This window comes from Streptomyces sp. LBL, from assembly GCF_029893585.1.
Taxonomy (GTDB): Bacteria; Actinomycetota; Actinomycetes; order Streptomycetales; family Streptomycetaceae; genus Streptomyces.
Genome location: NZ_JARXYX010000053.1, coordinates 1 through 42,576 on the forward strand (window position 1 = coordinate 1; position 42,576 = coordinate 42,576).

General features: G+C 70.7%; 38 protein-coding genes, 6 tRNA genes and 3 pseudogenes. 33 read left to right on the forward strand and 14 right to left on the reverse strand.

Going from position 1 to position 42,576, the window contains the following annotated elements; all coding sequences use genetic code 11:
- Positions 1 to 91 precede the first annotated feature (91 nt).
- Together M2271_RS39985 and M2271_RS39990 are read right to left on the reverse strand one after the other, a co-directional pair.
- Entirely contained in the window at positions 92 to 676 is a 585-nt protein-coding gene (locus tag M2271_RS39985; protein ID WP_280892387.1) for a pyridoxamine 5'-phosphate oxidase family protein, read from the reverse strand.
- A 147-nt stretch (positions 677 to 823) separates the two neighbouring features.
- A complete protein-coding gene (locus tag M2271_RS39990) occupies positions 824 to 1,795 on the reverse strand; it encodes a hypothetical protein (RefSeq protein WP_280892388.1) in 972 nt (323 codons plus the stop codon).
- A gap of 437 nt (positions 1,796 to 2,232) precedes the next feature.
- On the opposite strand from M2271_RS39990, the pseudogene M2271_RS39995 reads away from it, so the two are divergent.
- The 5 genes and pseudogenes from M2271_RS39995 to M2271_RS40015 all read left to right on the forward strand — a co-directional run.
- Positions 2,233 to 2,388: pseudogene (locus tag M2271_RS39995) on the forward strand (argininosuccinate synthase); the annotation flags it as partial.
- A 131-nt stretch (positions 2,389 to 2,519) separates the two neighbouring features.
- The gene (gene argH, locus M2271_RS40000) at positions 2,520 to 3,953 is read left to right on the forward strand and encodes an argininosuccinate lyase (protein WP_280892389.1); all 1,434 of its coding nucleotides are present in this window, start codon (positions 2,520 to 2,522) and stop codon (positions 3,951 to 3,953) included.
- A 102-nt stretch (positions 3,954 to 4,055) separates the two neighbouring features.
- Positions 4,056 to 5,027: an aldo/keto reductase gene (locus M2271_RS40005; protein ID WP_280892390.1), complete on the forward strand. Its 972-nt coding sequence runs from the start codon at positions 4,056 to 4,058 to the stop codon at positions 5,025 to 5,027.
- Between the two features lie 155 nt (positions 5,028 to 5,182).
- The gene (locus M2271_RS40010; RefSeq protein WP_280892391.1) at positions 5,183 to 5,749 is read left to right on the forward strand and encodes a helix-turn-helix domain-containing protein; all 567 of its coding nucleotides are present in this window, start codon (positions 5,183 to 5,185) and stop codon (positions 5,747 to 5,749) included.
- A complete protein-coding gene (locus M2271_RS40015) occupies positions 5,746 to 7,269 on the forward strand; it encodes an MFS transporter (RefSeq protein WP_280892392.1) in 1,524 nt (507 codons plus the stop codon). Before M2271_RS40010 ends, M2271_RS40015 begins: the two co-directional genes overlap by 4 nt.
- A 200-nt stretch (positions 7,270 to 7,469) precedes the next feature.
- Here the strand turns inward: M2271_RS40015 and M2271_RS40020 are convergent, their stop codons facing one another.
- Entirely contained in the window at positions 7,470 to 8,204 is a 735-nt protein-coding gene (locus tag M2271_RS40020; RefSeq protein WP_348539231.1) for a lysophospholipid acyltransferase family protein, read from the reverse strand.
- Positions 8,205 to 8,510: 306 nt separating this feature from the next.
- Here M2271_RS40020 and M2271_RS40025 point away from each other — a divergent pair, with 306 nt between their 5' ends.
- The 3 genes from M2271_RS40025 (at position 8,511) to M2271_RS40035 (ending at position 10,858) form a co-directional block, all read left to right on the forward strand.
- Positions 8,511 to 9,686 (forward strand): glycerophosphodiester phosphodiesterase, encoded by a 1,176-nt coding sequence (locus M2271_RS40025; protein WP_280892394.1) that lies wholly within the window; start codon positions 8,511 to 8,513, stop codon positions 9,684 to 9,686.
- Between the two features lie 74 nt (positions 9,687 to 9,760).
- Entirely contained in the window at positions 9,761 to 10,315 is a 555-nt protein-coding gene (locus M2271_RS40030; RefSeq protein WP_280892395.1) for a sigma-70 family RNA polymerase sigma factor, read from the forward strand.
- A gap of 45 nt (positions 10,316 to 10,360) precedes the next feature.
- Positions 10,361 to 10,858 carry a GNAT family N-acetyltransferase gene (locus M2271_RS40035; protein WP_280892396.1) on the forward strand — a complete coding sequence of 166 codons (498 nt, stop codon included), beginning with the start codon at positions 10,361 to 10,363 and terminating at the stop codon, positions 10,856 to 10,858.
- Between the two features lie 72 nt (positions 10,859 to 10,930).
- Here the strand turns inward: M2271_RS40035 and M2271_RS40040 are convergent, their stop codons facing one another.
- Both M2271_RS40040 and M2271_RS40045 read right to left on the reverse strand, forming a co-directional pair.
- Positions 10,931 to 11,380, reverse strand: a complete 450-nt coding sequence (locus tag M2271_RS40040; protein WP_280892397.1) for a hypothetical protein — start codon at positions 11,378 to 11,380, stop codon at positions 10,931 to 10,933.
- Positions 11,361 to 11,720 carry a hypothetical protein gene (locus M2271_RS40045; RefSeq protein ID WP_280892398.1) on the reverse strand — a complete coding sequence of 120 codons (360 nt, stop codon included), beginning with the start codon at positions 11,718 to 11,720 and terminating at the stop codon, positions 11,361 to 11,363. Before M2271_RS40045 ends, M2271_RS40040 begins: the two co-directional genes overlap by 20 nt.
- A 69-nt stretch (positions 11,721 to 11,789) precedes the next feature.
- Here M2271_RS40045 and M2271_RS40050 point away from each other — a divergent pair, with 69 nt between their 5' ends.
- From M2271_RS40050 to M2271_RS40090, 9 genes are all read left to right on the forward strand, one after another.
- Positions 11,790 to 12,440 (forward strand): HAD family hydrolase, encoded by a 651-nt coding sequence (locus M2271_RS40050; RefSeq protein WP_280892399.1) that lies wholly within the window; start codon positions 11,790 to 11,792, stop codon positions 12,438 to 12,440.
- A 376-nt stretch (positions 12,441 to 12,816) separates the two neighbouring features.
- Positions 12,817 to 13,923 (forward strand): ATP-binding cassette domain-containing protein, encoded by a 1,107-nt coding sequence (locus M2271_RS40055; protein ID WP_280892400.1) that lies wholly within the window; start codon positions 12,817 to 12,819, stop codon positions 13,921 to 13,923.
- Positions 13,920 to 14,657, forward strand: a complete 738-nt coding sequence (locus tag M2271_RS40060; protein ID WP_280892401.1) for a methionine ABC transporter permease — start codon at positions 13,920 to 13,922, stop codon at positions 14,655 to 14,657. The genes M2271_RS40055 and M2271_RS40060 overlap by 4 nt, the downstream gene beginning before the upstream one ends.
- A 111-nt stretch (positions 14,658 to 14,768) precedes the next feature.
- Positions 14,769 to 15,596 (forward strand): MetQ/NlpA family ABC transporter substrate-binding protein, encoded by an 828-nt coding sequence (locus M2271_RS40065; protein WP_280892402.1) that lies wholly within the window; start codon positions 14,769 to 14,771, stop codon positions 15,594 to 15,596.
- A gap of 169 nt (positions 15,597 to 15,765) precedes the next feature.
- The gene (locus M2271_RS40070) at positions 15,766 to 16,404 is read left to right on the forward strand and encodes a GNAT family N-acetyltransferase (protein ID WP_280892403.1); all 639 of its coding nucleotides are present in this window, start codon (positions 15,766 to 15,768) and stop codon (positions 16,402 to 16,404) included.
- Between the two features lie 106 nt (positions 16,405 to 16,510).
- On the forward strand, positions 16,511 to 17,728 hold the full coding sequence (gene cbiE, locus M2271_RS40075; protein WP_280892404.1) for a precorrin-6y C5,15-methyltransferase (decarboxylating) subunit CbiE: 1,218 nt from the start codon (positions 16,511 to 16,513) through the stop codon (positions 17,726 to 17,728).
- 379 nt (positions 17,729 to 18,107) lie between these two features.
- Positions 18,108 to 22,571 (forward strand): nicotinate-nucleotide--dimethylbenzimidazole phosphoribosyltransferase, encoded by a 4,464-nt coding sequence (gene cobT, locus M2271_RS40080; protein WP_280892405.1) that lies wholly within the window; start codon positions 18,108 to 18,110, stop codon positions 22,569 to 22,571.
- 141 nt (positions 22,572 to 22,712) lie between these two features.
- A complete protein-coding gene (gene cobA, locus M2271_RS40085) occupies positions 22,713 to 23,945 on the forward strand; it encodes a uroporphyrinogen-III C-methyltransferase (protein WP_280892406.1) in 1,233 nt (410 codons plus the stop codon).
- Between the two features lie 113 nt (positions 23,946 to 24,058).
- Positions 24,059 to 24,877 (forward strand): RNA methyltransferase, encoded by an 819-nt coding sequence (locus tag M2271_RS40090; protein ID WP_280892407.1) that lies wholly within the window; start codon positions 24,059 to 24,061, stop codon positions 24,875 to 24,877.
- A 124-nt stretch (positions 24,878 to 25,001) separates the two neighbouring features.
- On the opposite strand, the gene M2271_RS40095 is transcribed toward M2271_RS40090, so the two are convergent.
- Positions 25,002 to 26,438 carry a serine/threonine-protein kinase gene (locus M2271_RS40095; RefSeq protein ID WP_280892422.1) on the reverse strand — a complete coding sequence of 479 codons (1,437 nt, stop codon included), beginning with the start codon at positions 26,436 to 26,438 and terminating at the stop codon, positions 25,002 to 25,004.
- A 195-nt stretch (positions 26,439 to 26,633) separates the two neighbouring features.
- Between M2271_RS40095 and M2271_RS40100 the strand changes: the two are divergent.
- From M2271_RS40100 to M2271_RS40115, 4 genes and pseudogenes are all read left to right on the forward strand, one after another.
- A pseudogene (locus tag M2271_RS40100) lies at positions 26,634 to 26,951 on the forward strand (hypothetical protein); the annotation flags it as partial.
- 203 nt (positions 26,952 to 27,154) lie between these two features.
- Positions 27,155 to 27,352, forward strand: a complete 198-nt coding sequence (locus M2271_RS40105) for a hypothetical protein (protein WP_280892408.1) — start codon at positions 27,155 to 27,157, stop codon at positions 27,350 to 27,352.
- A gap of 242 nt (positions 27,353 to 27,594) precedes the next feature.
- On the forward strand, positions 27,595 to 28,551 hold the full coding sequence (locus tag M2271_RS40110) for an aminoglycoside phosphotransferase family protein (protein WP_280892409.1): 957 nt from the start codon (positions 27,595 to 27,597) through the stop codon (positions 28,549 to 28,551).
- Between the two features lie 80 nt (positions 28,552 to 28,631).
- Positions 28,632 to 28,925 (forward strand): zf-TFIIB domain-containing protein, encoded by a 294-nt coding sequence (locus M2271_RS40115; protein ID WP_280892410.1) that lies wholly within the window; start codon positions 28,632 to 28,634, stop codon positions 28,923 to 28,925.
- A gap of 88 nt (positions 28,926 to 29,013) precedes the next feature.
- Here M2271_RS40115 and M2271_RS40120 read toward each other — a convergent pair.
- The 5 genes from M2271_RS40120 to M2271_RS40140 form a co-directional block, all read right to left on the reverse strand.
- Positions 29,014 to 29,085, reverse strand: a tRNA-Val gene (locus tag M2271_RS40120).
- Positions 29,086 to 29,140: 55 nt separating this feature from the next.
- Positions 29,141 to 29,212 (reverse strand) — tRNA-Val (locus tag M2271_RS40125).
- Positions 29,213 to 29,252: 40 nt separating this feature from the next.
- Positions 29,253 to 29,324: transfer RNA gene (locus tag M2271_RS40130), tRNA-Val, on the reverse strand.
- 1 nt (position 29,325) lies between these two features.
- Positions 29,326 to 29,399: transfer RNA gene (locus M2271_RS40135), tRNA-Cys, on the reverse strand.
- A 37-nt stretch (positions 29,400 to 29,436) separates the two neighbouring features.
- Positions 29,437 to 29,509: transfer RNA gene (locus M2271_RS40140), tRNA-Gly, on the reverse strand.
- A 178-nt stretch (positions 29,510 to 29,687) separates the two neighbouring features.
- Between M2271_RS40140 and M2271_RS40145 the strand changes: the two genes are divergently transcribed.
- From M2271_RS40145 to M2271_RS40155, 3 genes are all read left to right on the forward strand, one after another.
- Positions 29,688 to 30,731, forward strand: coding sequence for a chorismate-binding protein (locus tag M2271_RS40145; protein WP_280892411.1), 1,044 nt, complete (start codon positions 29,688 to 29,690; stop codon positions 30,729 to 30,731).
- Positions 30,728 to 31,549, forward strand: coding sequence for an aminodeoxychorismate lyase (locus M2271_RS40150; RefSeq protein WP_280892412.1), 822 nt, complete (start codon positions 30,728 to 30,730; stop codon positions 31,547 to 31,549). The genes M2271_RS40145 and M2271_RS40150 overlap by 4 nt, the downstream gene beginning before the upstream one ends.
- Before the next feature lie 259 nt (positions 31,550 to 31,808).
- The gene (locus tag M2271_RS40155; protein ID WP_280892413.1) at positions 31,809 to 32,642 is read left to right on the forward strand and encodes a GNAT family N-acetyltransferase; all 834 of its coding nucleotides are present in this window, start codon (positions 31,809 to 31,811) and stop codon (positions 32,640 to 32,642) included.
- Between the two features lie 3 nt (positions 32,643 to 32,645).
- Here M2271_RS40155 and M2271_RS40160 read toward each other — a convergent pair whose 3' ends face one another.
- The gene (locus M2271_RS40160; RefSeq protein WP_280892414.1) at positions 32,646 to 33,167 is read right to left on the reverse strand and encodes a DsbA family protein; all 522 of its coding nucleotides are present in this window, start codon (positions 33,165 to 33,167) and stop codon (positions 32,646 to 32,648) included.
- 294 nt (positions 33,168 to 33,461) lie between these two features.
- Between M2271_RS40160 and M2271_RS40165 the strand changes: the two genes are divergently transcribed.
- Together M2271_RS40165 and M2271_RS40170 are read left to right on the forward strand one after the other, a co-directional pair.
- The gene (locus M2271_RS40165) at positions 33,462 to 33,908 is read left to right on the forward strand and encodes a hypothetical protein (RefSeq protein WP_280892415.1); all 447 of its coding nucleotides are present in this window, start codon (positions 33,462 to 33,464) and stop codon (positions 33,906 to 33,908) included.
- Between the two features lie 177 nt (positions 33,909 to 34,085).
- Positions 34,086 to 34,238 (forward strand): hypothetical protein, encoded by a 153-nt coding sequence (locus M2271_RS40170; protein ID WP_280892416.1) that lies wholly within the window; start codon positions 34,086 to 34,088, stop codon positions 34,236 to 34,238.
- A gap of 121 nt (positions 34,239 to 34,359) precedes the next feature.
- On the opposite strand, the gene M2271_RS40175 is transcribed toward M2271_RS40170, so the two are convergent.
- Both M2271_RS40175 and M2271_RS40180 read right to left on the reverse strand, forming a co-directional pair.
- Complete coding sequence (locus M2271_RS40175) at positions 34,360 to 34,920, reverse strand: CGNR zinc finger domain-containing protein (RefSeq protein WP_280892423.1); 561 nt, start codon at positions 34,918 to 34,920, stop codon at positions 34,360 to 34,362.
- A gap of 259 nt (positions 34,921 to 35,179) precedes the next feature.
- Positions 35,180 to 35,593: an SsgA family sporulation/cell division regulator gene (locus tag M2271_RS40180; RefSeq protein ID WP_004002642.1), complete on the reverse strand. Its 414-nt coding sequence runs from the start codon at positions 35,591 to 35,593 to the stop codon at positions 35,180 to 35,182.
- Between the two features lie 191 nt (positions 35,594 to 35,784).
- On the opposite strand from M2271_RS40180, the gene M2271_RS40185 reads away from it, so the two are divergent.
- The 7 genes and pseudogenes from M2271_RS40185 to M2271_RS40215 all read left to right on the forward strand — a co-directional run.
- A complete protein-coding gene (locus M2271_RS40185; RefSeq protein ID WP_280892417.1) occupies positions 35,785 to 36,237 on the forward strand; it encodes a TIGR02611 family protein in 453 nt (150 codons plus the stop codon).
- A 79-nt stretch (positions 36,238 to 36,316) separates the two neighbouring features.
- Positions 36,317 to 36,388 (forward strand) — tRNA-Val (locus M2271_RS40190).
- Between the two features lie 535 nt (positions 36,389 to 36,923).
- The gene (locus tag M2271_RS40195; RefSeq protein WP_280892418.1) at positions 36,924 to 38,213 is read left to right on the forward strand and encodes an extracellular solute-binding protein; all 1,290 of its coding nucleotides are present in this window, start codon (positions 36,924 to 36,926) and stop codon (positions 38,211 to 38,213) included.
- Positions 38,213 to 39,214: a sugar ABC transporter permease gene (locus tag M2271_RS40200; RefSeq protein WP_280892419.1), complete on the forward strand. Its 1,002-nt coding sequence runs from the start codon at positions 38,213 to 38,215 to the stop codon at positions 39,212 to 39,214. Before M2271_RS40195 ends, M2271_RS40200 begins: the two co-directional genes overlap by 1 nt.
- Positions 39,211 to 40,104, forward strand: coding sequence for a carbohydrate ABC transporter permease (locus M2271_RS40205; RefSeq protein ID WP_280892420.1), 894 nt, complete (start codon positions 39,211 to 39,213; stop codon positions 40,102 to 40,104). Before M2271_RS40200 ends, M2271_RS40205 begins: the two co-directional genes overlap by 4 nt.
- 11 nt (positions 40,105 to 40,115) lie before the next feature.
- Complete coding sequence (locus tag M2271_RS40210) at positions 40,116 to 40,715, forward strand: hypothetical protein (RefSeq protein WP_280892421.1); 600 nt, start codon at positions 40,116 to 40,118, stop codon at positions 40,713 to 40,715.
- 111 nt (positions 40,716 to 40,826) lie between these two features.
- Positions 40,827 to 42,486 (forward strand): annotated as a pseudogene (locus M2271_RS40215) (hypothetical protein); the annotation flags it as partial.
- Between the last annotated feature and the right edge of the window lie 90 nt (positions 42,487 to 42,576).

Below are 42,576 nucleotides of genomic sequence, written 5' to 3' on the forward strand. Positions count from 1 at the left end.
CCACGGATTCCCGACCGAACCCCGTGCCGCGTAGCGGCACAGCAACAAGTCGAGAAGGCCAGAATCCTCGGGCTTCAGCCCGAGGTGCAAGTCAAGAAAGGGGATGCAGCGGGAGGGGAAGTCCGGGCAGTCCGTCCATACTTGTGGCGATGTGCTCCTTCTTGGCGAAGTACTCGCTCAGCGACGCGTCGTCCTCGCGCGCGAATCGTTGGCCGTGCAGCTCGCGGTCCCCGTCGTGCGACATGTAGGGCACCGCGAACCCGCAGGAGTCACGGATGAGTTCGGCCCGTACGACGATGACGGCACGCAGCCCGTGTGCGGTCGGGTCGATGTCCGGGAACCGGGCCAGCAGCCCGGGAAAGCGCGGGTCGTCGCGGAAGACCGGCTCGCCGCGGCCGTGCACCCGCACGATGTTCGGTGGGCCCTGGAAGGCGCACCACATCAGGGTGATCCGGCCGTTCTCGCGCAGGTGGGCGATGGTCTCCGCGGTGGAGCCGGCGAAGTCGAGGTAGGCCACGGTGAGTTCGTCGAGAATCGCGAACGAGCCCTTGAGGCCCTTGGGGGAGAGGTTGACCGTGCCGTCGCCGGACAGGGGGGCGGATGCGGTGAAGAAGAGGGGCTGCGCCTCGATGAACGTGCGCAGCCGGCCGTCTATGCGCTCATAAGTCTTTCCCATGTCTAAAGATTATGGGTGCAGACCTTTCGCCTGTCTAAGGAATTCCGTCGTCCGTTTAGTGAGGGTGATCTGGATGGACGATGGGCGATGGACGGGCGTGGCCGCCCCGGTTCGCGTTCACGCGGGGCGGCCACGGTGCCCGTCATGTCACTTGTTGACCGTGCAGGCGGCCAGGGAGTCCAGGCCCTGCGGCTTCTCGGCCGTGCGGCCGATGGAGGTGGCGATGCGGTCGATGGTCGACTTCCGCTTGTCCGCCAGCGGGCCGAGGATCGCGTTCTGGACGAAGTTCGCTCCGCCCTGGCCGACCGTGTCCACGAGCCGCTGATCGGCTTCCTGGATCTGGGTGTTGAGAAGGGCCAGGTTGCGGTCGACCTCGGCCTGGGCGGAGGCCGGGATCGCGGGCAACTGCGAGGCGACGTCGGGGCAGTTGACGGCGCCCGCCGCACCGGCCTCCGCACCGCCACCGGCTTCCGCTCCAGCTCCGGCTTCCGCTCCGGCGCCAGCCTCTGCTCCGGCGCCAGCCTCTGCTCCGGCTTCTGCTCCAGCTCCGGCTTCCGCTCCCGCGCCAGCCTCTGCTCCGGCTCCGGCTCCGGCTCCGGCTCCAGCTTCCGCTCCGGCACCGGCCTCAGCAGCGCCACCGGCCGCATCGCCTGCCCCGGCGGCGCCGCCGGCGTTGAGGGTGCACGGTGCGAGCGCGTCCAGGCCCTGCGGCTTCTCGGCCGTGCGGCCGATCGCGGTGGCGATGCGGTTGACGGTCGAGATCCGCTTGTCCTCCAGCGGGCCGAGGATGGCGTTCTGGACGAAGTTGGCCCCGCCCTGGCCGACCGTGTCCACGAGCCGCTTGTTGGCCTCGTCGAGCTGGGTCTGCAGCAGGGTCAGGTTGCGGTCCACCTCGGCCTGGGCGGACGCCGGGACGGCAGGCAACTGGGAGGCGACGTCCGGGCACGTGATGGTGCCGGTGTCGGCCAGCGTCTTGGCGTTCGTGCTGCCGCTCTGCGCGGAACCGGGCGTTCCGGCGAGGGCGGAGCCGGCGATCACCGCGCCGGACAGCACCACCGCGGCAGCGCCGCCGATCAACGCGACGCGACGCTTGTTGTACTTCGGAAGAGCCCTGGACATGCGGATGCCTCACTCGGGGTTGGGGGGTCTCTCGTTGACTGACGCGGCGCCTGCGTTCGGCGAGAGGTACGGGTAAGCGGTTTCCGGTGTTCAAAGGCCCAGCAAATTCCTTGCCGACGTCCTTGCCGATGTCCTTGCCGATGTCCTGCCGACGTCCTGTCGGCGCCCCGCCGGCCGACGGGCCTCCCCTGCCGCCCCTCGCCCCGGCACCCGCCCCCGGCGGGGCGCAGTCCCGAGCGGGTCGGATTGACGAATCATGCAGAGGTCTGCATACTCATGCATGTCATCGCATGCACTGTGAGGAGAAACCCGTGGCCGAGCGCGTCGTACTCGCCTGCTCAGCCGGTCTGGACACCTCCGTCGCCATCGGCTGGATCGCCGAGGAGGCGGGCGCCGAGGACCTGGACGTCATCCGTAAGCGCGCCCTCGCGTGCGGCGCGGTCGTCGCCGGCCGGCGCTCCGAGTCGTCGCTGTACGACTTCGACCTGGCCACCTACGACACCGGCGACACGTTCGACCAGGCCGCGGCCAAGGGCTTCATCGACATCTACGGACTGTCGTCGAAGATCGCGGCCAGGCGGGACCTCGCGTAAGCGATAGCGTGAGTGCCGCCTCCTCCTTGACCGCCGGTGTGCAGGGAGGCGGTGGCACATCCAGACGGCAGACGGCACATCCCTGCGGCACATCCAGGTGGCCCGTCGACAACCTCCGAGGAGCAACGCAAGTGAGCAGCAACAGCGGTGACGTACGGCTCTGGGGCGGCCGTTTCGCCGACGGTCCCGCCGAGGCCCTGGCGAAGCTGTCCGCGTCCGTCCATTTCGACTGGCGGCTGGCGCCCTACGACATCGCCGGATCGCGTGCCCACGCGCGCGTGCTGCACAAGGCGGGGCTGCTCACGCAGGACGAGCTTCAGCGCATGCTGGCCGGGCTGGACCAGCTCGCACAGGACGTGGCATCGGGCGACGTCGTCGGCACCGTCGCCGACGAGGACGTCCACACCGCCCTGGAGCGCGGCCTGCTGGAGCGTCTCGGTCCCGACCTCGGCGGCAAGCTCCGCGCCGGCCGCTCCCGCAACGACCAGGTCGCCACCCTCTTCCGTATGTACCTGCGCGACCACGCCCGGATCATCGGCGGTCTGATCGCCGACCTCCAGGACGCGCTGATCGGCCTGGCGGAGGCCCACCCGGCCGTGGCGATGCCCGGCCGCACCCACCTCCAGCACGCCCAGCCGGTGCTCTTCGCCCACCATGTCCTCGCGCACGTGCAGGCCCTGTCACGGGACGCCGAGCGGCTGCGCCAGTGGGACGAGCGGACGGCCGTCTCGCCGTACGGCTCCGGCGCCCTCGCGGGCTCCTCCCTCGGTCTGGACCCGGAGGCGGTCGCCAGGGACCTCGGCTTCGAGCACGGGAGCGTCGGCAACTCCATCGACGGCACGGCCTCCCGCGACTTCGTCGCCGAGTTCGCCTTCATCACCGCGATGATCGGGGTCAACCTCTCCCGGATCTCCGAGGAGATCATCATCTGGAACACGAAGGAGTTCTCCTTCGTGACCCTCCACGACGCCTTCTCCACGGGCTCGTCGATCATGCCGCAGAAGAAGAACCCGGACATCGCGGAGCTGGCGCGCGGCAAGAGCGGCCGTCTCATCGGCAACCTCACCGGGCTCATGGCGACCCTCAAGGCCCTCCCGCTGGCGTACAACCGCGACCTCCAGGAGGACAAGGAGCCGGTCTTTGACTCCTGCGACCAGCTGGAGGTCCTGCTCCCGGCCTTCACCGGCATGATCGCCACCCTCACCGTCAACCGCGAGCGCATGGAGGAGCTGGCCCCGGCCGGTTTCTCGCTCGCCACCGACATCGCCGAGTGGCTGGTCAGGCAGGGCGTGCCCTTCCGGGTCGCGCACGAGGTCGCTGGCGAGTGCGTCAAGGTCGCCGAGGCCGAGGGCAAGGAACTCGACGAGCTGACCGACGAGCAGTTCGCGAAGATCTCCGTCCACCTGACCCCCGAGGTCCGCTCCGTCCTCAACGTCCCGGGCGCCCTCGCCTCCCGCGACGGCCGCGGCGGTACGGCACCCAGCGCGGTCGCCGTCCAGCTCGCCGAGGTGAAGGCGGACGTGGCGGGGCAGCACGAGTGGGCCACCGCGAAGGACAAGAAGTAGAGAAATAGCAGGTCCCGGGTAAGCCCCGGGTCTCGTACGCGAGGGGTCATCGCAGGTTACGTTGGTCATGAGCCGCAAGGAGCAGACCGAACGGAGCCCACGATGCCCTTCGCCCGACTGGCCTCGGCGACCACCCCCACCTGCCACATCGGCCTGGGCCTGGCCGCCGTGGGCCGCCCCGGTTACATCAACCTCGGCCGGGACGAGGACCTCCCCGCCGACCGCAGTGTCGACGCCCTGCGCGCCCGCACCCACGAACTCCTCGACGCCGCCTACGCCCAGGGCGTCCGCTACTTCGACGCGGCCCGCTCCTACGGCCGTTCGGAGGAGTTCCTCGCCGCCTGGCTGACCGCCCGCCCCGACCTCGACGACATCGTCGTCGGCAGCAAGTGGGGCTACACGTACACGGCCGCCTGGAGCACCGACGCCGAGCAGCACGAGGTCAAGAACCACAGCGTGCCGACGTACAAGCGGCAGCGCGCCGAGACCGCCGCCGTGCTCGGCGACCGGCTCGACCTGTACCAGATCCACTCGGTGACCCCGGACAGCCCGGCCCTCACCGACAAGGAACTCCATGCCGAGCTGGCTCAGGCCGCGGCCCAGGGGGTGAGCATCGGCTTCTCCACCAGCGGCCCCGCGCAGGCCGACGCCATCCGCGCCGCGCTCGCGGTCACGGTCGACGGCGAGCCCCTCTTCCGTACCGTCCAGTCCACCTACAACGCGCTGGAGACCTCCGCCGCCCCGGCCCTCGCCGAGGCCCATGACGCCGGTCTCACGGTGATCGTCAAGGAGGGCATGGCCAACGGACGTCTGGCCGGGCCGAACGCGCCGGACGTCGTGAAGGCCGTGGCGGAGGAAACGTCTCTCGGCTGCGATGCCGTGGCCCTCGCCCTGGTCCTGCGCCGGCCCTGGGCCGGTGTCGTGCTCTCCGGCGCCGCCACGACCCGCCAGCTCGCGTCCAACCTGCACGCGGCCGCCGCCGACCTCGACGAGGAGCAGCTGGCACGCCTGGCGACACTCGTGGAGGAGCCGCACGCCTACTGGGAGAAGCGCGGACAGCTGCCCTGGCACTGACGAACCCAGTGGCAGCAGTTCCCCATCGCATCCCATCCCATCCCATCCCGGTTCCATCCCATCTGATCCCCTCCCATCCCTTCGGCGACCTGCAGCGATGAGTCACGCATGCCCGCGGTGAGACAAAAATGTCTCATGTGGGATACCTTTGTCTCATGGCCGTCGATCGTGACCACGTACTCCGCAGCGCCGCCGCCCTGCTGACCCGCAATTCCACCGCGACCATGGACGAGGTCGCCAAGGCCGCCGGGATCAGCCGGGCCACTCTGCACCGCCAGTTCGCCGGGCGCGACGCGCTCGTGCGGGCGCTGGAGGCGCTCGGCATCGCGGAGTGCGAGGCCGCCCTGGGCGCGGCCCGTTTGGAGGACGGGCCCGCGGGTGAGGCCGTACGACGTCTCGTGCGCGAGCTGGAACCCGCCGCCGCGCTCCTCGCCTTCCTCTACACCGAGAACCAGTTGTTCGAGGGCGAGGAACAGAACGCGGGCTGGTCCCGGATCGACGAGCGCGTCGCCGCCCTGTTCCGGCGCGGCCAGGCGGCCGGCGAGTTCCGTATCGATCTGACCCCGGGCTGGCTCACCGAGGCACTGTACGGCCTGCTCGCCTCCGGCGCCTGGGCCGTGGCGGAGGGCCGGGTCGCCCGCAACGACTTCACCCACATGATCGTCGAGCTGCTGCTCGGCGGCGCACTACGACGAGACGAACCCGGAAGAGAGGAATCATGACCAGCACCCTGCGGCCGGCGGACCTGACCGAGGCGGTGAAGCGCCCCGGCCGTTGGCTCGCGCTGTCCGTCCTCGTGCTCGCCGTGCTGCTGGTGGCCGTCGACGCGACCGTCCTCGGTCTCGCGACCCCTTACATCAGCGAGGACCTCAATCCCACCGGCACCCAACTCCTGTGGATCGGCGACGTCTACTCCTTCGTCATCGCCGGTCTGCTCGTCTCCATGGGCAGTCTCGGCGACCGCATCGGCCGCAAGCGGATCCTGCTCGTCGGCGCCACGGCGTTCGGAGCGGTGTCCGTCCTCAACGCCTATGCCACGACACCCGAGTTGATGATCGTCGCCCGGGCCCTGCTCGGTGTCGCCGGTGCGACCCTGATGCCGGCCACGCTCGCCCTCATCCGCAACCTCTTCCATGACCGCCGCGAACGCAGCCTGGCGCTGGGCATCTGGGGCGCGACCGCCTCCGCGGGAATGGCCGTCGGCCCGATCGTCGGCGGCTTCCTGCTGGAACACTTCTGGTGGGGCTCGGTCTTCCTGATCAACCTGCCGGTGATGGCGGTCCTGGTCCTCGTCGGCGTCAAGCTGCTGCCCGAATCGCGGAACCCGCGTCCCGGCCCCTGGGACATGCGCAGTGTCGTCCTGTCACTGGTCGGCGTGATCGCCATCGTGTACGCCGTCAAGGAGGCGGCCACGCACGGCACCACCTGGGATGCCCTCGCCGCGGCCCTGCTCGGCGCGGGTACGCTGTACGGCTTCGTACGCCGCCAACTCACCCTATCCGAGCCCCTGTTGGACATGCGGTTGTTCCGCAATCGCGGCTTCAGCGGTGCGGTCCTGGCCGACCTGCTCACCATCTTCGGACTCTCCGGCCTGGTGTTCTTCCTCTCTCAGTACCTGCAACTCGTCCAGGGCAGGGGGCCGTTGGAGGCAGGCCTGGCCGAACTGCCCGCGGCTGTCGGCGCGGTGGCGGCCGGTCTGGGCGCCGGCACGGTGGCGCGGCGCTTCTCGGTACGGTCCGTGGTCTCCGGCGGTCTCGCCGCCGTCGGCCTCGCCCTGGCCTCGCTCACCGTCATCGGCCAGTCCACGGGCTACCCCTTGCTGGGGGCCGCGCTGCTGGTCGTGGGCGTGGGTGCGGGCTTCTCGTTCACCGTGACGGCCGACGTGATCCTCGGGTCGGTACCCAAGGAGGAGGCGGGCGCGGCGTCCGCGGTGTCGGAGACCGCGTACGAACTGGGCGCGGCCCTCGGAATCGCCGTACTCGGCTCCATCGTGACCGCCGTCTACCGCGACTTCACGGGCCCGGCGGGCACTCCGGCGCAGGCCCATGAGTCGCTGGGCGGGGCGGTGGAGGCGGCGGCGACCCTGCCCGCGCCGACGTCCGAGGCGTTGTTGGACGCGGCGCGCCAGTCCTTCGTCGACGGCCTCACGCTCGCGACCGGCACAGGCGCGGCAGTCCTGCTCGCGGCTGCGATGGCGGCGTGGTTCATGCTGCGAAACCAACACCTCGACGGTCACCCCTAGTGCCGCGGCCTTCCCTCCCGCCACCCGAGGCCGGCCCGGCACGACACACGACCGAAGCCCCGCACCCGGTGAGCGACGCGGCCCCGCTGCGAGGGCCGACGGCAGGCCACCCACCTCAGGGGCGCGGGGAACGGTGCGACCGGCCGAAGTGGACCCGCGGACACACCGCGACCGAAGCAACCCGCCGAACCCGCGGAGCGCTACGCCGCCTTGGCCTTGGTGGCGTACATGTCCACGTACTCCTGCCCCGACAGCCGCATGACCTCGGTCATCACCGAGTCGGTCACCGCCCGCAGGACGTACCGGTCGCGGTCCATCCCCTCGTACCGGGAGAACTCCATGGCCTCACCGAAGCGGACCGTGACCCGGCCGGGGCGCGGCATACCGGAGCCCCCGGGCTGGAGCTTGTCGGTGCCGATGATGGCGAACGGCACGACGGGAGCGCCGGTCATCATGGCCAGCCGGGCGATGCCCGTACGGCCCCGGTAGAGCCGGCCGTCGGGGGAGCGCGTGCCCTCCGGGTAGATACTGAAGACCTTGCCCTCCTCCAGCACCCGGCGACCGGTCATCAGCGCCGCGACACCGCCGCGGCCACCGTCCCGGTCGACCGGGATCATGCCGCAGCCCGTGAAGAACCAGGCCATCAGCCGGCCCTTGATGCCCTTCCCGGTGACGTACTCGTCCTTGCCGATGAAGAAGACCTGTCGGTCGCAGAAGAGCGGCATGATCATCGAGTCGATGAACGTGAGGTGGTTGCCGGCCAGGATCACCGGACCGTCGCCAGGGATGTGCTCAGCGCCCTCCACGTGTGGGCGGAACATCAGGCGCATGATCGGTCCGAGCACTGCCTTGATGAGCGCGAAGCGGGACAACGGGCCCTCCGGTGTAAAGAGAACGGCCAGGGAATCTGTATGAGTCCGTGCAGGTGAGGACATTACTCGCGGTTCAGGGGGGCGCGCACATCGGGCACACCGGATTCACCGAGGTCTTACGCACTGTTGACCCACGTTTACCTGCGGCGGCCCGCCGTTGCCCGGCGGTAACCCGCCCGGAACGATGTGACGCAGGTCGCGTACCCCGGCCGCCCGGTATGAACCGGCATGCAACCGACGGAGCATCAGACATCTGTTCCCATGCGACATCCCGCGTCACCCGCGTGTTCCGCCGCGGGCCTCCCGCCCGCCACGTACACGTACCTACGATCGGCGCGCATTCACAAGCCGACGTCAGAAAGGGCGCTCATGGCAACGCAGGAGTCGCAGCACGAGTCCACCCAGCAGCGGCGCACGGGGCGCCGGGCGCTCCTCGGTGCCGCGGTGTTCGGCGCGGGCGGAGCGGTCCTCGGACTGTCCGGCACCGCGCGGGCGGCGGGCGCGGGACACGGGGGCGACGGTCTGAAGAGCCTGCCCGTGCCCACGATCATCGGCCACCGGGGCGCCAGCGGTTACCGCCCCGAGCACACCTTCGGCTCCTACCAGCTGGCCCTCGACATGGGCGCCGACATCGTCGAGGCCGGCGACCTGGTGCCCACCAGGGACGGCCACCTCGTCTGCCGTCACGAGCCCGAGATCGGCGGCACCACGGACGTCGCGCGCCACCCCGAGTTCGCCGGCCGCAAGACCACCAAGGTCCTCGACGGCGTCTCCACCACCGGCTGGTTCACCGAGGACTTCACGCTCGCCGAGCTGAAGACGCTGCGCGCGATCGAGCGCATCCCGGCCAACCGCCCGCACAACACGCTCTACGACGGCCGTTGGGAGATCCCCACCTTCGAAGAGGTCCTGAAGTGGCAGGACGAGCAGACCCGCAAGCGCGGCAAGCAGGTCTGGATCTACCCGGAGACCAAGCACCCCACCTACTTCCGCAAGCAGGGCCTCGGCCTGGAGGAGCGGGTCGCCAAGCTGCTGCACAAGTACGGCAAGGACAAGCGGAACTCGCCGGTCATCCTCCAGTCGTTCGAACCGACCAGCATCCAGCGCCTGAACAAGCTCGTCGACAACCCGCTGGCGGTGCTCCTGTCCAGCGCGAACAGCCGCCCCTGGGACTTCGTCGAGACCGGCGATCCGCGCACCACCGCCGACCTCGTCACCCGCAAGGGCCTGAGGGAGATCGCCGGCTACGCGCAGGGCATCGGCCCGACCCTGGACCTGGTCGTCCCGAAGGACGCGAACGGCAAGCTCACCGCCCCGACCACCCTGGTGAAGGACGCCCATGCCGTCGGCCTGGTCCTGCACCCGTACACCCTGCGCAACGAGAATCCCTTCCTGCCCGCCGAGTTCCGCAAGGGGACGGACGGGGACGCCTACGGCGACGCCTTCGGCGCCTTCCGGGCCTACTTCGCCACGGGCATCGACGGCGTCTTCACCGACAACCCGGACACCGGTCTGCTGGCTCGCCAGGACTTCGTCAACGGCTGAGTCACCGGCCCCGGTTGGGGTGACATCCAGCGGCCCGGGCAACCCCCGTCCCGGGCCGCCGCGTCGCTCTCGACATGACGCACGACCTGCTCACCGACCTGCGCCCACTGCTCACCGCCGAGGCCTCCGCGGAGGCGCATGCCACCGGAACGGAGCCCGGCGACCTGGAGCAGGCGGTCTGGCTCCGCCTTCTGGAACGCCTCGACGCCCAGGACCCGCCCCTCGACCCGCACGGCTGGCTCCGCCGCGCCGTCCGTACGGAATCCCGCCGCAACCGCCGTACGAACCGACGGGAACGGCCGTACGGAGGTGAACGGGAACGGCCCTACGGCAGCGAACCGGAACAGCCGTACGGCTGCGAACCGGCCGAGGCAGGGGACCGCAGCCCCGAGCAACTCGCCCTGGCCGCCGCCCGCCGCCGTGCCCTGCATGACGCCGTACGCCGACTGCCCGGCCGCTGCCCCCGCCTCATGGAGGCGCTCCTGTCGCCGCGGGACCTCACCTACCGCGAGATCGCGGGAGAGTTGGGTATCTCACAGGGCAGTCTGGGTCCGGAACGTTCCAGATGTCTGGAATGTCTTCGCCGATTGCTCACGCAGGAGGTTGCGGCCCATGAAGCGCGGGGATAGGAGTGAGGAACAACTGGTGATCAGGTGAGCGGGAGGCGTGCGCACATGGGCATGAGCGTGATCATCTCGGGGGCGGCCGAGCAGGACGCGGAACAGATCTTCAGGCTGCAGTACCTCTGCTTCCAGAGTGAGGCGGCGCTGTACGGCAACTACCGCATCGACCCGCTCGTCCAGACCCTGGACTCGGTCCGCCAGGAAGTCGAGGCGGACTGCGTCTTCGTGGCGCGGCTCGGCGACGAGGTGGTCGGCTCGGTCCGTGGCCGCATCACCGAGGACGGCTCGGCAGCCATCGGCAAGCTCTGCGTCCACCCCCGCCTCCAGGGCCACGGCATCGGCGCGCGGTTGCTGCGCGCGGCGGAGTCGGCCCTGGAGGAGGAGCGCGGCGCCAAGAAGTTCCGCCTCTTCACCGGCCGCCGCAGCGAGGGCAACCTGCGCCTGTACCGCCGGGTCGGCTACGAGACGGTCGGCACGTCGAAGGGCGCGGACGGGATGGAGATGACCGTCCTGGAAAAGCCGGCGGGCGCGTACGCGGCGACCGCCTGACCGTGCGCCTTCAGGGACGCGGGGAACCGCGTGCCCAGCCACAGCCGGACCGGATGCTGCCGCCTGGAGAACTCAGGCGGCATCTCCCTGCCGCGCGGCCTTACGCAGCCAGTACATCGCAGACAACGGCAACAGCACCGGGATGAAGACGTACCCCATCCCGAAGTCCGACCACACGGTGGCGTCGGGAAACGCGGACGGCTCGGCCAGCGTCCACGTACCGACGATCAGCACGCCCGCCAGCTCGGCCCCACAGCACACCAGCGCCGCCTTGCGCGCCGTCTCCCCACCCCGCACCAGCGAGTACGTGATGAACCCATAGACGAGCCCCGCCGCCGCGGACAACGCATACGCGAGTGGCGCCCGGTCGAACTCCGTGGAGATCTGCACCACCGAGCGCGACACCGCCCCGACGACCATCACGCCGTAGAGCCACACCAGCAGCATCCCCGGCCCGCTGATCAGCCGTTGCCGCGTCGGTTTCTCCTCCGTCACGGCCACCTCAGCCTCCCCAGATGTCATAAAGACGTACCTCAAGGACCGCCAGCACCACACCGCCGGCGGCCACCGTCGCCGAGCCCCACCGGGTCCGCTCCGCCAGCGACATGAAACCTACCGCCGGTACGCAGGCGACGGCGCCCAGCAGATACGCCACGAAGATCGTCGTGCCCTGGTCCGGCTTCTCGCCCCGCGCCAGCTGCACGATCCCGATCACCAACTGCACCAGGGCCAGCACCGACACCACGGCCATCCCGATGAAGTGCCAGTCCTTCGTCGGCTGATCACGGTATGCGGCCCAGCCGCACCACGCGGCGAGCAGAAGTGCGGCGACGCCGGTCACGAGCGTCAGGACGGCAAGCATGCCGCGACCCTATTACGGGCCAAAAGGCCCGGCGCGGCCGACCCCGGGGTGCGTCGTAGGGTCGAGGGCATGAAGATCCACGCACAAGCCCTCCTGTTCGACAACGACGGCACCCTCGTCTCGTCCCTCGCCTCCGTGGACCGCTGCTGGACGCAGTGGGCCGTGGAGTACGGGATCACCGTCGAGGACTTCGCCCGCGTCGCACTGCACGGGCGGCCGGCCGCCGAGATAGCCGCCGACCTGCTGCCCGCCGGCCTCGTCCCGGAGGCCGTCGCGCGGATCGAGAAGCTGGAGGTGGAGGACGTACCGAACGACGGTGTACACCTGCTGCCCGGCACCAAGGCATTCCTGGACACGCTGCCCGCCGAGCGCTGGGCCGTCGTCACCTCCGCCACCCGGCGCCTCGCCGAGGCCCGCCTCGACGCCGTCGGCATCCTGCCCAAGACGCTGATCACCGCCGATGACATCACCCGCGGCAAGCCCGACCCCGAGCCGTACCTGCTCGCCGCCCGCGAACTGGGTGTCGACCCCGCCCGCTGCGTGGTCTTCGAGGACGCCCCGGCCGGGCTGCAGGCGGGACGCGCGGCCGGTATGACCACCGTGGCGTTGACCACAACCCACCAGGCCCACGAGCTCACCGCCGACCTGGTGGTGAAGGACCTGTCGGCGTTGTCCGCGCTCGTCACCGACAGGGGAGTGGAGATCTCCCTCCGCGCCTGACGGGTGTCCGCCGCCGTCCAGCATGCGGACAGCGGTGTGCTGTCAGGACCGTAGGTCTGTTTTACTGATCGCATGACCATGACGAGCAGCCGCACCCTTGCGACCGAGGCGACCCTGACGCCCGGTGCTCGTTGTATGTGTCGAATGTGCGCCTTCTAGAGGGCCCCGCACCCTCGTGAGCCATGGGGGTGCCCCCGCTCGAGCGAAAGCCGAGAGTGGGGGAGCCCCGAAGCGAGCCGCCGTGGCCTGTCCGTGCGCCGCATCCCGTACGTGAGGGACGCCTCCCCACTGCCTGACCGGCGCGAGACGCCCATCGCGCACATGTTCTACTCCGGCTCCCCTGCCCCGCACGAGAACCGTGCCGCGTTCCGACCGAATGCACCCGCCAGGGCACACCCACGCCCTGCACACGACAGTGACGGAAACCCACGTGATCACCACATCGGGCCTCACCAAGGTCTACCGATCCCGCGACCGAGAGGTCACCGCCCTCGACGGCGTCGATCTCCACGTCCGCGAAGGCGAGGTGTACGGCGTCATCGGCCAGTCCGGCGCCGGCAAGTCCTCGCTCATCCGCTGCGTCAACCTGCTGGAACGCCCCACCGCCGGCACGGTGACCGTCGCCGGGCAGGACCTCACCGCCCTGGCCGGGCGCGGAGCCCGGGCCGGCCGCGAGCTGCGCCGGGCGCGCAACCGTATCGGCATGGTCTTCCAGCACTTCAACCTGCTGTCCTCCCGGACCGTGCAGGACAACGTCGAGCTGCCGCTGGAGATCCTCGGCATGTCGGGGAAGGAGCGTGCGCGCAAGGCGCTCGAACTCCTCGACCTCGTCGGTCTCGCCGACCAGGCCAAGGCCTACCCGGCCCAGCTCTCCGGCGGCCAGAAGCAGCGCGTCGGCATCGCCCGCGCCCTGGCCGGCGACCCGAAGGTGCTGCTCTCCGACGAGGCGACCAGCGCCCTCGACCCCGAGACCACCCGCTCGATCCTCCAACTGCTGCGCGACCTGAACCAGCAGCTCGGCCTGACGGTCCTGCTCATCACCCACGAGATGGACGTCGTGAAGTCGATCTGCGACTCGGCCGCCCTCATGGAGAACGGCCGCATCGTCGAGTCCGGCACGGTCAGCGAGCTGCTCGCGACCCCGGGCTCCGAACTGGCCTCCGCGCTCTTCCCGGTGGGTGGCGAGGCATCCGGCGCCGACCGCACCGTCGTCGATGTCACCTTCCAGGGCGAGGCCGCGACCCGGCCGGTCGTCTCCCAACTCTCTCGCACCTACAACATCGACATATCGATCCTAGGCGCCGCCATCGACACCGTCGGGGGCCTCCAGGTCGGCCGGATGCGCATCGAACTGCCCGGCCGCTACGAGGACAACGTGGTGCCGATCGGCTTCCTGCGCGAACAGGGACTGCAGATCGACGTCGTGGGCCAAGAGGGCGAAGAGGGCGACGCGCCCCTGCTGCTGAAGGACGGTGCCAAGTGACCTGGTCCGAGATGCAGCCCCTGCTGGAGCAGGCGTGTTGGGACACCCTCTACATGGTCGGCTGGTCCACGTTGATCGCCGTCGTCGGCGGCCTCCCGCTCGGCGTCCTCCTCGTCCTCACCGACCGGGGCGGACTGGTCCAGAACGTCGTCGCGAACAAGGTCATCGGGCAGGTCGTGAACATCGCCCGCTCGATGCCCTTCATCATCCTGATGGTCGCCCTGATGAACGTCACCCGCTCGATCACCGGGACGACCATCGGCCGCGAGGCCGCGATCGTGCCGCTCGCGATCGGCGCGATCCCCTTCTTCGCCCGCCTGGTCGAGACGGCTGTCCGCGAAGTGGACGGCGGGCTCGTCGAGGCCGTGCAGGCCATGGGCGGCAACACCTGGACGATCGTCCGCAAGGTCCTCGTCCCCGAGTCCCTGCCCTCGCTCATCTCCAGCACCACGACCACGATCGTCGCCCTCATCGGCTACTCCGCGATGGCCGGCACGGTCGGCGCGGGCGGCCTCGGCGACATCGCCATCCGCTACGGCTACCAGCGCTTCGAGACCGACCTGATGTGGATCACCGTGGCGATCCTCGCGGTCGTCATCTCGGCCTTCCAGTTCGCCGGTGACTACGCGGCCCGCTCCCTGCACCGCCGCGGCGGCCGGTCCGGCCCCGCGCCGAGGCTGCGCCTGCTGAAGGCGAAGGATCCGGCGTCCGCGGACATCAGCAAGATCGCGTAAAGCCCCCGGACTGCCTGTCCAAGTCCTCCCCGGACTCCCCGTCCGAGCCCCCCCCAGACTCCCCGTCCACCCACGACGGGGCCGCCGCACCCATCAGGAAAGGCGCTTTTCGTGCGTAACGCCGCAAAGATCACCGCTACCGTCCTCGCCGCCGGAGCCCTCACCCTCGGGCTCACCGCGTGCGGCTCGGACCAGGGCTCCGCCTCCGACACCAGCGGACCGCTGATCGTCGCCGCGAGCCCGACCCCGCACGCCGAGATCCTCGGCTACGTCAGGGACCACCTGGCGAAGAAGGCGGGACTCGACCTGGAGGTCAAGGAGTTCACCGACTACGTCACGCCGAACACGGCGACGGAGGACGGCTCCGTGGGCGCCAACTACTTCCAGAACCAGCCGTACCTCGACGACTTCAACAAGAAGAAGGGCACCCACATCGTGCCCGTCGTCACCGTCCACCTGGAGCCGCTCGGCCTCTACTCCCACAAGGTCAAGAGCGCCGACGACCTGAAGCGCGGTGCCACCGTGGCCGTCCCGAACGACAGCGTGAACGAGGCGCGGGCGCTGAAGCTCCTCGACGCCAACGGGATCATCACGCTCAAGGACGGCGTGGGCAACGACGCGACCCCCTCCGACATCGCGAAGAACCCGAAGAACCTCACGTTCAAGGAACTGGAGGCGGCCCAGACCCCGCGCTCCCTGGACGACGTGGACGCCGCGGTCGTCAACGGCAACTACGCCATCGAGGCCGACCTCAAGCCCGCCAAGGACGCCCTCGTGCTGGAGTCCGCGAAGAACAACCCGTACGGCAACTTCCTCGCCGTCAAGGAGGGCAACGAGGACGACCCGCGGGTGAAGAAGCTCGCCCGGCTCCTCACCTCCGCCGAGGTCAAGAAGTTCATCCAGGACAAGTACGACGGCTCGGTCACCGCGTCCTTCTGATCCCGGCCGCGTCCGGCCGGCTCCGGCCGACGGCGCGTATACGGCGTATCACCACGCACGGGGTCCGTCCCATGACTGGGGGTGGACCCCGTCGTACGGTTCGGTGCTCACATACTGCATGCTGGCAGTTCAGCAGGCTGAAGGCTTCCCGACGGTTACGGAGCGGCGCATGACGAGCACCTTCCCCAACATCTCCATCAGCACGGAGCGGTTGGTGCTGCGTCCCCTTGACGAGGACGACGTGCCCGCGCTGGCCGAGATGATGAACGACGAGCAGGTGGGGGCCTGGACGGACGTCCCCCAGCCGTTCACCGAGGACGCCGCCCGCACCTGGGTCACCCATCACGCGCCCGCGCAACGCGAGGCGGGCCGCGGCCTCGACCTCGCGGTCACCGAGTTCCTCACCCAGCGGCTGGTCGGCATCGTCCAACTCGGCAGGACCAACTGGCACATCCGCTCCACCGAGCTGTCGTACGTCATCGCCCCCTGGGCCCGCGGCGAGGGCTACGCCTCCGAAGCGGCCCTGGCCACCGCCCAATGGCTGCTGGGCGACCAGAAGTTCGAGCGTATCGAGCTGCGCACGGCGGCCGACAACACCGCCTCCCAGCAGGTCGCCCAGAAGATCGGCTGCATCAGCGAGGGCGTCCTGCGCAGCGCCTGTATAGCCCACGTCCGCAGCGAGGACGGCACCTGGACCGACGTCCGTACCGACTTCATCGTGTGGAGCCTCCTCCCGGAGGACCTGGACGGAGCGGGCGAGCGACTGGCCGACTCCCGCGGCTTCACCTCCTTCTCCGACTGGAACTGAACCAGGGGACCACGACCGGCCGACTCCACCAGGTACCCTCACGAAGCCCGCACTCCCGGGCTGCCCCTGACAACCTGCGCAAAACCCCCCTGGAGACTGAGAGACGATGGCCGACCGGGTCACGGTGATCGGCTGGGACGGCTCGCCGCTGACCGCCGCGGCACGCTCCGCCCTGGGCGCCGCCACCCTCGTGGCCGGAGCCGCCCACCACCTGGCGCTCCCCGAGGTGCCGGCCCGCGCCGAACGCATCCGGCTCGGCAGCGTCGCCCTCGTCGCCCGCCGCATCGCCGGCCACCGCGGCACCGCGGTCGTCCTCGCCGACGGCGACCCCGGCTTCTTCGGCGTCGTACGCACCCTGCACGCACCCGAGTTCGGCATCGAGGTCGAAGTCGTCCCCGCCGTCTCCTCCGTCGCCGCCGCCTTCGCCCGGGCCGGGATGCCCTGGGACGACGCACAGGTGGTCGTCGCCCACCGACGCACCCTGCGACGCGCGGTGAACGTGTGCCGCGCCCACACCAAGGTCGCCGTTCTCACCTCACCCGGCGCCGGCCCCGCCGAACTCGGCCTCCTGATGGAGGGCGTCCACCGCACCTTCGTCATCTGCGAGGAACTCGGCACCGACCACGAGCAGGTCACCGTCGTCACCTCCGACAAGGCCGCCGACCACACCTGGCGCGACCCCAACGTCGTCATCGTCATCGGCGGTCCGGCCGGCCCCGCCGGCACCGGAGAGGGCGGCTGGATCGCCGGACGCGACCCGGGCACCGGACCGCGCGGCTGGGCTCTGCCCGCCGAGGCATACGGCGGCGACCTCGGCGAGGGCGAGTCGGAACTGCTTCGCGCGGCCCAACTCGCCCGACTCGGACCACGTGTCGGAGACCTCGTCTGGGACATCGGCTGCGGCAGCGGCGCCTTCGCCGTGGAGGCCGCCCGCGCCGGCGCCGCCGTCATCGCCGTCGACCGGGATCTCCCGGCGTGCGTCCGCACCGAGGCAGCCGCACGCGGCTTCGGGATCCAGCTGCAGATCATCCGCGGCACCGCGCCGCACGTCCTGGAGAACCTGCCCGAACCGGACGTCGTCCGCGTCGGAGGCGGGGGAGCGGCCGTCGTCTCGGCGGTCGCCGACCGCCGTCCACAGCGCATCGTCACGCACGCGGGCACCCGCGACGCCGCCGAACTCGTCGGCCGTGCCCTGACCGAGCACGGCTACCAGGTCGAGTGCGCCCTCGTCCAGTCCGTCGAACTCGACACCCAGGCCTGGACGGAGACCGAGCGAAGCGTCGCGTTCCTGCTCAGCGGCCTGCTCCCGGACCGTCCGGCGTGAACTCCCGTTCCGTCCCGGATCCTGTCCCCGTGATCCTGTTGTCGTACCGCGCGCGGTAGGCTGGCCGATCGTTGTACCGCACTCGGGCACCCGGCGCTTCGTAGGCCAATGTCCGGAAAACGCACCCGTTTTGGGGTGGGTGTGGTATGGCAGAACCGGAGGACGCGCAACGTGGCGCAGTCCACAGCGGGCCGTCGCGGATCAAGCTGTCGCGACGGGGCAACGGCCGCGACAATGCCAGTTAATGGCTTTGTCGTCTTTTGGCGACTGGTCGTTCGTGCCGCTGGGTACGCACGCTCGTTCTTCACTGCGGGGCGGTCGGTGCGCCGTTCCGGGTGAGCCGGCCGTAGAAGCACTAACCGATGGGCGAGGGGTACGCATGACCGACACCGGCCAGGTTCCGGGCGAGGCGCTGCCGGAGAACGCAGGCATGGTGGATCAGCCGGGCGCCCCCGCGCACGGTGCGTACACCTACCTCTCCGAGACCACCGCCGAGGACGAAGACCTGTTGCTGCTGCCGGGCGCCCAGGGCGCATGGGGCAACGAGGTCCCGCCGCCCGTACCGGAACCCGTCGTCGAGGCCGTGCACGAGCCGGGCCCGCACGAGATCTCGGGCCGCGACAGTGGCTCCGTCGACCTCAGCGCCGTCCGCTTCCCCGCCTCCGCATCGGTACCGCCCACCATGCCCACCCCGCCCCGCCGCCCCCTCCACCTCGGCCCGCCCATCCCCGACACCTCCGCGAGCCCGGTCCGCTCGCTGGCCGACCGCGGCGCCGTCGGCGCTCCCGTACGGCAGCCCGGCCCGCCCGCGAGGGACCCCGAATACCTCGACGTTCCGCAACCTCGGGAGATGCCCGCGCAGGCCGCGACGCCGTGGGGCGTGCCGACGGCGGTTCAGGGTGCGGTGCAGGCCGGGGTTCCGGGTGCGGTACAGGCGCCGGTGCACGCGGAGGCCGCGGCTGCCGAAACGGTTGTTCCGGTGGAGCATCAGTCGGTGGAGCATCAGTCGGCCGAGCCGACGGATGCCGCATCGCAGGCCGCGGAAGCGGGAGATGCCGCCCAGGCCGCCGTGGCCCGCCTCACGAGAGAGACGGTCGCCCCCACGGCTCCGCAGGCCGCGGAGGCGGGAGAGACACTGCCGCCCGCGGAGCCCGGTGTGGGGCCGCAGGCACCGCCGCAGTTCACGCAGGCGCGGCTCGCGGTACCGGGCCAGGAGACGGGGCTCGACGCGCAGGCTCCGCTGGGGGGCGAGGCGTCGTTCGGCGACGCGCCCGAGTCGAGTGCCCAGGCGACGCAAGTCTGGGATGCCGGTGAGGCGGTGGAGGCCGCCTACGCTCCGGATGACCTCGGGGAGCCGGCAGCGGGCGCCCATGCCCCGGGTGCTGGGGAGCTCCCCAATGCTGCGCACGCTTCCGATGCCGGGCATCTCGCGGAGGGCGCTCATGCGCCGGAGGCTGCCGGCCAGTTGCCGGAGGGTGCTCACGTGCCGGATGCGGGTCAGTTGCCCGAGGGTGCTCATGTGCCGGATGCCGGCCAGTGGTCGGAAGGTGGCCGGACTTCGGAAGGGGAGCAGGTCCGGGAGGGCGGCCAGGCCACGGAAGCCGAGCAGGCTACGGAAGCCGAGCAGGTTTCGGGAACGGTGCCGGTTTCTGACGGTGACCAGAACCTGGCGGCGGCCGAGCCCGAGGCGGATGCTGCCCCCGCTTCGGACGTCGAGCACAGTGTGGTGTCGGACGTGAGCGACGGTCAGACGTCGCCCGGCGCTGAGGCCGACGCGGACACCGGTGATGTCTCGGCAACGGCCACCGAGCCGGACGCCGCCCAGGACGAGGCAGGTGCGGTGGACCCGGGTGCCGGTGACGGAGCGGCTGATGCCGTGGGCCCGGACACCGGTGCAGGCGCGCATGGCGTCGTCGGTCCGGACGCCGGTGAGATCGCGGAAGGCGGCGTAGACGTCGTCGTGGCACCGGACGCCGGTCAGCCGGCAGAAGGCGCCCCGGCCCAGGGTGCCGGACAAGCCGCCGAGAGCGCGCTCGTCACCGAGCCGGCATCCGCGGTCACCGAGCCGGCATCCGCGGTCACCGAGCCCGCGGTCACCGAGCCCGCACCCGCAGCGGCCAGTGACCCCGTTTCCGCAGCCGACCCCTCCGGTATCGCTCCGGCGTCCGAGTCGGGTGCCCCCGAGTCCGGAACCCCCGGCGACGGCTCAGACGTGAACGCCGTACAGCTCCTCGAAGCGGACGCTACGCAGTCGCCGGTCACCGACTCCGCCGCCCCGGCCACCCACCCCACCCCGGACGCCGGTTCCTCCCCGGCCGCCGAACCGATCCCGGCAGCCACCCCCGCCCCGGACCCCGCAGGCCCCCCGGACCCCGGCCCGGCCCCCGAGGCCCCCGTCGCCACTGACACACCGCCGTTCCCCGCAGCCGTGCTGCCCTCGGCCGCGCCGGACGCCGAGCCCGGCGCCCAGTGCGCGGACGCCACCGCCGCCCTCCTCCCGGAGACCGAAGACGCCGCCGCGGTGATCCCCGGCCCGTTCCCGCAGCAGGCGATGCCCGAATACGCCGTACCGGACCACGGCCAGGCACCCACCACTCCGGACGCCCAGCCGGCCCAGGGCCCGCAGCTCGCCCCGGCCCCGGCCCCGGCCCTGTCCCTCGTCCAGGACACGGAACCCACGCCGAACGCCGACCCGGCCACCACGCCCGCCGTGGACGCGCCCCGGCCCGCGGACACCCCGGAGTACGCCTCCGCAGCACAGCCCGAGGACGCGCTCACGCCCGCCGCTCCCGGCCCGGCCGTCGAGCCTCAACCCGACCAGTCCCTGGGCCAGTTCGTTCCGGTGGCGGGCCCGGTGCCGACCACTGCGCACCTCCTGCCGACACCCCCGCACGCCGTGCCCCTCCCCCCGGAGGGCCAGTCGGCCCCGGAACCCGGCGTCGCGCTCCCGGCCCCCCGGGACGCCGACCCCGAACTCGTGCAGCACGCGGAGGACCTGGACACCCGTGCCGCCGACCAGGAAGACCCGGGAGGCCCGCGAGACGGGCGAGACCCGCAGGACCCGGAAGAAGAGAGCACGGCCGCAGTGGAAGACGTACGGCGGTCCACCGGCCCGGCCGCGCCCGCCTACAACGACGCCGAGCGTGAGGCGGTCCTCAAGGTCATGCGCGAACGCAGAGACATCCGCAACGGATTCCGCAGCGACCCCCTCCCGCACGAGGTGCTGCTCCGTGTCCTGGAGGCGGCCCACACCGCGCCCTCCGTGGGCCACTCGCAGCCGTGGGACTTCGTCGTCATCCGGTCCGCCGACACCCGGGGCGCCATGCACGAACTGGCCACCCGCCAGCGCGACGCGTACGCCAAGTCCCTCCCCAAGGGCCGGGCGAAGCAGTTCAAGGAACTGAAGATCGAGGCGATCCTCGACACCCCGGTGAACATCGTCGTCACCGCCGACCCGACCCGCGGCGGCCGGCACACCCTCGGCCGGCACACCCAGCCGCAGATGGCCCCGTACTCCGCCGCCCTCGCGGTCGAGAACCTCTGGCTCGCCGCCCGGGCCGAGGGCCTCGGCGTCGGCTGGGTCAGCTTCTTCGACGAGCGCGAGATGGTCCGCGCCCTCGGCCTGCCCGAGCACCTCGAAGTGATCGCCTACCTGTGCGTCGGATACGTCGACGAGTTCCCGGACGAGCCCGAGCTGATGCAGGCGGGCTGGTCCAAGCGGCGCCCGCTGTCCTGGGTCGTCCACGAGGAGACGTACGGCCGTCGCGCACTGCCCGGAGAGGAACCCCACGACCTGCTTGCCGAGACCGTCGTCCAGATCCGCCCGCTCGACGCCAAGGCGCTGGGCGAGGCGTGGGAACGCCAGAAGCGCATGACCAAGCCGGCCGGGGCGCTCGGCATGCTGGAGATCATCTCCGCTCAGCTGTCCGGCCTGTCCCGGCAGTGCCCGCCGCCGATCCCGGAGCCCGCGGCCGTCGCGATCTTCGCGGGCGACCACGGTGTGCACGCGCAGGGGGTCACCCCCTGGCCGCAGGAGGTGACGGCGCAGATGGTCGCCAACTTCCTCGGCGGCGGAGCCGTCTGCAACGCCTTCGCCGCCCAGGTGGGCGCCGAGGTGTGCGTCGTCGACGTCGGTGTCGCGAGCGACCTCCCGGCGACCCCCGGCCTGCTGCCCCGCAAGATCCGCGCGGGCACGTCCGACATGACCACCGGCCCCGCCATGACCCGCGAGGAGGCCAAGCAGGCCATCGAGGTCGGCATCGAGACCGCCCGCGACCTGGTGGCGGCCGGCAACAAGGCCCTGCTCACCGGTGAGATGGGCATCGCGAACACCACGGCGTCCGCAGCGCTCATCTCGGTCTTCACCGGCGCTGACCCGGCCGAGGTGACCGGCCGTGGCACCGGCATCAACGACGAGACCCTGGCCCGCAAGACCGAGGTCGTCCGCCGCGCCCTCGACGTCCACCAGCCGGACCCGGCCGACCCCATCGGCGTCCTCGCGGCCGTCGGCGGCTTCGAACACGCCGCGATGGTCGGCCTCCTCCTCGGTGGCGCCTCCCTGCGTACGCCGGTGATCCTGGACGGCGTCAGCGCCGGCGCCGCCGCTCTGGTCGCCCGGGCCATCGCCCCCGAGGTCCTCGCGGCCTGCATCGCAGGCCACCGCAGCGCCGAACCCGGCCACGTCGCCGCCCTCAACAAACTGGGCCTACGCCCCTTGGTCGACCTCGATCTCCGCCTGGGCGAGGGCACCGGCGCCCTCCTGGCCCTGCCCCTGGTCCAGAGCACGGCGAGAGCGATGCACGAGGTGGCGACGTTCGACTCGGCGGGTGTCACTGAGAAGTAGGCCGGTGCCGGGGGTGGCCCGGGCACGCGTTCCCGCGTGCCCCCACCCCGCCGTACGCTGAACCCGCAGTTTGAAATCCGCACGTCAGGGCCGCTCCGGAGCCGCAGCGCCCAGTCACGCCTGTACGAGGAGCCGTACCTCATGGCCGAACATCCCGCCTACCCCGTAGGCCTCCGCCTCACCGGCCGCCGAGTCGTCGTCCTCGGCGGTGGCCAGGTGGCCCAGCGGCGTCTCCCGGCCCTGATCGCGGCAGGTGCGGACGTCCTCCTCGTGTCCCCCGAGGCGACCCCCTCCGTCGAGGCGATGGCGGACGCGGGCGAGATCACCTGGCGCCGGCGCCCCTACGCCGCAGGCGACCTCGCCGACGCCTGGTACGCCCTGATCGCCACCAGCGACCCGGAGGCGAACACCCGGGCCTCCGCCGAGGCGGCGGCACACCGCGTCTGGTGCGTCCGCTCCGACGACGCCGACGCCGCGACGGCCTGGACCCCGGCCACCGGCACCAGCGAGGGCGTCACGGTGGCCGTCCTCACCACCAGCGCGCGCGGCCGCGACCCCCGCCACACCGCCGCCATCCGCGACGCGGTCGTCGAGGGACTGCGCGACGGCACCCTGGTCGCCCCCCACCACCGCACCCGCACCACCGGCGTCGCCCTGGTCGGCGGCGGACCCGGCGACCCGGACCTGATCACGGTCCGCGGCCGCCGCCTCCTCGCCGAGGCGGACGTCGTCATCGCCGACCGCCTCGGCCCGCGCGACCTCCTCGCCGAACTCCCCCCGCACGTCGAGGTGATCGACGCGGCGAAGATCCCGTACGGCCGTTTCATGGCCCAGGAGGCCATCAACAACGCGCTGATCGAACACGCCAAGCAGGGCAAGTCGGTCGTACGGCTGAAGGGCGGCGACCCTTACGTCTTCGGCCGGGGCATGGAGGAACTCCAGGCGCTCGCCGAGGCCGGGATCTCCTGCACCGTCGTCCCCGGCATCTCCAGCTCGATCTCGGTCCCGGGCGCGGCCGGTATCCCGGTCACCCACCGCGGGGTGGCCCACGAGTTCACGGTGGTCAGCGGCCACGTCGCCCCGGACGACGAGCGCTCCCTCGTCGACTGGCCGTCCCTCGCGAAGCTGACCGGCACCCTCGTGATCCTCATGGGCGTCGACAAGATCGGCCGGATCGCCGAGACCCTGATCGCGCACGGCAAGTCCCCGGACACCCCCGTCGCCCTCGTCCAGGAGGGCACGACGGCCGCGCAACGCCGGGTCGACGCCACGCTCGCGACGGTCGCCGAGGTCGTACGGGCCGAGGACGTGAAGCCGCCGGCCGTCATCGTCGTCGGCGAGGTCGTGACGGTGGGCCCGCCGACATTGGCGTGATGACGCGGACATTGGCGTGATCACGCGAATATCCGCGTGATCACGCGTAACCCGGGGTAACACACCCGTTCCCAGCCGTTGGCACCGCTCCCAGGACAAGGCAGTATCACCCTGTGGCCGATCTCATCACCGTCGAGGATCCCGACGACCCGCGTCTGCGCGACTACACGGGCCTGACCGACGTCGAACTGCGTCGCAAGCGCGAGCCGGCCGAGGGCCTGTTCATCGCCGAGGGCGAGAAGGTCATCCGGCGGGCCAAGGACGCCGGGTACGAGATGCGTTCGATGCTGCTGTCCGCGAAGTGGGTCGACGTCATGCGGGACGTCATCGACGAACTCCCTGCCCCGGTGTACGCGGTCAGCCCGGAGCTCGCCGAACAGGTCACCGGCTACCACGTGCACCGGGGCGCGCTCGCCTCCATGCAGCGCAAGCCACTGCCCACGGCGGCCGACCTCCTCCACAGCGCCCGCCGGGTCGTCGTCATGGAGTCGGTCAACGACCACACCAACATCGGCGCGATTTTCCGCTCGGCCGCCGCCCTCGGCATGGACGCGGTCCTGCTCTCCCCGGACTGCGCCGACCCCCTCTACCGCCGCAGCGTCAAGGTCTCGATGGGCGCGGTCTTCTCCGTCCCGTACGCCCGTCTCGACACCTGGCCCAAGGGCCTGGAGTCGGTACGCGAGGCGGGCTTCACGCTGCTCGCCCTCACCCCGGACGCCAAGGCCAGGACCCTCGACGAGGCCGCCCCGCACAAGATGGACCGGGTGGCGCTGATGCTCGGCGCCGAGGGCGACGGCCTGTCCACCCAGGCCCTCGTCGCCGCCGACGAATGGGTCCGCATCCCCATGGCCCACGGCGTCGACTCCCTCAACGTGGGCGCGGCGGCGGCGGTCGCCTTCTACGCGGTGGCCACGGGCCGCCCCGAACTCTGAGGCACGCTCGCAAGGGCGCCCCGGCCGCCGCGGCGCGGCATCGACTCGTACCGCTCGGACCGCAGCCGCACCTTGTTCGGACAGCAGCCGCACCTTGCTCAGCGGCTGACCCGCCGACGGTGATTCAGTGGTTCGCAGCCCGACGGTGAATCAGCGGCTCATTGGCCGATGGCGTGTCCGTCCGCGCCTGCCCCTGCTCCCGTACGACGCCACGGTCGTCGCCGAGTCCCCGTGCCGGCCCCTGACACCCCTGCGCCGCCGCGATGCCGAGAGCCACGAGCAGCGTGACCACGACGAACACGAACAGCCGCTGGCGCAGCAGCCGCGGATTCGCCGGCCGCCGCCCGGTCCCGGTGTTCCTGGACGCCGGACGTCCCGTACCGCTGCGCGGCGCCGGACGGCTCCCGCTGCGGTTCGTGTTCCGCGAGGACGGCGTGGGCCGCGCCCCGGACCGGGAGGACGGCGCCCCGCTGCCGCGCGTGCCGTTGCCGTCGCCCCGGGAGGGGGCCGCACCGCGCGACGGCGTGCCACCCCGTAGCGGCCCGGACCCGCGTGACCCGGCCCCGCCGCGCGGCGGCGGCGTGCTCTGAGTGCCCTGCGCACCTGGTCCGCCGCTCGACGGTCCCTGCGGCCGCCGCTGCGCCGTCCGCTCCGGATAGGTCTCGGCGATCTGCCCGGTGGGCCGGTCCGCCTCTGCGGCGCGCGGCGCGGGCGGACGCAGATCCGCGAGGCCCTGCGCCTCCCGGGCCGCGATCTCCTTCAGCCGCAGCGACAGCTGAAGCGTGCTGGGACGCTCCCCGGGATCCTTCGCGAGGCACGCCCGCACCAGCGGCGCGAGCGCGTCGGGCACCCCGTGCAGCTGCGCCTCCTCGTGCACCACGCGGTACAGCATCACCTCGGAACTGCCGTGCCCGAAGGGCGAGTCACCCATCGAGGCGTACGCCAGGGTGGCCCCGAGCGAGAACACGTCCGTGGCCGGGGTGACCGCGGCGCCGCGCACCTGCTCCGGCGCGAGGAAGCCGGGGGAGCCGACTGCCGTGCCGACGTGGGTGAGCGTCGAGGCCCCGGTCGCCCAGGCGATACCGAAGTCGATGATCCGCGGCCCCTTGGGGGACAGCAGAATGTTGGACGGCTTGAGATCCCGGTGTACGACTCCGGCCTCGTGCACGGCGACGAGTCCCTCGGACAGGGCGGCTCCCACCGCGGCCACGTCGGCTGCGCCCAGCGGCCCCCCGTCGACGACCTTGTCGTGCAGGGAGGGCCCGGGCACGTACTGCGTGGCGAACCACGGCCGGTCGGCATCCAGATCCGCCGCGACGAGCCGGGCCGTGCACCCGCCACGAATCCGCCGCGCCGCCGAGACCTCGCGCGCGAACCGCGAGCGGAACTCCTGGTCCTCCGCCAGGTCCGGCCGGATCACCTTCAGCGCGACCCGCTGCCCCTTGCGGTCGGAGCCGAGATAGACGACGCCCATCCCGCCCGCCCCGAGCCGTCTGTGAAGCTTGAACGAGCCGACGACGCGCGGGTCCTCGCGCCTCAGGCGCATCATCGCCATGTTCATCCCCGCTGCCCGGTCCGTGTGACGTGCCACAGCTTACGTTTCCACGGCCCGCCGCGCGCAGAGGCCGCGCCCTCTCGGCCCGATGGATTGTCAGTACGGGGCAAGAGACTTGAAGAGTGACCAGGGGTCGCGCGGACAGGTCGACTTCGCCTCGCACGCGATCCCAACGACCGGTCGCTGAAGCGGGATTGAACCGTGAAGGGTGATCGCGTGGAAATGGTCGTGGACGCCGGGTACACGACACGCAGGGTACGAGGTGCTGGCGGGCAGGTCGGGCCGCCGGGTGGAGACAGCGGTAGGCCGAGGTGTGGTGGAAGTGAGTGAAGTCACCCGGCGCAGATCCTCCCACGCCGCTGAGGCAGTGAGGAAGGCTCAGGGGAAGGCTCAGTGGTACGTACGGCCCGCTTCATGGCGAAGCGGGTGCCGGCCCTGGTCGTCGAGCAACCGGCCCCGCGGGAAGACAGTTCGGAGAGTTCGGGGCACTCCGGACGCCCCCTCCGGGAAGACCCCGAGACCTGGCGCTTCGTCTCCACCCAGGGGAGTACTCCGCAGGTCATGGCTCATCCTCCGGGAGGCCCGGCAATGGGTACGAGGGCATGACGCCCGGTCGGCGCCGGACGCCTAGATTTGAGGTCAAGCGGCGGGTGCAGCACTCGTCCCCCGAGGTCAGACACCCGCCGCTGCCAAGAAAAACTGAGACGGTCAGGAGAGGGACCATGGCTCTGACGGCACCGCGGACACTGGTCCGCACCCAGGAGCGCAGAGCGCTCCGACCCCGCCGAACGGGCCGTCGCCACCCCTTGGTGGCGACACTCATGGCCCTTCCCCTGGCGGCCCTGCTCCTCCTCGTCTTCGACGGTTGGGAGACAGTGGCCACACAGGCGTCGTCCGTGGGTGTGATGCTGGGGCGCTGAGCGGCGACCCCAGGCCCGGAAGAGCGGTCCGGGCGGGGACATCCACCCATGAAACCCCGTGGGGACGGGGGTGCGGCGGACGGCACAAATGCCGGCGCAGCTGGGGAGCTGCGCCGGCATTGCTGTGTTTGCCGGTTTGCCGGGGCGTGGCCCCGCACCAGCACCGGGCACCTCACAACGGAGGCCGTCGAGACCTGCGTACTCTCACCGACGAGCCACCATCCGCCCGCCCGAGGAGCCCCGTGACCGCACCACCCCTCCTCGCCGAGCTCAAGACCCGAGCCGAGGCGCAGGCCCACAGGACGACATCGGACTGCCTCTGCGGAGCAACACCCGGGGAAGCGACCAGGACCCTCGCCGACCGCCCCGACGCCACCGTCGTCCGCCACGCCCACACCGTCGCCAAGGCCCACGCCCCGGACACGCTCACTCCGGAACTGACCCCCCGCCTCAGCGTCGCCGTCCACCTCTCCGGCATCCTCCTCCCCCCGCTCAGCCCGACTCCCGTCGCCCTGCACGGCCGACTCGTCACGTTCTGGCCGTACGGCACCCCCGTGGACCCGGACACCCCGGACGCGGCCCCCTGGGAGGCCGCCGCGACCCTCCTCGCGCGCCTGCACCGCACCCCGGTCCCGACAACCCCCCTGCCTCCCATGCGCGGCCCCGCGAAGGCCGCCCTCGCCGTAGCCCGTCTCCGTACCGCCGACGCACACCCCGCCACGCACCCCGTTCTGCGCGCCTGGTCCACCCTCCCCACCTGGGCCCGCGCCGAGACCCCGATGCCAGACACCACCGCCCTCTGCCATGGCGACCTCCACCTCGGTCAACTCGTCCGCCACCCGGCCCCCGACGGCCCCTGGCTGCTCATCGACATCGACGACCTCGGTCTCGGCGTCCCGGCCTGGGACCTCGCCCGCCCGGCCGCCTGGTTCGCCTGCGGACTGCTCCGGCCCGACGAGTGGACCCGCTTCCTCACCGCTTACCGCACGGCGGGCGGCCCGGCCGTCCCCGCGGACGGTGACCCCTGGCCCGCCCTGGACGTCCCGGCCCGCGCCCTCACCGTGCAGACCGCCGCCCGCTCGATCGCCAAGGCCGTCGCCGCGGACCGCCCGCTGGACGACGTGGAGCAGGCCCTGGTCGACGCCTGCGACCGCATGGGTTCCGCCCTGCCGGAGGTACGGCAGGGTTTCGCGAAGTAGGGTGCAACTGACCGCAGCCGGACAGAGTCTGTCCTGGCGAAAGGCGAAGCAGGTCCGACCGGCGAGGAGTTGAGCCGACCATGCAGTGTCCGAAGTGCCATGCGCCGATGCACACGTACAACCGCAACGGCGTTCAGATCGAGCAGTGCAGCGGCTGCCGCGGCATTTTTCTCGACTACGGCGAGCTGGAGGCGCTGACCCGCCTGGAGTCCCAGTGGGGCGGCGGCCCCGCCGTTCCGCCGCCTCCGGCCGCTCCGCAGTACCAGGCCGCACCCACCGCTCCCGCCTGGGGCGCCCCGCAGGGCGGGCATCACGGCGGGCATCACGGCGGTCACCACAACCGGGGCTTCGGCCGGATGCTGTTCTCCAGCTGACGGCAGCCGGTCGGCCCCGGCCGACCGGCACACCACCGGGCAGCACACGAAGAAGCCCCCGGCCGCGGAGCCGGGGGCTTTCGATGTGTGGACGATACTGGGATTGAACCAGTGACCTCTTCCGTGTCAGGGAAGCGCTCTCCCGCTGAGCTAATCGTCCTCGGGGGCCATGATCGCTCCGGGATCACCGAAGGAAGCGGATCATGGGCACTGCGTGCGCGATACTGGGATTGAACCAGTGACCTCTTCCGTGTCAGGGAAGCGCTCTCCCGCTGAGCTAATCGCGCGGATCGGAGCCTCGCGGCTCCAGAAGCCCGAGGGCTTCGGTGGACGATACTGGGATTGAACCAGTGACCTCTTCCGTGTCAGGGAAGCGCTCTCCCGCTGAGCTAATCGTCCTTGGAGGTGGAGACGGGATTTGAACCCGTGTAGACGGCTTTGCAGGCCGTTGCCTCGCCTCTCGGCCACTCCACCAGGAGTGCGGGGACCGGCGAGGTCCCCTCTTCCTGCGAGCGGACGACGAGGTTCGAACTCGCGACCTCAACCTTGGCAAGGTTGCGCTCTACCAACTGAGCTACGTCCGCCTGTCGGTTCGGTTCGCTTGCACGACCCGGCGACGTGTTGAACTCTAGCGGATTCCGGGGCCAGCACAAAAACGCGTTTGCGCAGCGTGCTGCGCTGCGCCTGCTCACAGCGGTGCGCGGGGCACCCGGAGGGACACGACCAGGTCACCCTCAGGACACCCGCCATAGACTCGGCTGCGTGCTCCACCTGCCTCCTCTCGCCCGTTTCGGTGACCGGGTCGCCTCCGGACTCCTCGATGTCACGCGTGACCCCGCCGCGCTGGACTCCACGGGCTTCTGGGCCGTGGCCGCCGACTTCGAAGGCCGCCTGACCTGCGCCCGCTTCCGTGACGTACATCACCGTCCGGTCCCCGCCCCGGTCCCGGGGGCGTGGCGCGCGCCGGCCGCCGACCAGTGGGCCTCCTCTCTCGACCGGGCCGCCTACCAGGCCGGGGTGGCGCGTATCCGCGAGTACATCGCGGCCGGCGAGGTCTACCAGGCCAATCTGTGCCGTGTCCTGTCCGCGCCGATCGACCCGGGCGCCGACGTGGACGCCCTCACCGCCCTGCTGGCGTGCGGCAACCCGGCACCCTATGCAGGAACGATCCGCCTGCCCGCTCACGGGGTGGAGATCGCCACCGCCTCCCCGGAACTGTTCCTGCGCCGCGACGGCCGCGCGGTCCTCTCGGGGCCGATCAAGGGGACCGGGCGGACCGAGGCCGACCTGCGGGACAAGGACTACGCCGAGAACGTGATGATCGTCGACCTGGTCCGCAACGACCTGGGCCGGGTGTGCTCCACCGGCAGCGTGACCGTTCCCGAGCTGTGCGTCGTGGAGAAGCACCCCGGCCTGGTCCATCTCGTGTCGACGGTGCGGGGCGAGCTGGGCGCAGACGCGGGCTGGCCGGAGCTGCTGGCCGCCGCCTTTCCGCCCGGTTCGGTCACCGGGGCTCCCAAGTGGAGCGCCCTGCGGATCATCGAGACACTGGAGACCGTGCCACGGGGGCCGTACTGCGGTGGGATCGGCTGGGTGGACGCCGACCGCGGCACCGGTGAGCTGGCAGTGGGCATCCGCACCTTCTGGATCGACCGCGCGGACGGTGTGCTGCGGTTCGGTACCGGCGCCGGCATCACCTGGGGCTCCGACCCCGAGGCCGAATGGCAGGAGACCGAGCTCAAGGCGTCCCGGCTGCTCGCTGTAGCGTCGGGAGAGTACGAGGCGAACGGAGAGGGACCGACGTGAAGATCTGGCTCGACGGCGGACTGCAGGACAGCGAGTCCGCCCGGGTGTCCGCCTTCGACCACGGGCTGACCGTGGGCGACGGCATCTTCGAGACGGTGAAGGCGGTCGACGGGAAGCTGTTCGCGCTCACCCGTCACCTGGACCGGCTGACCCGCTCCGCGCGCGGACTCGGTCTGCCCGACCCCGACCTCGACGAGGTCCGCCGCGCCTGCGCCGCCGTCCTGGCGGCCGACCCGATGCCGCTCGGCCGACTGCGCGTCACGTACACGGGCGGTCACGGTCCGCTCGGCTCCGACCGCGGCGAGCACGGCCCGACCCTCCTGGTCGCCCTCGGGGAGTCCGCGCGGCGCCCCGACTCGACGGCCGTGATCACCGTCCCCTGGACCCGCAACGAACGCGGCGCGCTCGCAGGCCTCAAGACGACGTCGTACGCCGAGAACGTCGTCGCCCTGGCCCGCGCCCGCGAACAGGGTGCTTCCGAGGCGCTGTTCGGCAACACGGTGGGACAGCTCTGTGAGGGCACCGGCTCCAACGTCTTCGTCGTCCTCGACGGCGAGATCCACACCCCGCCGCTCGCCTCCGGCTGCCTCGCGGGCATCACCCGCGCCCTGACCGTCGCGTGGACCGGGGCCAAGGAGACCGACCTGCCGCTGGATGTCCTGGACCGGGCGGACGAGGTCTTCCTGACCTCCAGCCTGCGGGACGTGCAGGCCGTGCACCGTGTCGACGACCGCGAACTGCCCAGCGCCCCGGGCCCGGTGACCGCCAAGGCCATGCGGATCTTCGACGAGCGGTCCGGGCACGATCAGGACCCCTGACCTCCAGGCCCGGCAAGTCTCCGGGACCGGCAAGTCCGCAGGCCCCTGAGCCACCCCTGAGCCACCCCTGAGCCACGGTAAGCCCCTGAGCCCGCAGGTCCCGCAGCCCGCGGGTCGCCCTGCGCCCGCAGGTCCCCCTGCCCGCGCGCCCCGCAAGCCCCAGACCCGGCAAGCCTCCGGGACCCGCAAGCCCCCAGCGCCCGTGAGAGCGCGGGAAAATAGGCTGACGCGGGCCTGCGCGGCGGGTAGAACTCCCCTGATGACCACGACTCTGCGGCCGACCGAGCCGCTACAGCGCGCAGCCGACGGGACGCGTTCACGCCGTTACCAGGTGTGTGTGAACAGCCGTCCCGTCGGCGGGATACACCTCTCCACGTCCCCCTCCTTCGGAGACGCGGTGGCCCGGATCCTGGACCTGCACATCGAGGAGCCGGACCGTCGGCGCGGCCGGGGGACGGTGGCGGCGCTCGCGGCGGAGGAGGTGGCGCGCGGCTGGGGCTGCACGCGCGTCGAGGCGTCGGTGCCCGCCGACGCCGAGGCGGCACTGAGGGCGGCGACCGCGCTCGGATACGTCGTACGCAACCGGCAGATGGGGAAGGCACTCGCCGCCGCCGCCACCATCCCGCCGCAGCTGCCCGCCGGGAGCCGGGGCCGCGCCCTGACCCCGGCGGAGTTCGACGACTGGCAGGAGCGCCAGAAGGCCGCCTACGCGGAGAGCTGGTTCTCCAGAGGAGTACCCGAGGCCCAGGCATGGGCCAAAGCCGAGAAGGACTACGCCGAACTCCTGCCCGACGGCACGGCCACCGAAGGCATGATCCTCAGCGTCCTGGAGCACGAGGGGGCGCGGGTCGGCACGCTGTGGGTGGGCCTCCATGAGGACCGGGCCTTCGTCTACGACGTCCAGACCGATGAGGAGCACCGCGGCCGGGGCCACGGCCGGACGCTGATGCTGCTGGCCGAGGCGCAGTCCGCCGCGGCCGGATGGACCGGCATCCGGCTGAACGTCTTCGCGGGCAACACCCCGGCCGAGCGGCTCTACGAGTCACTCGGCTACGAGACGCTCACCTACCACCTGAGCAAGGACTTGCTGTAAGGGTCACGCGCCTTCGGTCAGCAGCCGGTCGGCGATCTCCTCGACGCGCTCGCGCAGCCCTTCCTGGCTTTTGCCGCCGTCGAGGCGCTCGCCGCCGATGACGTAGGTGGGGGTGCCGGTCACGCCGATCGCCTTGCCCTCGGCCTGGTCCGCGTCCACGATCAGGATGTGCCGGCCGTCGATCAGCGCGGTGTCGAACTCCTCGGCGTCCAGGCCGAGTTCCCGGGCGACCTCGATCAGGAAGGATTCCCCCTCGCGGTCCAGTTCCTCGACCCGGCCGAGCACCGCCTCGACGTACGGCCACCCCTGCCCCTGCGCCGCGGCCTCCTCGGCGGCCTGGGCGGCGGCGAAGGCGTGTTTGTGCTTCTCCAGCGGGAAGTGCCGCAACCGCAGCTCCAGCCGCTCGCCGTAGCGGGCGCGCAGGGCCCGGAGGTCGTCCAGGGCGGTGCGGCAGTCCGAGCACTGGAGTTCGTACCAGACGTCGAGTACGGGGGCGGCGGGGCGGGCGGGGGAGGAGTCGCTCATGCCCCCAGTCTCCCAGCCTCCCAGCCCGGCTCGGCACGACCCGATCGGACCTGGGTGCCCCCGTGAGCCCTGCCGAGCCTGCCGAGCCGTACGTCGTACTACTCGTCCGGCCCCTCCCGAGTCGTGCGGCTTTCGACTCCTACGACTCCTACGACTCTTACGGCACCTGCGGAGGAGCCGACCCGGAGATGTCCCTGATGTCCGGCCGGAACATGGCCCGGCGGCGTGTGACGGGTGCAGGATGGAAAGGACGAAAGCGGCCGCTGGCCGACCGAGCCCTGCCTGGAGGACCGGATGATTGCCGAGACCGTCTGTTCCGCCGTCGCCGCGGCCGGCCTGGGCATCGCGGCGGTCACGGCGTACCGCAAGCGTTTCCTCGCGGCCACGCGCATCGCCGCCTACTCGCTCGTCCCCATCGGTCTGGTCATGACCGGTGTCGTCGGGTGGGTGGCGGACACCGCCTTCAGCCCGGCGGCCTGGGCGGGCTTCGGCGTGCTCGGTCTCTCCTGGCTGCTGTTCGCGACCACCCGCGCGGTGGAGCGCCGTCGGGGTGGCACCCGCAGGGAGCGCAGGGCCGCCGCCAAGGAGGCTGGGCGCGAGGCGGTGGCCCCGGCGGCTTCGGCGCCCTCCCTGGGCCCGGCCTCCCGCCCGGCGGCCCAGCCCGCGAGCCGGCCGCGCAAGGAGTCGGCGGCCGAGGACTTCAGCGACATCGAGGCCATCTTGAAGAAGCACGGCATATGACCTGTGGCTGCGGCGGCATATGACTTCCGCATGACGACAGAAACGTCACAGAGAGGTCCCCGCCCGTCCGGAAGTGATCACGACCCGAACCGGACATCACGGAATACGGCGAACTCCCGCTCATTACGGGCGTGTTGATCGCGTGGCGTGTGCAGACTGCGTCATCATCGCCGCGAGATGCTGGACACGAAACAGAGCGACGCCGCGCCACCTCAGGACGAGCCGCGCGGATGCCTCTTCGCCCTTTCCCAGCCACCGCTGATGATCTTTCTTGCGGTGATCGGGTGTCTGCTGCTCTTGGCTGCGCTGCACGATCTGCTGCTGCTCTGAGCCGTACCCGCGGTCTCCGGCGCCACCCGCCGGGGGCCGCGTCGACACCGCCGCGTCGACACCGCTGGGTCGACACCGCTGGGTCGTCCAGACGTTCCGGATCGGCCGCTGATCGGATCTCTCAGCTCGCTGCTTCCTTGCGCCGCGCCCGGTACGCCGCCACGTGCAGCCGGTTTCCGCAGGTGCGGCTGTCGCAGTAGCGTCGCGAGCGATTGCGGGACAGGTCCACGAAGGCGCGCCGGCAGTCGGGCGCCTCGCAGCGGCGCAGCCGCTCCTGCTCACCGGCCACCACGAAGAACGCCAGCGCCATCCCGCAGTCGGCCGCCAGGTGGTCGGCGACGGAGGCTCCCGGGGCGAAGTAGTGGACATGCCAGTCGTAGCTGTCGTGGTCCGTGAGTCGTGGGGTGGTGCCCGCGGCGGCGACAAGCTCGTTGATCAGTCCGGCGGCGGTCCGGGCGTCAGGGGCGGCGAAGACCGCGGCGAACCGTCCGCGGATCTTGCGCACTGCCGAGAGGTCGAACTCCGAGAGCACGCCGACATCGCTCATCTTGTGGTTCTGTACGAAACTCTCCAGGGCTGCGACGTCCTGCAGCCCGTCCGGAGTGGTGTCGTCCTCCGGCGCGGTGTTGACCAGATCCACCACGCTGTCGAGGGCGCACCGAGCGTCGTGGGTGATCAGCACGTTCTGCTCCCTGGCCTGGGGCGGGCGCACGCCCGCCGATGCTGGCCGATGGTATCGGCTCGCACGGAGAGTGAGTATCCGCCCGTTCCCTGCCGCCGACCGACAGCAGCCGACCCTCAGGGCCGGGAAGTACACGTAGCACCGGCACCGCCCCGCGAGGATCCGCGGCGACGGCGCCGGTGTGTGCCGTATGCGGTTGTCTCAGCCCGAGCCGTCTCCCCGAGTGGACGGCGCCGGGCGGCTCTGTGCGGCCTCGCCCCTAGCTTTCCGCCAGGATGTGCGAGAGCTCCTGATCGAGATCGAAGTGCCGGTGTTCCGTGCCGGGCGGCACGGCGGCGTCAGTGCGCTTCAGGAAGGACTCCAGGGCCCGCGCCGGGGCCTCGAGCAGGGCCTCGCCCTCCGGCGAACTCAGGGCGATGCAGACGACGCCCTGGCCATGACTGCGCGACGGCCAGACGCGGACGTCGCCGGTTCCGGTGGGCCGGTGGAGGCCCTCCGCGAGGAGGTCGCGGGCGAACACCCACTCGACGGTTTCCTCGGCTCCGGTGTGGAAGGTGGCGTGCACGGCGTAGGGGTCGGCCGTGTCGTACCGCAGGCCTGCGGGGACAGGCAGGGAGGACTCGCTCGACACAACGAGGCGCAGGTGCAGCTCGCAGCTGACCGTGGTGTTCATAAGCGCCAGGGCCTTTCGCTCAGTGTGCGCTCGGGGGTTCGCACGTCGGCGAAATCGACATGCCACCTACGGTGCCGTTGTAAACCCCTCTGGGTGTTTTGCGTGCCTTTACGTAACTCTTCCGGCCGATAGCGTGTTCGTACGTTACGCCCATTCCGGTGACTGGTTTCTGTCCGGTAGGGTTTGGCCGTATGAATACGGGGAGTGACGAGTCGGGCGAGGTTGCCGTGGCGGCGGACGGGGCGAAGGCGGACGGGTCGACGACCGAGCAGGGGCTCGGCTCCAAGGCGCCCGAATTCGTCAAGGCGCGCCGCATGCTGCACCTGAGCTGGCAGGTCGGGATATTCGTCATCGGGCTCGCGGTCGTGGTGCTCGGCATCATCATGCTGCCGTTGCCCGGGCCGGGCTGGGTGGTGATCTTCGGCGGCATGGCGATCTGGGCCACCGAGTTCGTCTGGGCCCAGCTGGTGCTGCGCTGGACCAAACGCAAGGTCACCGAGGCGGCGCAGCGTGCCCTGGATCCTGAGGTGCGGCGGCGCAACATCATCCTGACGTCGATCGGCCTGGTGATCGTGGCCGCCATCGTCGGTGTCTACCTGTGGAAGTTCGGCGTCGTGATGCCCTGGAAGATCAAGGACCAGTGATCCACGACGGGGGGTGCGCGGGCCGGTCGGCGCGGGTCATCCGCACTCCCTGACATGCGGTAATCTTCTTGCTGCGCCCGGGCGATTAGCTCAGTGGGAGAGCGCTTCGTTCACACCGAAGAGGTCACTGGTTCGAACCCAGTATCGCCCACCCGGAACGGCGGCCCGTCTGCGAGAAGCAGGCGGGCCGCTGTCGTACAGAGACGGGCCGCCGTCGTATGCGCATCGGGAGTGCTCGATCCCGGCCCGGGAGCCGGGCGGGGTCGAAGACACCCGCTCCTGGCCTGGGGGCAGCACCGACGCGGCGTTGGCCTCCCGGCGGCCGGGGCGGGATCGAGGACACCGACTCCCGGCCTGGGAGAGGGAAAGCCGTTCGGCTTGCCTGATCAGGCGGGTTCTGGTCGGTCGGCATTCGCGCGTCGAGGGGTACGGCGCCCTTGTCCGGTACGCGCGTGCCGAGGGCCACAACGCGTTCGGCCTGTCGATCGTGCGGGCTTCACCTGCGGCATCACCGTTCTTCGACCGGGAATCGAACCCGACGCGCCGTCACCTCGTGGTGCCCGCCCAGGAGAAATTCCTGTCCGAATCATTGACGCGCTCCGGGGCCCTCCGTAACTTGTGGCAGCAAGCGCTTACTTGAAACGATTCATGCAGGCGGCAATGACGCTGCGCGGGGAGGCCCGACTGTGGGAACCAGCAGGAATGTCGAGAGGCGAACGATTTTCAAGGCCGCGGGGGCTACGGCGGCCACGCTGAGCCTGGCCGCGACCACGGGGTGCGGGGGAGACAGTGGGACCTCCGCGGACGGAACAGTGACGATCCGTTACGCGTGGTGGGGTGCCGAGGACCGGGCCCAGCGCATCAACAAGACCATCGCGCTCTTCGAGAAGAAGTATCCGAAGATCAAGGTGAAAACGGACTTCCAGCCCTACACCGACTTCTGGAAGAAGTTCAACACCCAGGCCTCCGGCGGCAATCCGCCGGACGTCTTCCAGAATGCCATTGCATTCCTGCGGAAATACGACGCGAAGAACGTACTGCTGGATCTCGATGAGCAGGTCAAGGCGGGCAATCTGTCCATGGACGGCTTCCGGGCCGGCCTGGAGAAGTTCGGCGAGATCGACGGCAAGCTCCTCGGAGTTCCGGTCGGCTCCAACTCGATGGCCCTGGTCATCGACAAGCCCGTCTACACCAGGGCGGGGGTGAAGCCGAAGCAGGGCTGGACCTGGGACGACTTCGACGCGGCGATGAAGAAGATCCGCGACAGGACCGGGCGTGCCGGTGACAGCGGCATGTACGGCGTCATGTACCTCTACGACCTCTACCTGCGCCAGAACGGCAAGGCGTTCTTCACCGACGAAGGGCTCGGCTTCACCGAGGCCGATCTCACGGACTGGTGGACGAAGGCCAAGAAGGGCGTTCAGGAGGGCGTCTTCGCCGACGCCAAGAAGGTCGCCCAGGTCAAGCCCAAGTCGGCCGTCTCCGCGGAACTCGCCGCCAGCGAGTTCACCTGGGACAACTTCACCGTCCGCTACACCGCCGAGGGCAAGAGCGAGTACGGTCTGGCCACCATCCCGACCACGGACGGCAAGAAGACCGGCCAGTACCTCGGCTCCCTCATGCTGAGCGGCTCCAAGAGAACACAGCACCCCAAAGAGGTCGCCCAGTTCATCGACTTCATGGTGCACGACCCCGAGGTCGCCAAGATCATGGGCTACGACCGCGGGGTGCCCGCGACCCAGGCCCAGTTCGACGCGTACAAGCCGACCGACGAGGCCGACAAGGCGATCGCCGCCTACGAGACGTCCCTGGTCTCCGCGGGCGTCCTGGAGCCCATCACCCCGCACCCGAACGGTGCCGACATCTGCGAGAGCGCCTTCCTGCGCATCGCCGAGGAACTCGCCCTGGGCACGCGCTCCGTGGACGAGGCCGTCAAGCAGTTCTTCACCGAGTCGAAGACGGCTCTCGTCGGCTGATGGGGACCACCGTGACACCCGCCCCCGCCATGGAGGGCCTGTCCAGGGACTCCGAGCCGCGGCACGGCCCGATGGACTCCTCGCGCCCCGCCGCACTCAAGCGGCGGGGCCGCCGGGAGACGCTGGCCGGCTACCTCTTCATGTCCCCGTGGATCGCAGGTTTCCTGCTGCTCACGGCAGGGCCCATGATCGCCTCGCTCTACTTCGCGTTCACCGACTACAACCTCTTCGACACGCCTCAGTGGATCGGTCTCGACAACTTCTCCGAGATGTTCGGCGACCCGCGCTGGCGCCACTCGGTGCGGGTGACGATGTGGTATGTCGTCGTCGGTACGCCGCTCAAGCTGCTCCTGGCTCTCGGTGTGGCGCTGCTGCTCGCCCAGAAGCGACGCGGACAGGCCTTCTACCGGGCCGCCTTCTACGCACCGTCGCTGATCGGGGCGAGCGTCTCCGTCGCGATCGTCTGGAAGGCGATCTTCTCGGACGACGCGATCGTCGACCGTACGCAGAAGGTCTTCGGGATCGATGTCGGCGGCTGGACCGGCGACCCACAGATGATCATCTACAGCCTGGTGGCGCTCACCGTCTGGCAGTTCGGCGCCCCCATGGTCATCTTCCTGGCCGGTCTCAAGCAGGTACCGCGCGAGTTGTACGAGGCGGCCGCGGTCGACGGGGCCGGCCCGATGCGACGGTTCTGGAACATCACCCTCCCGATGATTTCCCCGGTCCTCTTCTTCAACGTGCTGCTGGAGACGATCCACTCCTTCCAGATCTTCAGCTCGGCGTACATCGTCGGCGGCGGCGCCGGAGGCAACGCCTGCGGTCCGGCGGACGGCTCGATGGTCTACACCTGCTATCTCTACGTCCAGGGCTTCGAGAACAGCCGGATGGGCCTGGCCTCCGCCATGGCCTGGATGCTGCTCGTCGCGGTCGCCCTGGTGACGGCGGTGCTGTTCTGGTCCCAGAGGCGCTGGGTGCACTACGAGGAGGGCGCCCGATGAGCGCGCAGGCCACCGACATCACACCGGCTGGATCCGCGAAGGCGGGCAGCGTCCGTCGCAAGCTGCCCGGTTCCCTCGCCTGGCACATCGGCTCCCTGGTGATCCTCGGGGTGATTCTCTACCCGGTGGTCTGGCTGATCGGCGGTTCCTTCAAGCGGAGCGGGGACATCGTCGGGAGCCTGGACCTCTTCCCGGGCGACCCGATCACCTCGAACTACACGGGGCTCTCCGACGGCATCGCGGACATCTCGATCTCCACGTTCTTCGTCAACTCGCTCACGCTCGCGGTGGGTTCGGTGGTCGGGATCCTGGTGTCCTGCTCGCTGACCGCGTACGCCTTCGCGAAGATCAGGTTCGCGGGCCGCAACCTCCTGTTCACGCTGATGATCGGCACCCTGCTGTTGCCGTACCACGTGCTGCTGATCCCGCAGTACGTGCTCTTCCGCAACCTGAACCTGATCAACACGTACACCCCGCTCCTGCTGGGGAAGTACCTGGCCACGGAGGCGTTCTTCGTCTTCCTGATGGTGCAGTTCATGCGCAACCTGCCCAAGGAACTCGACGAGGCGGCCCGTCTCGACGGCTGCGGACACTTCCGTATCTACTGGTCGATCGTGCTCCCGCTGTGCCGTCCGGCCCTGATCACCAGCGCGATCTTCACCTTCATCAACTCCTGGAACGACTTCATGGGCCCGCTGATCTACCTGAACGAGCCCGACAAATACACGGTCTCCCTCGGTCTGAAGATGTTCGTGGACCAGGAAGGCCTGGCGAACTACGGCGGCATGATCGCGATGTCGCTGGTCGCCCTGCTGCCGGTGCTCGCCTTCTTCCTCGCCTTCCAGCGCTATCTGATCGACGGTATGGCGACGTCCGGACTGAAGGGCTGAGGCGGTTCCCCATGGCCGAAGCACGCGTGAAAGCCCGCGCCGCGCGGGGGGAGTCCGTGTTCGCCGAGCGGTTCGCCGTGTTCGCCGAGTGTCTGCTGACCGGTGTGTGGATCGCGGTGGCCTCCCTGGGGGTGGTCACCTACCCGGCCGCCTTCGCGGCCGGGGCTCGGCACCTGCGGCGACGTACCGCCCATGAGAACGGCGGCTGGCGGGAGTTCGTCGCCGACTTCCGGGCCGCCGTGCGCGGTGGATGGGTGGTCGGACTGGTCGGCTGGGCGGCGGTCGCCGCGGTCTGGGTGGACGTGCAGGCCGCGCGGGCCGGGATTCCCGGCGGGCCGCTCGTCGGGGCGGTCGGTGTGTTCGCGCTGATCGGTCTGGTCGTGGCCGGGCTGCGGGCGTCCGCCGTCTGGACGCCGGATGCGGCCTGGCGTGCCCTGCTCGCACAGGCCGGCCGCCGTACCGTGCTGGACCCCGCCGGGTCCTTCCTGCTCGTCGGCGGGCTGACCGTCGTGGCCGTGTCCGCCTGGTTCGTCGCGCCGCTGGCGGTCCCCGTCCTGGGCGCCGTCGCGGCGGCATCCGTCGCCGTCGAGGAGCGCTACCGGCACCGCTGACGGGCGGTGGGCGGCGCCCTCGCAGCAGGTCGGCGCCGCGGGCGTCGCTCTCGCTGTCATGCCCCTGACTATTCGCTCCTGACCACTCCCTGCACCCGTACGGAAAGGAAAGGCTCCGGCAAGCTCACGCTCACCGCCGGCGACCCGGCCGCCCCCGGCGAGAAGGTCACCGTCGGCAAGAACGGCGGCACGATCACCGTCTCCACCGGGGTCATCACCGCGAAGATCGGCACCACCGGCGCCACGCTGATCACGTCGGTCACCCGTGGCTCGACGGAGATCGCCAAGAACGGCCGGCTCGTGCTGATCCGCCAGCCCGAGATCGAGGACGAGGACCAGTGCGCGGTGAAGACCGAACGCTTCGACGGGGCCATCTCCTCGGTCACCGTCGAACAGGAGGGTCCGGTCCGCGCGGTCGTCAAGATCGACGGAAAGCACCGCAAGGGCGACCGGAGTTGGCTGCCGTTCTCGATCCGGCTCTACTTCTACGCGGGTGCCGACTCCTTCCGCATGGTGCACACCATCACCTACGACGGGAAGCAGGAGCCCGGCAAGGCAAGCGGCGACTTCATCCGCGGCCTCGGCGTCCGCTTCACCGTGCCGATGCGCGACCAGGCGTACGACCGCCACATCCGGATCGGCGGCGAGGGCACCGGTCTGCTGCGCGAGGCCGTCAAGGGCATCACCGGACTGCGCCGCGACCCCGGCGCGGCCGTCCAGGCGGCGCAGTACGAGGGGAAGAAGCTGCCGGACCCGTCCACCTGGGACCAGCGGGTGACGACCAGGCTGCAGTACATCCCCGAGTGGGGGCGACTACACCCTCTCCCAGCTCTCCGCCGACGGGTTCACGCTGCGCAAGCGCACCAAGAAGGGGCACGGCTGGATCGGCACCGGCGGTGGCAGGCGGGCCTCCGGCTTCGGGTACGTCGGCGGGGCGAGCGGCGGGTTCTCCTTCGGCCTGCGGGACTTCTGGGAGAAGTTCCCGGCCCAGCTCGACATCCGCGACGCCCACACCGACGAGGCCGAGGTCACCCTCTGGCTCTGGTCGCCCGAGGCCCAGCCCATGGACCTGCGCTTCTACCACGACGGCATGGGCCAGGACACGTACGCCGAGCAGCTCGAAGGCCTCAACATCACCTACGAGGACTACGAGCCCGAGTTCGGCACCCCCTACGGCATCGCCCGCACCTCCGAACTCCTCTTCTGGGCCAACGAGTCGACACCGAGCGCCGACCGGCTCGCCGAACAGGTCGAGGCCGTACGGGTACTGCCACAGCTGGCCGCCCCGCCCAAGCAGCTCATCAAGGCCAAGGTCTTCGGCCCGGGTCTCTACTCCGAGCCGGACCGTTCCACGCCCGCCAAGGCGAAGATCGAGGACGAGACGTTCCTCGTCCTGGACCCCCAGCGCAAGGTCCGCCCCGACCCGGAGTACACGCCCGCCCCGCATGCCCTGTCGATCGGCTTCGGCACCGACTGGAGCGGCCTGGTCTCGGCGTGGCTGACCGAGTGGGAACGCAAGGGCCCCCAGTGGGAGAAGGTCGAAGCACGGGTGCGGTCGACGATGGAGACCATCGCCGCCCAGCCCAACGGCTTTGTGCAGGGCAGCGGGTTGTACGACCTCGACACGGGCAGGTTCGCGGTCTCCGACAAGCCGGTGGTCAGCGTCTCGCACCTCTCCGCCGTCTTCGGCCTCAACGAGCTGTGTGCCGAACTCATCGACCTGGTGGACCTGCCCAAGTTCAACGAGGCCTACTTCGACTACTGCCGCTACCGGGATTCATTCGCAGTGCATCGGCCTTCAGGCCGGTGGTGAGGCGAATCTGGTGGTGGCGACGCGGAGCGTCGCGGATTCAAGTCCGGC

Coding starts and splice junctions, on each gene's coding strand:
- M2271_RS40165 (WP_280892415.1), top strand. CDS start 33,462: ATGATTGCCGAGACCGTCTGTTCCGCCGTCGCCGCGGCCGGCCTGGGC.
- M2271_RS40160 (WP_280892414.1), bottom strand. CDS start 33,167: ATGAGCGACTCCTCCCCCGCCCGCCCCGCCGCCCCCGTACTCGACGTC.
- M2271_RS40005 (WP_280892390.1), top strand. CDS start 4,056: ATGCCCTTCGCCCGACTGGCCTCGGCGACCACCCCCACCTGCCACATC.
- M2271_RS40095 (WP_280892422.1), bottom strand. CDS start 26,438: ATGAACATGGCGATGATGCGCCTGAGGCGCGAGGACCCGCGCGTCGTC.
- M2271_RS40015 (WP_280892392.1), top strand. CDS start 5,746: ATGACCAGCACCCTGCGGCCGGCGGACCTGACCGAGGCGGTGAAGCGC.
- cobA (WP_280892406.1), top strand. CDS start 22,713: ATGGCCGAACATCCCGCCTACCCCGTAGGCCTCCGCCTCACCGGCCGC.
- cbiE (WP_280892404.1), top strand. CDS start 16,511: ATGGCCGACCGGGTCACGGTGATCGGCTGGGACGGCTCGCCGCTGACC.
- M2271_RS40180 (WP_004002642.1), bottom strand. CDS start 35,593: ATGAACACCACGGTCAGCTGCGAGCTGCACCTGCGCCTCGTTGTGTCG.
- M2271_RS40070 (WP_280892403.1), top strand. CDS start 15,766: ATGACGAGCACCTTCCCCAACATCTCCATCAGCACGGAGCGGTTGGTG.
- M2271_RS40050 (WP_280892399.1), top strand. CDS start 11,790: ATGAAGATCCACGCACAAGCCCTCCTGTTCGACAACGACGGCACCCTC.
- M2271_RS40035 (WP_280892396.1), top strand. CDS start 10,361: ATGGGCATGAGCGTGATCATCTCGGGGGCGGCCGAGCAGGACGCGGAA.
- M2271_RS40025 (WP_280892394.1), top strand. CDS start 8,511: ATGGCAACGCAGGAGTCGCAGCACGAGTCCACCCAGCAGCGGCGCACG.
- M2271_RS40030 (WP_280892395.1), top strand. CDS start 9,761: ATGACGCACGACCTGCTCACCGACCTGCGCCCACTGCTCACCGCCGAG.
- M2271_RS40115 (WP_280892410.1), top strand. CDS start 28,632: ATGCAGTGTCCGAAGTGCCATGCGCCGATGCACACGTACAACCGCAAC.
- M2271_RS40155 (WP_280892413.1), top strand. CDS start 31,809: ATGACCACGACTCTGCGGCCGACCGAGCCGCTACAGCGCGCAGCCGAC.
- M2271_RS40020 (WP_348539231.1), bottom strand. CDS start 8,204: ATGTCCTCACCTGCACGGACTCATACAGATTCCCTGGCCGTTCTCTTT.
- M2271_RS40010 (WP_280892391.1), top strand. CDS start 5,183: ATGGCCGTCGATCGTGACCACGTACTCCGCAGCGCCGCCGCCCTGCTG.
- M2271_RS40185 (WP_280892417.1), top strand. CDS start 35,785: ATGAATACGGGGAGTGACGAGTCGGGCGAGGTTGCCGTGGCGGCGGAC.
- M2271_RS40105 (WP_280892408.1), top strand. CDS start 27,155: ATGGCTCTGACGGCACCGCGGACACTGGTCCGCACCCAGGAGCGCAGA.
- M2271_RS39985 (WP_280892387.1), bottom strand. CDS start 676: ATGGGAAAGACTTATGAGCGCATAGACGGCCGGCTGCGCACGTTCATC.
- M2271_RS40200 (WP_280892419.1), top strand. CDS start 38,213: ATGGGGACCACCGTGACACCCGCCCCCGCCATGGAGGGCCTGTCCAGG.
- M2271_RS40045 (WP_280892398.1), bottom strand. CDS start 11,720: ATGCTTGCCGTCCTGACGCTCGTGACCGGCGTCGCCGCACTTCTGCTC.
- cobT (WP_280892405.1), top strand. CDS start 18,108: ATGACCGACACCGGCCAGGTTCCGGGCGAGGCGCTGCCGGAGAACGCA.
- M2271_RS40170 (WP_280892416.1), top strand. CDS start 34,086: ATGCTGGACACGAAACAGAGCGACGCCGCGCCACCTCAGGACGAGCCG.
- M2271_RS40205 (WP_280892420.1), top strand. CDS start 39,211: ATGAGCGCGCAGGCCACCGACATCACACCGGCTGGATCCGCGAAGGCG.
- M2271_RS40055 (WP_280892400.1), top strand. CDS start 12,817: ATGCACCCGCCAGGGCACACCCACGCCCTGCACACGACAGTGACGGAA.
- M2271_RS40210 (WP_280892421.1), top strand. CDS start 40,116: ATGGCCGAAGCACGCGTGAAAGCCCGCGCCGCGCGGGGGGAGTCCGTG.
- M2271_RS39990 (WP_280892388.1), bottom strand. CDS start 1,795: ATGTCCAGGGCTCTTCCGAAGTACAACAAGCGTCGCGTCGCGTTGATC.
- M2271_RS40040 (WP_280892397.1), bottom strand. CDS start 11,380: ATGACATCTGGGGAGGCTGAGGTGGCCGTGACGGAGGAGAAACCGACG.